Genomic DNA, 56,815 nt, shown 5'->3' with positions numbered 1-56,815 from the left:
CGGAGGCCCCGCAGCTGGAGGACTGGATCAATCGCGGCCACTGACGCGGCGGGGGCTCACCGCTCCGGCCACGCGGAGAGCCGCAGCCCGCTCTCGAAGCGGTGCGGCTCACCCGTGACCGGGTCGGTGAACTCCAGCACTCTCGCGAGCAGCTGCAGGGGACGCGTGTAGTCCGCGAGCTCCGGCTCGGGCTCCACCACCGGATAGACCGGATCGTTCACCAACGGCAGCCGCAGCGCGTTCATATGGACCCGCAGCTGATGGGTGCGGCCGGTCGCCGGCACCAGGCGGTAGCGGCCGAAGGCGCCCCGGTGCCCGAGGAGTTCGATCCTGCTCTCGCTGTTCGCGGCCCCCGGCTCCTCGCGTGCGGCGATGACCCCGCGCTCCTTCACGATCCGGCTCCGCACGGTGCGCGGGAGCGTGAGATCCGGATCGTACGGAGCCACCGCCTCGTACTCCTTGCGTACCAGCCGGTCGCGGAACAGCGTCTGGTACGCGCCCCGGTCCCCGGCCCTCACGACACAGAGCACCAGACCCGCCGTAAGCCGGTCCAGCCGGTGCGCGGGCTGCAGCTCCGGCAGACCCAGTTCCCGGCGCAGCCGGGCGACCAGGGTCTCGGTGACATGCCGGCCGCGCGGCGTCGTGGCGAGGAAGTGCGGCTTGTCCGCGATCACGAGGTGCTCGTCCCGGTGCACCACCCCGACCGGGAACGGCACCGGCTCCTCCGGTGCGAAATCCCGGTGGAACCAGAGGTGGCGCCCGGTCGTGTACGGCTCGTCAGCCCGCACCGCACCGCCGTCAGCCCCGACGAACCTGCCCTCCGCCAGCATGGTGTCCACCCGTCCGGCGCCGACCGCCTCCGCGAACCGGTCCCGCAGATGGTCCGCGACGGTCGCCCAGACCCCCGCCGGATCCGCCGGGAGCCGCACCCGCACCGGGTCGACGCCCGAGCGCTGGGGGAGCGGGGCGGCGGGAGGCTTCGCCCGTCCTCTCATCGCGTCGGTCCTTGTCGCCGGAGGGATCCTTGTCGCCGGAGAGCCCGGAAAGGACGGGCAGGGCCCGCCGCCACCCCGTCGTACAGGCTGTCGGCAGACGCTCGTGCCCTGCTGGACATGCGAAAACCCCCAGGGTGACCTGGGGGTTCTCCGCTGGTGTCCGAGGGGGGACTTGAACCCCCACGCCCGATAAAGGGCACTAGCACCTCAAGCTAGCGCGTCTGCCATTCCGCCACCCGGACAAGGTGTCTGTCTCGCGGGCTCCTGGCCCGTTCCGACGTGGAAAACCATAGCAAACATTCGAGGGTGCTCGATCACGCCCCTGTCCTGTGAAAGGCGCGTGACGAGGGCCGGGCGGTCTTGGGCAGGCGGGGCGGGCGCGCGAGGATGAGGGGGAGCACCACCGCGACAGTGGAAGGAAGCAGCGTGAGCGAGACCAACACGGCCCGGACCGGCATCGGCGAGAGGGCCGAGAACGAGGTCGTGGACCTCTGTCGTGACCTGATCCGGATCGACACCAGCAATTACGGCGACCACTCCGGCCCCGGAGAGCGGGCGGCCGCCGAGTACGTCGCCGAGAAGCTCGCCGAGGTCGGGCTGGAGCCGAAGATCTTCGAGTCCCACAAGGGCCGTGCCTCCACCGTGGCCCGGATCGAGGGCGAGGACCCCTCCAGGCCCGCACTGCTGATCCACGGGCACACCGACGTCGTGCCGGCCAACGCGGCGGACTGGACGCACGACCCGTTCTCCGGCGAGATCGCGGACGGCTGCGTGTGGGGACGCGGCGCGGTCGACATGAAGGACATGGACGCGATGACCCTCGCGGTCGTGCGCGACCGCATGCGCAGCGGCCGCAAGCCCCCGCGCGACATCGTGCTGGCGTTCCTGGCCGACGAGGAGGCGGGCGGCACGTACGGGGCGCGCCACCTCGTCGACAACCACAGGGACCTCTTCGACGGCGTCACCGAGGCGATCGGTGAGGTCGGCGGCTTCTCCTTCACCGTCAACGAGAACCTGCGCCTCTATCTGGTGGAGACGGCGCAGAAGGGCATGCACTGGATGCGGCTCACCGTGGACGGCACCGCCGGCCACGGCTCCATGACCAACGACGACAACGCCATCACCGAGCTCTGCGAGGCCGTGGGCCGGCTGGGCCGGCACAAGTGGCCGGTCCGGGTGACCAAGACCGTACGGTCCTTCCTCGACGAGCTGTCCGACGCGCTGGGCACCCCGCTCGACCCGGAGGACATGGAGGCGACGCTCGCCAAGCTCGGCGGGATCGCCAAGATGGTCGGCGCCACCCTGCGGAACTCCGCCGCCCCCACCATGCTCGGCGCAGGCTACAAGGTGAACGTGATCCCCGGACAGGCAACCGCCCATGTGGACGGGCGCTTCCTGCCCGGTTACGAGGAGGAGTTCCTGGCCGACCTCGACCGGATCCTCGGGCCCCGGGTCAGGCGCGAGGACGTCCACGGCGACAAGGCCCTGGAGACGAGCTTCGACGGGTCCCTGGTGGACGCGATCCAGCTCGCCCTCAAGGCCGAGGACCCGATCGCCCGTGCCGTGCCCTACATGCTGTCCGGCGGCACCGACGCGAAGTCCTTCGACGATCTCGGCATCCGCTGCTTCGGCTTCGCCCCGCTGAAACTGCCGCCGGAGCTGGACTTCGCGGGCATGTTCCACGGGGTGGACGAGCGGGTGCCCGTGGACGGCCTGAAGTTCGGCGCGCGGGTGCTCGACCGCTTCATCGACCACTCCTGAGCCCGTCGGACAACCGAATTCGCCTGCCTGTACGCACCTCACTTGAAAGGGTGAAAGGCCTCGTGCACTCGTAGCCCCCTCACTCCCTCCTCGTTACAAGTGATGCGGTCCGCGGCTGGGACCGCACTTGTCAAACAGGAGGAATAATGATCAAGAAGGTCGTCGCAATCGCGGCTGCTACCGGTGGTCTCGTGCTCGCGGGTGCGGGTATGGCTTCCGCCGACGCCGGAGCCCAGGGTGCCGCTATCGGCAGCCCCGGCGTGCTCTCGGGCAACGTCGTTCAGGTGCCGGTCCACGTTCCGGTGAACGTGTGCGGCAACACGATCAACGTGATCGGGCTGCTGAACCCCGCCTTCGGCAACACCTGCGTCAACGCGTGACGATGCGCGTCAACCCGTAAGGGTGTGAGTCCGGTCGGCCTCGGGGTGCGCGCCATGCACCCCGGGGCCACTGGGCATTCGGCCCCCAGCACGGCTGTGTCCGGGGCATTTCGGTAGGCAGAAGGCAGGAAGACAACCTATGCGACAGGTCACACGTAAAGGCCTGATCACCATGGCAGCGGCGGGCGGAGTGCTCGCGCTCGGCGGCGGTTACGCGCACGCCGACGCGGGAGCGGCCGGCGCCGCGTCGAATTCACCGGGAGTGCTCTCGGGGAACTCGATCCAGGTCCCGATCGATGTACCCGTCAACGTGTGCGGAAACTCCGTGGACGTCGGCGGTCTGCTCAATCCCACGAGCGGAAACGACTGCGGAAACGGCACGTCCCGGTCCGGCCACGCGCACACCTCCGAGGACGGTGCCTCGTCCGGTCAGGGCTCCGGGAGCCGGGCGTCCGGGCACGAAGAGGCGAGCGACAGCGGGGCGGGAACGGGCAGGCACCGTGCCTCCGGCACCTCGGCCCAGGCGGTGACGGAGGGATCCCCCGGGTTCCTCTCCGGCAACCAGGTGCAGGCGCCGGTGGAGATCCCGCTGAACGTCTGCGGCAACAGCGTCACCGTCGGCGGCCTGCTCAACCCGGTCTTCGGCAACGGCTGCGAGAACGACACGGAGACGGTCCCGCCTCCCGTCGTGCCGCAGACGCCGCACACCCCGGAGAAGCCGGTCACGCCGGACGCCCCTCCGGCTCCCGAGACCCAGCTGGTGGCGGGCGAGCAGCTCGCACAGACCGGCGGGGGCGGGCTCGACCTGCTCATCCCGGCGAGCGCGGGCATGCTGCTCGCAGGTGCGGGCACGGTCCTGTACCGGCGTTCGCGGGGCGCCGCGCAGCGGTAGCGCGACAGCGGTCCGACGAGCGGGTTCCGCGCACGCGGGACCCGCTCCGTCCTACCAGGTGGGCCGGAGCTGGCGGATGATGCGGCGGCGCAGCCGCACCCGTCGGCTGCCGTCACGGCGCAGCGTCAGCCGGTCCATTTCCCAGTGCCCGTACTCGGCATGGTCGGTCAGCAGTCGGGCCGCCTCCTTGCGGGAGACCCCGCGCGGCACGTACACGTCGATGAATTCGTATTCCGGCATCGCATCTATTGTGCGGGCAGACCCCCGGTACGGATAGCGTCTGTCCTATGTCTGATGCTGCGCAGCCCACCGCTGCCGAGGTACGCGCCGCCGCCGATGCCGTCAAAACCGCGCTCGACCGCCACCTCCAGGCAGTCGAACGCCGTACCGGGGACGACGATCCCGCCGTCTACGACGCGTTCAACGCACTGGCCGCCGCGGCCGAGGTCTACGACGAACTGCTCTACGACCGCCATGACGAGGTCACTCCCTTCGAGATTCCGGCCGCGCAGGACTCCCTCCCGCCCTACGCGGGCCCGGAGGAGCCGCACGCCGTCAGCGTGCTGATCAGGCGCGACTACGCGGTGGCGGAGCCCGCGCGGCTGCTCGCCCAGGCCCAGCGGCTCGCCGACCTCGATCCGGACGGACAGGACGGGGGCGCCGACGCCGTGGCGGCCGCCGGCGCCGGTGTGCATGCCGCGCTCGGAGTGGTGTTCGGCGAGTACGAGGCGGACGAAATCGCTTCCCGGCACAAGGAGTTCGGCCTGGAGGAGGGGGACTCCACCCTCTGGGTCTCCGCCGTGGAGGAGCTCTCCGAGCCGGGGGAGTGGCTCGGGGCGCCGTTCGACGAGGCCGATCCCGCGATGGTGGTCTGCCGCTTCGACGTCAGCTCGGTCTTCGACGAGGAGGACGAGCTGGACGGGGACCCGGACGACATCGTCCCGGACCGCGCCTGACTCCACCCTCCGCCGGCCCCGGCGCGCAGCGCACCGGGGCCGGCGTCCGGCGTCCGGGGCCCTGCGAGGCGTCCGGGCACCACGGACGCCGCACAGGCCCGTCCCGGGGCCCGGGGTACTGGCCTACGAGGCGTCCGGAGTCGGCAGTGCCTCCAGCAGGGGCCGCAGCCGGGTCGTCCGCTCCTGGGCGGGCACCTCGGCCACCGCGCGCGGCAGGGCCTGGTCCACGCCGTGCACCACGGACAGGTGCCGCTCCCCACGGCTGAACGCCGTGTACACCCAGGGCCTGCTGAGCCCCTTCGCGGCGTCGCCGGGCAGGACGACGACAGCGGCGGGCCAGCGCATCCCGGCCGCCTGGTGGGCGCTGAGCGCCCAGCCGTGGCGTACGGACGTCTCCACCCGGTCCTGCGGCACGACGACGGGTGTCCCCGCGCAGTCCAGGTGCAGGCCCTCGGCGTCGGCCGAGACGACCGAGCCGGGCACCGCCCTGCCGGGTGAAGGGACGTGGACCACGCGGTCGCCGGGGTCGAAGCCGCCGAACCGGCCGGGCCCGGGATTGAGCCGCTGCTTGAGCGCGGCGTTCAGCGCGGTCGTGCCCGCCGAGCCGCCGTGCCCCACGGTGATCACCTGGGTGTCGGAGGAGGGCACGCCGAGGGCGCGCGGCACCGAGTCGGCCACCAGCTGCACCGTGCGGTGGACGGCCTCACCCGCGTCCCGCACGGGAACGATCACCACTTCCTTGCCGGGCGCCTCCACCTCGGCGAGCTCCCCGGCCCCGATGCCGGAGACCAGCTCGCCGATCGGCCCGGGGTCAGGCGTGCGCGAGACCACGTGCGGACAGGCCCGGGCCGCGATGACATCGGCGAAGACCCGGCCCGCACCGGCCGACCCGAGCACTCCCGGGTCGCCGCTCAGGATCAGCCGCGTCCCGTCGGCGAGGGACTCCACCAGCATCGCGGCCGTCTCCACGTCGAGCTGCGGGGCGTCCAGCACCACCAGCACGTCGAGGGCGAACGCACCGTCCGCGTCCCGTCCGGGACCGCCCTCGCCGGAGAGCAGCGAGGAGAGCGTGACTGCGGAGCCCGGGTCACCGGCCGCGGCCGCCAGCCTGCGCCTGCCGTCCTCGCTGTGGGTGGTACCCAGGGCTCGCAGCCCCAGGCCGTGCGCGGCGGTGAGCAGGGCGGCGGGCTCGGCCCGGGCGGTCTCGCCCCCGCTGTGGGCGACCAGGCCCGCGGTCGCGGCGGCCCGGATCAGCTCGCCCGCCGAAGGGGACGGGGCGGCGGCAGCGGCATCCGTCCAGTCGGCGCCCTTCTCACAGGTGTTGACGAGACGTGCGAGCCCGTCGGCGAGGCTCTCCTCGGCCAGGGCGTACCGGTCGAGGCCCAGCAGCACCGTGACCGGCTCCTCGTCCCCAGCCGCTCCGTCCTCGGGCGTCTCCCCGGCCTCCCCGGTGTCCGCGGGCTCCGTGGAGTCGTCGTCGGCCTCGCCGTCCTGGAAGACCAGCACGACGCCCTCGGCGGCGGCCCGCCGGACGGCCTCCGCCGGATCGGTCACCGCGAACCCGGCGAGTGCCGTCCGCACCTCGTCGGCGTCCATCGCGGTGTGGCCCCGCAGAGCCGCCCGCTCCAGCAGCCAGCCCACCAGGGCCGCCGTGCGCCGCTCGTCGTCGGGCCCGCACCCGGCGCCCAGCAGCGCCCGTGCGAAGCCGTCCGCCTGCTCGGGCCGCACGCCGGGCACGGAGAGCAGCTGCCACGGGTCCTCCCGGAGATGACCCGCGGCCCCTTCGCCGAGCGTGGCGGCGGCAGGCCCTGCCAGGGCCCCGGGGGCCCCGCCCTCGGTGAGCACCTCACCGACCGAGGCGGCGGCCTCGGGGGACGCGGCCCGGTGAGCCTGCCGCTCCGGGGCGGGGGAGGGCCGCACGGGCGCGGCCGGGGCGGGGGCCGCCCGGCGGGGTGCGGGCGCCGACGCGGGCGAGTCGAAGAAGGCGGTGCCCGGCTTCTCGCCGCTCTCCACCGCGCGGACCGCGGCGAGCAGATCCGCCGCCGGCCCGCTCAGCTTGGCGCCCGCGGTGATCGGCGCCTCCTTCTCGGCCTTGCGCCGCTCGATGCGCTCGCGCAGCTCGCGCTGTGCGGCCAGCTCCGCCTCCGCCTCCGAGAGGGCGGGCGCGGAAGCCCCGGGAGCCTGCTCCAGGTCCTGTGCGTCCTCCGTGCCGTCCGCCCCGTCGTCCGCCGTCTCAGCGCTCCCGGCGCCGCCCTCGTCGGGCGTGCCGGGCGCGTCGGCGGCCTGGGGCACGGCGTCCTCGACGGCCTCGTGGTCCTCGGCCGCGGGGTCCGGGGATTCTCCCCGGGGATGCGCAGTCACAGCGTGCTCCAGTCCTGGTCGGGATAGCGGTGCACGGGCGCCGACACATCGTCGAGCGCCTGGCAGATCTCGTCAGGAAGACTAAGCGCCTCCACTGACAACGCCTCGGTCAGCTGCTGCGCGTTGCGCGCGCCGACGACGGGAGCCACCACCCCCGGGCGGTCCCGCACCCAGGCGAGCGCGACCTGGAGAGGCGTCGTGGCGAGGCCGTCGGCGGCCGTGGCCACCGCGTCCACGATCCTGCCCGCCGCCTCGTCGAGGTACGGCTCGACGAAGGGGGCCAGCTGCTCGGAGGCCCCGCGTGAGCCGGACGGCGTGCCGGTGCGGTACTTGCCGGTCAGCACGCCCCGGCCCAGCGGGGACGACGGCAGCAGCCCCACCCCGAGGTCCAGCGCCGCGGGCAGCACCTCCCGCTCGACGCCCCGCTGCAGCAGCGAGTACTCCATCTGCGTGGACGCCAGCCGGGTGCGCAGCCCCGGCGCGGCGAGCTGCCAGGTCGCCGCCTTGGCCAGCTGCCAGCCGCTGAAGTTGGACACTCCGCCGTACCGGACGCGCCCCGAGGACACCGCAAGGTCCAGTGCCTGCAAGGTCTCGTCCAGCGGTGTCACGGGGTCGAAGGCGTGGATCTGCCACAGGTCGACATAATCCGTCCCGAGCCGCCGCAGCGACGCGTCGAGCGCGGCCAGCAGATGCCCGCGCGATCCGTCGAAGCGGCGACAGGGGTCGGGCACGCTGCCCGCCTTGGTCGCGACGACCAGGTCCTGCCGCGGCACCAGACTGTCCAGAAGGCGGCCCAGCAGGTATTCGGCCTCCCCGCCGCCGTAGACGTCGGCGGTGTCGACGAGGGTGCCGCCCGCGTCCCAGAAGACCTTGAGCTGGTCCGCGGCGTCGTGTTCGTCGGTGTCCCGGCCCCAGGTGAGGGTGCCCAGCCCGATCCGGGACACACGAAGGCCGGTACGGCCGAGATGCCTCTGCTCCATGGGCGCTGAGATTACTGGCCAAGGCACCACGGGGTGGAGGCCTGTGGACAACCGTGGTCCCCGGGCGAGCCTGTTCGGATTCGTGCGCCCCGCGCTAGAGTCCGGGACACAGGAACGTTACTGATCAGTAGAGGGAGCGTGGGTATGCGGCTCGGCATCAATCTCGGTTACTGGGGTGCGGGGATGGACGGCGACAACCTCGCCGTCGCCCAGGAGGCCGACCGGCTCGGCTACGACGTCTGCTGGGCGGCCGAGGCGTACGGCTCCGACGTGCCCACCGTGCTCGCCTGGGTCGCCGCCCGTACCGAGTCCATCGACGTGGGCTCCGCCATCATGCAGATCCCGGCCCGCCAGCCCGCCATGACGGCCATGACCGCGGCCACCCTCGACTCGCTCTCCGGGGGGCGTTTCCGCCTCGGCCTCGGCGTCTCCGGACCCCAGGTCTCCGAAGGCTGGTACGGCGTCAAGTTCGACAAGCCGCTGGCCCGCACCCGCGAGTACGTCGAGATCGTGCGCAGGGCGATGTCCCGGGAGCGCCTGTCCTACGAGGGCGAGCACTGGACGCTGCCGCTGCCCGACGGCCCGGGCAAGCCCATCAAGCTGACCGTCCACCCGCAGCGCGAGCACATCCCGCTCTACATCGCCGCGATCGGCCCGAAGAACCTCGAGCAGACCGGCGAGATCGCCGACGGAGCCCTGCTGATCTTCCCCTCCGCCGACCACCTGGAGGAGACCGCGGTGAAGCACCTGCGGGCCGGGCGCGAGAAGGCCGGCAAGACGATGGACGGCTTCGACGTCTGTCCCACGGTGCCGCTCGCCGTCGGCGACGACATCAACGGTCTCGCCGACATGTTCCGCCCGTACACCGCGCTGTACGTCGGCGGCATGGGCAGCCGCAAGCAGAACTTCTACAACCAGCTCGCCCAGCGCATGGGCTACGAGAAGGAAGCCGCCGAGATCCAGGACAAGTACCTCTCCGGCGACAAGGCCGGCGCGGCGGCAGCCGTACCGCACCAGCTGATCGACCAGACCACGCTGCTCGGCTCGGTGGACCGGATCGCCGACCGGATGCAGGCCTACGCCGCCGCCGGTGTGACGACGCTGACCCTCGCCCCGGCGGGCTTCACGCTCGACGAGCGGCTCGCGGCCCTGCGCGCCGGGACCGACGCCCTGGAGCGCTCCGGCCTCGCCGCGTAGGCACCGGCGCAGCACTACGGCCGTGGTGGGGGCTCGGGGGTCCTCCCCGCCACGGCCGTCACACGGAACAACGCGCCGCCCGGCCCCGGGTTACGCCCCGTACTCCACCCGGGACGCCCGGGCAGGTCCGGCCGCCGCCGGGCGCCCGTTCGGCCCTCTCCGCCCCGCCCCGTGTTGCCTACCGACGCGTACCGGAATTGACTGTGTCTCTGCGGACACCGGTGGGAAAGGTGGCAGTGATGCTGTCGGCAAAGAGTCTGTTCCAGGAGATCCTCGACAACGACGAGTCGTTCCGCCTGTTCTGCTCGATCGCCGCCGGCGGGGAGACGCAGGGCGGCTGGGAGAACGGCCGCATCGCCGCACTCGTCCCGCCTGGACTGCACGGGCTGGCGCCCAAGGTCGCCCGGCACGGTGCCGACGAGGACAAGCACGGCCGCATCTTCAACGCCCTGCTGAAGCAGCGCGGACTCCAGCCGGTGACGGTGCCGTACGAGACCGACTACACCCTCCTGCTGGAGCGCCAGGGCATCGGCCTGGCGCACGACCGGCTCAGCCGTGAGGAGCCGCTCACCGAACGGGACATCATCGTCTACCTCGCCCACAGCAGGGTCACCGAGCAGCGGGCGTCCGAGCAGATGAGGCTCCTGCTCAGACACTTCGCCGGACACCCCGTCCTCGGCCGCGCCGTGAAGATGATCTCGCGGGACGAGGACAGCCACCTCGCGTACTGCCACGAGGAGCTCCTCCGCTTCGCCCGGGCCGGACACGGACGGATGATCCAGTCCGTCCTGCGGGAGTGCGCCCAGGCCGAGATCCGGGTGTACCGCGACGTCAGCCTGGCCGTGATGAGCCACATGGGCGCCGTGCTGGGCTGGCCCCGCGCCAAGTCAGCCGTACTCGTCGCGGGCATCCACGCGATGCACGCCTACGAGCGGCTGGTGGGCTGGCGGCGCATGGTGAGCCTCGAACAGCCCGCCCTGCGCGACGCCCTGAGCGGCCCTGCCGTCCCCGAGAACGAATACGCCTGAGAAGGACTACAGCCAGCCGCGGCGCTTGAACAGGCGGTACAGCCCGGCGACCGCGACGCCCATCAGCGCGATCACGGCCGGGTAGGTCCAGATCCAGCCGAGCTCGGGCATGTGCTCGAAGTTCATCCCGTAGATCCCGGCCACCATGGTGGGTACGGCGGCCATGGCGGCCCACGCCGAGATCTTCCGCATGTCGTCGTTCTGCCGGACACCCACCTGCGCCAGATGCGCCGACAGGATGTCCGAGAGCAGCCGGTCGAGCCCCTCCACGTGCTCGACGGCACGCGTCAGATGGTCGTTCACGTCCCGGAAGAACGGCTGCGAGTCCGCGTCGACGAACGGCACGCCCGCGCTCGACAGCCGCGCCATCGGCGCGCTCAGCGGATTGGTCGCCCGGCGGAATTCGAGCACCTGCCGCTTGAAGGTGTAGATGCCCGCCGCCGTGTTCTTCGAGTCCCCGGTCCCGGAGGGGGCGAAGACCTCGGCCTCCAGCTCCTCCAGGTCGACCTGGAGCTCGGCCGCGACCTCGATGTAGTGGTCCACCACCGCGTCGCTCACCGCGTAGAGCACCGACGTGGGCCCGTGCTTCAGGACCTCGGGCTCGGCCTCCAGCCGGCGCCGTACGGCCGCGAGGGGCGCACCCTCGCCGTGGCGCACCGTCACCACGAAGGAGTCCCCTATGAAGAGCATCAGCTCACCGGCGCTCACGGTGTCGCTCTCCGGCTCGTAGACCACCGGCTTGATGACGACGAACAGGGAGTCGTCGTAGATCTCCAGCTTCGGCCGCTGATGGGCGCGCAGGGCGTCCTCCACCGCCAGCGGATGCAGCGCGAACTCGCTGCTGACCAGGTCGAACTCCTTCTCCGTCGGCTCGTGGAGGCCGATCCAGACGAAGGCGTCCCCGGTGGCGCGTGCCTCGTCGAGGGCATCGGAGAAGTCGGCGGGACCTTCGGTCCTGCGCCCGTCCCGGTAAATTCCGCAGTCGACGATCACCCGCGCATTCTTCCCTGCCGCGAAGGGTTCACGCACCTCTACGCTGGCAGGTATGCCCACGCTCATCCTTGTACGCCACGGACGCTCGACCGCCAACGTCTCCGGAGTGCTCGCCGGCCGGACCCCCGGCGTCTCCCTCGACGGACGCGGTGAGGAACAGGCCGCCGCGCTCCCCGGCCGCCTGGCCGCCCTCACCCTCGTCGCGGCCGTCAGCAGCCCGCTGCAGCGCTGCCGCCAGACGCTCCAGCCACTGCTCGACGCCCGCCCGGACCTCCCGCTGCACACCGAGGACCGGATCAGCGAGTGCGACTACGGGGACTGGTCGGGGCGCAAACTCGCCGAACTCTCCGACGAACCGCTGATGAGGGTCGTCCAGCAGCACCCCTCGGCCGCTGCCTTCCCCGGCGGCGAGTCCATGCGGGCGATGCAGGCCCGGGCCGTCGACGCCGTGCGGGACTGGAACGCCCGCGTGGAGGCGGAGCACGGCGAGGACGCCACGTATGTGATGTGCTCGCACGGGGACATCATCAAGGCCCTCGTCGCCGACGCGCTCGGCATGCACCTCGACCTCTTCCAGCGCCTGCACGCCGACCCGTGTTCCGTCACCGCGATCCGCTACACCTCACTGCGCCCGTTCCTCCTCCGCCTCGGCGACACCGGCGACTTCGCGTCCTTGGCACCACGTGAACAGGCCATCGGGGCGGACGCGACGGGGGAGGAAGCAACGGATGCGGCCGTCGGGGGCGGCGCTGGGGCACCGTGATCGCTCCGCGCAGTAGGGTGGACGCGCCGTAGAGGCCGTGCGGGACATCTCGCAGGGCCCCGGGGCCGCCCCTATCCGCCATCACATTCTCAAGGGAGACAGGACGTGTCCCGTCAGGTGTTCCTCTACGACCCTCCGGACCGTTTCGTGGCCGGTACGGTCGGGCTGCCTGGCCGCCGTACGTTTTTCCTTCAGGCATCCTCGCGCGGACGGGTCACCAGCGTGGCCCTGGAGAAGACGCAGGTCGCCGCGTTGGCCGAACGGATCGACGAACTCCTCGACGAGGTCGTGCGGCGGACCGGCGGCAACTCACCTGTGCCCGCCGTGGCACCCATGGACGTCACCGACAGCGCTCCGCTCGACGCCCCCGTCGAGGAGGAGTTCAGGGTCGGCACGATGGCACTCGCCTGGGACGGCGAGGAGCAGCGCATGATCGTCGAGGCGCAGGCCCTCGTCGAACTGGACGCCGACTCCGAGGACGACCTCGCCGAGGCCGAGGAAAGGCTTCTGCAGGACGAGGAGAACGGTCCGCCGATGCTGCGCGTCCGGCTGAGCGGTGCTCAGGCGCGGGCGTTCGCCAAACGCGCGCTGGACGTCGTGAACGCGGGCCGCCCGCCCTGCCCGCTCTGCAGCCTCCCCCTCGACCCGGAAGGACACGTATGCCCGCGCCAGAACGGATACCGTCGCGGGGCCTGACGGAGGAGGGGCTGCGCACTCTCCTCGCCGAGGGGGAGCTCACGGTCCACGGCCGGGTCAGGGGCGCGTCGAACGCGGTGCTCCACTGCACGGTCGCGTACGAGGGCGAGGAACGCCTCTGTGTCTACAAGCCGGTCGCCGGCGAGCAGCCGCTGTGGGACTTCCCCGACGGCACGCTCGCCCGGCGCGAGGTCGCCGCGTACGAGATCTCCGAGGCCACCGGCTGGGGACTCGTCCCGCCCACGGTGCTGCGGGATGGCCCCTACGGCGAGGGGATGTGCCAGCTGTGGATCGAGGCGGAGGCGGGCGGCGAGGACGCACCGGCGTCCTCCCACGGGCTGCCGCCCCTGCTCGCGCTCGTCGAGACCGAGGAGCCCGGGGACGGGTGGAAGGCGGTCGGCTTCGCCGAGGTGGGGGAGGGGAGGACCGCCCTGCTGGTGCACGCCGACGACCCCCGGCTGCGCAGGCTCGCGATCCTGGACGCCGTGATCAACAACGGTGACCGCAAGGGAGGGCACCTGCTGTCCGCTCCCGGCGGGCGGCTGTACGGCATCGACCACGGCGTCACCTTCAACGCCGACGACAAGCTGCGCACGCTCCTGTGGGGGTGGGCCGGGGAACCGCTGACGCCGGAGGCGGCCGAAGTGCTCGACCGGCTCTCGGCCGGCCTGGAACCGGGCACGGCGCTCGCCACCCGGTTGGGGGAACTCATCACCGCGGCGGAGACCGAGGCCCTGCGCGGCCGGGTGGAGAGCCTCCGCAAGTCCGGCCGCCACCCTCTGCCGAGCGGTGACTGGCCGCCGATCCCCTGGCCGCCGGTGTGACACCGGCCCATCGGGGCCCGGGGCGGTGAGCCGCTCCGGGCCCCGGTGCGTAGGCGAGAACCGCCCCGCCCGCAAGACCGCCTCTTCGGCCTCGATCTGCCATCCGGTTCGTATCCGGAAGCATCATCCGGTTACGCTCATGACATGCATGCCTGGCCCGCTTCTGAGGTCCCCGCCCTGCCTGGCAAGGGCCGCGACCTTCGGATCCACGACACCGCGACCGGCGGACGGATCACCCTTGACCCCGGTCCCGTCGCCCGCATCTATGTCTGCGGCATCACGCCGTACGACGCGACCCATATGGGTCATGCGGCGACCTACAACGCGTTCGACCTCGTTCAGCGCGTGTGGCTCGACACCAAGCGGCAGGTTCACTACGTCCAGAACGTGACGGACGTGGATGATCCGCTGCTGGAGCGGGCCGTGCGCGACGGCGAGGACTGGACCGAGCTCGCGGAGCGCGAGACGGCTCTCTTCCGGGAGGACATGACCGCCCTGCGCATGCTCCCCCCGAAGCACTACATCGGGGCCGTCGAGGCGATACCCGGTATCGTCCCGCTCGTGGAACGCCTCCGTGACGCGGGCGCCGCCTACGAACTCGACGGCGACGTGTACTTCTCCGTCGAGTGCGACCCGCACTTCGGCGAGGTCTCCGGCCTGGACGCCGAGGCCATGCGGCTGCTCTCCGCCGAGCGCGGCGGTGACCCGGAGCGCCCCGGCAAGAAGAACCCGCTCGACCCGATGCTCTGGATGGCCGCCCGTGAGGGCGAGCCGAGCTGGGACGGCGGCTCCCTCGGCCGCGGCAGGCCCGGCTGGCACATCGAGTGCGTCGCCATCGCGCTCGACCACCTCGGGATGAGCTTCGACGTGCAGGGGGGCGGCTCCGACCTCGCCTTCCCGCACCACGAGATGGGCGCCTCGCACGCCCAGGTGCTGACCGGCGAGCACCCCTTCGCCCGCGCCTACGTGCACGCCGGCATGGTCGCCCTGAACGGCGAGAAGATGTCCAAGTCCAAGGGAAACCTCGTCTTCGTGTCGGCGCTGCGCCGGGACGACGTGGACCCCGCGGCGATCAGGCTCGCCCTGCTCGCTCACCACTACAGGGCCGACTGGGAGTGGACCGACCAGGTACTCGCCGACGCCGTCGAGCGTCTCGCCAGGTGGCGTGGAGCCGTCTCCCGGCCCGACGGGCTCCCCGCCGACGCGCTGGTCGAGGAGGTGCGGGAGGCCCTGGCCGACGACCTGGACACCTCGGCCGCCCTCGCCGCCGTGGACCGCTGGGCCGCGGAGCAGAGCTCCGGCGGTGGCGCGGACGAGGGTGCGCCCGGGCTGGTCTCACGCACCGTCGACGCACTGCTGGGCGTCGCGCTGTAAGTACTCCCGAACCGTCGAACGGCCCCGGACTTCGCGAGAGATCGTCGAGGTCCGGGGCCGTTCCCCGTGCGGGAGGCGGGCGGTCAGTCGTCCGAGGCGTCCTCGTCCGGCCCTGCGGGCGGCGGGTCCTCGGGCGTGGCGCCCCCGTCGGCGTCCTCCGGCCGGCCCTTGTCCTTCTCGGGCCGCTCGGAACGCTCCGGGCGTTGCGGCTTCGGCGGCCTCGTACGACCGCTGGAGGTGTCCCGCAGGTAGGGCATGTCGCCGCTCTCCGTGGCGTGACCGCCCGGCGCCTGGCCGGGGCCGCCCGTGTCCCTGCGCCTCAGATAGCGCTCGAACTCACGGGCGATGGCCTCTCCCGACGCCTCGGGCAGCTCGGCGGTGTCCCGCGCCTCCTCCAGCGTCTGCACGTACTCCGCGACCTCGCTGTCCTCGGCGGCCAGCTGATCGACCCCGAGCTGCCAGGCGCGGGCGTCCTCGGGCAGCTCGCCCAGCGGGATCCGCAGTCCGAGAAGATCCTCCAGGCGGTTCAGGAGCGCCAGGGTCGCCTTCGGGTTCGGCGGCTGCGACACATAGTGCGGCACCGCCGCCCACAGGCTCACCGCGGGCACTCCCGCGTGCGTGCACGCCTCCTGGAGGATGCCCACGATGCCCGTGGGCCCCTCGTACCGGGTCTCCTCCAGGTCCATGGTCCTCGCCAGGTCCGGGTCAGAGGTGACCCCGCTGACCGGCACCGGCCTGGTGTGCGGGGTGTCGCCGAGCAGCGCCCCCAGGATGACGACCATCTCGACGCCGAGCTCATGGGCGAAGCCCAGGATCTCGTTGCAGTACGAACGCCATCGCATGGACGGTTCGATGCCGCGGATCAGCACCAGATCACGGGGCTTCTCACCGCCGACCCGCACCACGGAGAGCCGGGTGGTGGGCCACGTGATCTTGCGTGTCCCACCCTCCAGGAACACCGTGGGCCGGTTGACCTGGAAGTCGTAGTAGTCCTCGGCATCGAGCGCCGCGAAGACCTCGCCCTTCCACTCCCGGTCCAGATGCCCGACCGCTGTGGAGGCGGCGTCACCCGCGTCGTTCCAGCCCTCGAACGCGGCCACCATGACCGGGTCGATCAGCTCGGGTACCCCCTCGAGCTCGATCACCCAGGCCTCCTTCCGAAGTTCCCTTGTGTACGGACCAACCTTACGGCTTCCGCCCTGTTCCGCCGCAGCCGTTTGCACGCGCCGATGAAGCGTGCCACCTCTTGATTCATCCGAGCTGTACCGATGAAACTGATCAAACTCGATGGGAACCCTGGACCGGGAGGGCCGTAGGAGGTTATACATCGGATGACCACTGAGAGATCCGATGTTATTCCCCTGGGGGCGCACATGAGTCTGACCGTCACGGACTTCGAGGTCGACGACATCCGCTTTCCCACCTCGCGGCAGCTGGACGGCTCGGACGCCATGAACCCCGACCCCGACTACTCCGCCGCCTATGTCGTCCTGCGCACGGACGGCGAGGCAGCGGAGGGGCACGGCTTCTGCTTCACCATCGGCCGCGGCAACGATGTCATGGCCGCGGCCATCGAGGCGCTCCGCTCCCATGTGGTGGGACGCGCCGCCCCCCGGACGGCCGCGGACCTCGCCGCCCTGTACCGCGGGCTCACGCACGACTCCCAGCTGCGCTGGCTCGGCCCCGAGAAGGGCGTGATACACATGGCGGCCGGTGCCGTGGTCAACGCGGCCTGGGACCTCGCGGCGCGGCTGGCCGGGAAGCCCGTGTGGCGGTTCCTCGCGGAGATGACCCCGGAGGAGCTCGTCTCCCTCGTCGACTTCCGCTACCTCAGCGACGCCCTCACCCCGCAGGAGGCGCTCGGCATCCTCCGCGCCGCGGAGCCGGGCCGGGCCGGGCGCACCGAGCGGCTGCTGGCCGAGGGCTATCCGGCGTACACCACTTCGCCCGGCTGGCTGGGATACGACGACGCCAAGCTCGTACGCCTGGCCGAGGAGGCCGTCGCGGACGGTTTCACCCAGATCAAGCTGAAGGTCGGCGCCGATCTGGACGACGACATCCGCAGACTCGCGCTCGCCCGCCGGGCCGTCGGCCCCGGCATCCGGATCGCCGTCGACGCCAACCAGCGCTGGGACGTCCCCGAGGCGCTGGAGTGGATGAACGCGCTCGCCCCGTACGACCCGTACTGGGTCGAGGAGCCCACCAGCCCCGACGACGTGCTCGGCCACGCCGCCGTGCGCGCCGGCCAGCCCGTCAAGGTCGCCACCGGTGAGCACATCGCCAACCGGGTCGTGTTCAAGCAGCTGCTCCAGGCCGGCGCGGCCGACTTCGTCCAGATCGACGCCGCCCGCGTGGCCGGGGTCAACGAGAACCTCGCGGTCCTGCTGCTCGCCGCCAAGTTCGGCGTCCCGGTCTGCCCCCACGCCGGAGGCGTCGGACTGTGCGAACTCGTCCAGCACCTCTCGATGTTCGACTACGTCGCGGTGTCGGGCAGCCAGGAGGACCGCGTGATCGAGTACGTCGACCACCTCCACGAGCACTTCGCCGACCCGGCCGTCGTCGAGAACGGCCGCTACGTCACCCCGCGCCGGCCGGGCTTCTCGGCCCGGATGCTCCCCGCCTCCATCGCCGCACACCGCTACCCGGGGGGCCTCGCGTGGCAGGCCCCCCGCATACCCGAGGAGACCCACCGATGACCGGTACGCAGGATTTCGACGGACTGTCCGCCCTGGTGACGGGCGGCGCGTCCGGCATCGGGGCCGCGGTGGCGACGCTGCTGCTCGCCCGGGGGGCGCGGGTCGCGGTGCTCGACCGCGATCCGGTGGGCGCCCCCGAGGGTGCACTCGCCCTTGAGGCGGACGTCACCGACGACGGCGCCGTACGCGACGCCGTCGACCGGGCGGCCGCGGAGCTGGGCGGGCTGCACACCCTGGTGTCCAACGCGGGGATCGGCTCGATCGGCACCGTCGAGGACAACACGGACGCGGAATGGGCCCACGTACTGGACGTCAACGTGCTCGGCATGGTCCGCGCGGCCCGCCACGCGCTGCCCCATCTGCGCCGTGCCGCCGCCGGGCGGCCCGGGGCCGTGTCGATCACCCAGACCTGTTCCATCGCCGCGACCGCCGGTCTGCCGCAGCGCGCGCTCTACAGCGCCGCCAAGGGAGCCGTGCTCTCCCTCACCCTCGCGATGGCCGCCGACCACGTCCGTGAGGGGATCAGGGTCAACTGCGTCAATCCGGGGACCGCGGACACCCCCTGGATCGGCCGGCTGCTCGACCGGGCCGAGGACCCGGCGGCCGAGCGCGCGGCGCTCGACGCCCGGCAGCCGCTGGGACGGCTGGTCTCCGCCGACGAGGTGGCCGCCGCCATCGTGTACCTGGCGAGTCCGGCGGCGGCGTCCGTCACCGGCACCGCGCTCGCCGTCGACGGGGGGATGCAGGGGCTGCGGCTGCGTCCCGCCGCCCCCTCACAGGGTTGACCGCAGCCACTGCTCCACGCTCGCCACATGCACCGTCGCCCAGGACCGGGCCGCCTCGGCGTCCCGGTCCCGCAGCGCCGCCAGGATCGCCCGGTGCTCGCGCAGCGTGCGGCCGACCGCGTCCTCCTGGGTCAGCCCGCGCCATACCCTGGCCCGGGTGGTCGGGCCGGACAGGCCGTCCAGCAGGGAGCACAGCACCGAGTTGCCGGAGTGCTGGACGATGCCGCGGTGGAACTCCAGGTCGCCGGCGACCAGCGCCTCCACCGAGGGCTCCGGGCCCAGCGCGTCCAACTGGTCGTCGAGTGCGTCCAGTTGTTCCTCGGTCATGCGCAGGGCCGCCATCGCCGTGGCCGCCGGCTCCAGGATCCTGCGGACCGCGAAGAACTCCAGCACCGTGTCGTCTCGGTGGAAGTCCACCACGAAGCTGAGCGCCTCCAGGAGCAGTTGCGGGTCCAGGCTGGTGACGTAGGTGCCGTCCCCCTGCCGGACGTCGAGGATCCGGATCAGCGACAGCGCGCGCACCGCCTCCCGCAGCGAGTTGCGCGACAGGCCCAGTTCGGCCGCGAGTTCGCTCTCCTTGGGGAGACGGTCCCCGGGGGCCAGCGCGCCCGAGACGATCATTGCCTTGATCTTCTCGATCGCTTCGTCGGTGACGGCCATGCAGGCCTCCTCGCGCACAAGACATCCGATGTATGGATCTCATTATGCGGCCCCGGGCGCCGGGGTGTCCCGCACCCGGTCACTCACGCGGCAGGGGCGGCCTCCCCGACCGGGAGACCGCCCCTGCCGCGGCGTACCCGCGTCGTCAGCGCCCGTCGGCCAGCATGTCCTCGACCCTGGCCCGGATGCCGTCCGTCGCCAGGCCCCGGATCGTCAGCGTCGTCCGGCGGCGCAGCACGTCGTCCGCCGTCTCGGCCCATTCGCGGTCGCGCGCGTACGCCACCTGTGCCCAGATCTCCGGGGCGTCGGGGTGGATGCGCTCGGCCAGGGCCGGGTTCTCGTTCGCGAGCCGTGCGATGTCGAAGGAGAGCGAGCCGTAGTGGGTCGCCAGGTGCCGGGCCGTGTCGGCGGGCATCCGCGGACCGGGCGTACCGCCGTCGACCAGCAGCCGGTGCGCGACCGCGTTCGGGTTGGCGATACCGGGCAGCGGGACCTTCTTCGGCAGCCGTGCCATCGGCTCCATGTCCTCACCCAGAGGGTGCCCCGGCAGCTCGGCCAGCTTGTTCATCACCGTACGGCCGATGTGGCGGAACGTCGTCCACTTGCCGCCCGCGACCGACAGCATTCCGCCGCGGCCCTCCGTCACGACCGTCTCGCGCTTGGCCTTCGACGTGTCACCGGGACCGCCCGGCAGCACCCGCAGCCCCGCGAAGGAGTACGTGATCAGATCGCGGGACAGCTGCTGGTCCCGGACGGAGAACGCCGCCTCGTCGAGGATCTGCGCCGTGTCCTTCTCGGTGACCGCGACATCGGCCGGGTCGCCCTCGTACTCCTCGTCGGTCGTGCCGAGCAGCAGCATGTCCTCCCACGGCAGGGCGAACGTGATGCGGTACTTGTCGATCGGCGTCGCCAGCGCGGCCTTCCACGGGCGGGTGCGCTTGAGGACGAGGTGGGCGCCCTTGGACAGACGGATGGACGGCGCGGAGGCCGGGTCCTCCAGCTTCCGCAGGTGGTCGACCCACGGGCCGGTGGCGTTCAGCACGAGCCGGGCGTTCACGCCGAACTCCGAGCCGTCCTGACGGTCCTCCAGCTCGGCCCCCGTGACGCGGCCCTTGGTGAAGCGCAGCCCGGTCACCGCGGCGTGGTTGAGGACGACGGCGCCCGCGTCGACGGCCGCGCGGACCGTCATCAGCGCCATCCGGGCGTCGTTCATCTGGTCGTCGCCGTAGACCGCGACGGCCTTCAGGTTGTCCGTGCGCAGCTCCGGCACGTCGCGAGCGGCCCGGGACGGGCTGATCACATGGCCGACGCCGTCACCGAACGCGGACAGCGCCGAGTAGGCGAAGACACCTGCGCCGAGCTTGGCCGCGCCGTGCGGCCCGCCCTTGTAGACGGGCAGGTAGAAGGTGAGCGGGTTGGCCAGGTGCGGGGCGACCTGACGGGAGACCGCGCGCCGCTCGAAGTGGTTCTCGGCGACCAGCTTCACCGCGCCGGTCTGGAGGTAGCGCAGACCGCCGTGGAGCAGCTTGGAGGAGGCCGAGGAGGTGGCACCGGCGAAGTCGCCGGCGTCCACCAGGGCCACCCGCAGTCCGGACTGCGCGGCATGCCAGGCGGTGGAGATGCCCAGGATGCCGCCGCCGATCACCAGGAGGTCGTACGTCGCCTTGGAAAGCTGCTCCCGGGTCTCGGCACGGCTCGGGAGGGAGCCGGAGGCCGGATGCGTCCCGAGGGCGGGGACGCTCTGCAGGGTGGTCATGTCGATTGCTCCTCAGATCTCTTCGTCCTCGATCCAGCTCATGGTCCGTTCGACGGCCTTGAGCCAGCTCTTGTACTCGCGGTCACGGGTGGCCGCGTCCATGCGGGGTGTCCACTCGGCGGCACGACGCCAGTTGGCGCGCAGTGCGTCGGTGTCCGGCCAGAAGCCGACGGCCAGGCCGGCGGCATAGGCGGCGCCGAGGCAGGTGGTCTCGGCGACCATGGGGCGCACCACGGGCGCGTCCAGGAAGTCGGAGAGCGTCTGCATCAGCAGGTTGTTGGAGGTCATGCCGCCGTCGACCTTGAGCGCGGTCAGTTCGACGCCGGAGTCCTTGGTCATGGCGTCGCTGATCTCGCGGGTCTGCCAGGCGGTGGCCTCGAGCACGGCCCGGGCGATGTGCGCCTTGGTCACGTAACGGGTGAGACCCGCGATGACGCCGCGGGCGTCGGGACGCCAGTAGGGGGCGAACAGACCGGAGAACGCGGGCACGAAGTACGCGCCGCCGTTGTCCTCGACGGAGGAGGCCAGCGTCTCGATCTCGGCCGCGGACTTGATCAGGCCCATCTGGTCGCGCATCCACTGCACCAGCGAACCGGTGACGGCGATGGACCCCTCGAGGGCGTAGACCGGCTTCTCGTCGCCGATCCGGTATCCGACGGTCGTCAGCAGCCCGTTGTACGAGTTCACCGGGGTGTGGCCGGTGTTCATCAGCATGAAGGTGCCGGTGCCGTACGTGGACTTGGCCTCGCCCTGGGCGAAGCACGTCTGGCCGAACAGCGCGGCCTGCTGGTCGCCGAGGGCGGAGGCCACCGGGACGCCGTCCAGGACGCCGCCCTTGGCGTTGCCGTACACCTCGGCGGAGGACCGGATCTCCGGCAGCACGGCGGCGGGGATCTCCAGCGATGTGACGATCTTGTCGTCCCACTGCATCGTGTGCAGGTTCATCAGGAGGGTGCGCGAGGCGTTGGTCACGTCGGTGACGTGGACGCCGCCGTCCGTGCCCCCGGTCAGATTCCAGATGACCCAGGAGTCCATCGTCCCGAAGAGGATGTCGCCCCGCTCGGCGCGCTCGCGCAGCCCCTCGACGTTGTCGAGCAGCCAGCGCACCTTCGGGCCGGCGAAGTACGAGGCGAGCGGCAGCCCCGTCTCACGGCGGAAGCGGTCCTGGCCGACGTTGCGGCCGAGCTCCTTGCAGAGCGCGTCGGTGCGGGTGTCCTGCCAGACGAGGGCGTTGTGGACGGGCTCACCGGTGTTCTTGTCCCAGAGCAGGGTGGTCTCGCGCTGGTTGGTGATGCCGATCGCCTTGACGTCGGCGGAGGTGATGCCCGCCTTGACGATCGCCCCGGCCACGACTTCCTGGACGTTCTCCCAGATCTCTTCGGCGTCGTGTTCGACCCAGCCCGGCTTGGGGAAGATCTGCTCGTGCTCCTTCTGGTCGACCGAGACGATCCGGCCGTCCTTGTCGAAGACGATGCAGCGGCTGGACGTGGTGCCCTGGTCGATGGCCGCGATGAACGGGCCGGTGGTGTGTGCGTCGGTCACGGTTGGCTCCCGGAAGTCTGTGTGGTGCGGAGATGAGGGCTCAGGCGAAGGCGATGTTGTAGAGCCCGCCGGCGAGTGCGCCCCCGATGAGCGGTCCTACCACCGGTACCCAGGCGTAGCCCCAGTCCGACCCGCCTTTGTTGGGCAGCGGCAGCAGCGCGTGCACGATGCGCGGACCGAGGTCACGCACCGGGTTGATCGCGTAACCGGTCGGGCCGCCGAGCGACAGACCGATACCGACGACCACCAGGGCGGTGATCAGGGCGCCGAGCGCGCCGAGGCCGTTGCCTTCGTCGTTGAGGCCCTGGGTGAGGATCGCCAGGATCAGCACGAAGGTGGCGATGATCTCCGTGACCACGTTCTGCACCGCGTTCCGGATCTCCGGACCCGTGGTGAAGATGCCGAGCACGGGGCCCGCCTTCGGGGCCGACGCCTGGTCGACCATGCCCTCCTCGGCCGGCTGCGCCTTCACGATCTCGGGATCCGTGAGGTGCGCGTGGAACTGGCCGTAGTACACGGCCCAGACGAGCACGGCGCCGATGATCGCGCCGAGCAGCTCGGAGGCGAGATACAGGGGCACATCGCTCCACGCGGTGCCGCCCTGGATCGCGAGACCGATCGTGACCGCCGGGTTGAGGTGGGCGCCTGACACGCCCGAGGCTATGTAGGCACCGGTCAGCACGGCGAAGCCCCACCCGAAGGTGACGGCCAGCCAGCCGGCGTTCTGCGCCTTGGAGCGCTTGAGCGTGACGGCGGCACAGACACCGCCGCCGAGCAGTACGAGTACGGCGGTACCGATGGTCTCGCCGATGAAGATGTCGGAGCTGGACACCCGTGACTCCTTTGTCCTTCGTCCAGGGGAAGGCGAAACACCGGGTCCCTCCGGTGGATCGCGCCCCCAGGTGGGTACTCGTCGGGGACGGGCACTTCACCTGTAGGGCTTGACCGGCCCTCGGCACTGTCACACCCTAACGCGTTATGCCGTTAAGCGTTCGACAATGCCGACCGGTGAACGGCAATGTTTCTCCCCGATGGAGGGTGCGTCAAGGGGTGTGTGACGCGCGACTCGATCGTTACCGACGTCGCGAGGGGTGCTCAGAAGCGCCCGGCGCCCAGATCCCGGGAGACGGCACGGGCGCAGTCCCGTACGGCCGCGACAAGCTCGGGCCGCAGCTCGCCGCCGGTGCAGACGCGCTCCACCGCCCCGGTCACGGCCACGGCGCCGACCGGCATCCTGCGCCGGTCGTGGATGGGGGCGGCCGCGGCCGCCACGCCCTCCCAGGTCTCCTCGACGTCGGCCGCCCAGCCCTGTGCCCGGATCAGGTCGAGCAGCGACTCGAACTCCTCGTCGCCCGTGACGGTGCGCGGCGTGAAGGACCGCCGCTCCACCTCCGTGGCCTCGCTGTGCGCGACCGGGTCGTAGGCGGCCAGGACCTTGCCCAGGGCGGTGGAGTGCAGTGGCTGCATGGCGCCGACCTCGAGTACCTGGCGGCTGTCGTCGGGCCGGAAGACGTGGTGGACGATCAGGACCCCGTGCTGGTGCAGCACGCCCAGGTGGACGCTCTCGCCGCTGGAGCGGGCCAGGTCGTCGGTCCACACCAGCGCGCGGGCGCGCAGCTCGTGCACGTCGAGATAGCTGTTGCCCAGGCGCAGCAGCTCGGCGCCCAGCTGGTAGCGGCCCGACGCGGCGTCCTGCTCGACGAAGCCCTCGTGCTGGAGGGTGCGCAGGATGCCGTGCGCGGTGCCCTTGGCCAGACCCAGGGACGACGAGATGTCGGACAGGCCGAGCCGACGCTCGCCGCCCGCCAGCAGGCGCAGCATCGCGGCTGCCCGCTCGAGCGACTGGATGTTCTTCGCCATCGCGCCGTACTCCTCCACCTCGGTTCGACAATGCTGAACACTATCGGTCGATGCCGACCTCTGTCCGGTGGCGCGAAGATTATGCGTCACCCCGTGAGCGGGCCCGTCACGGGACAGCATGCAGTCCGTCCCGTGGGACGCGATGCCCGCCCCGGGCGCCTCCCCGCTACGCTGGCCGCGTGTCCCTTGCGCAGAGGGGCGCGAAGCCGACAGCCGTCGCATCCCAGGGAGAACATCCATGGCCTCGTTGCCGACCCCCGCAGCTGACAGCCGGACCCGAGCCGCAGCGCTCCGTGAGGCGCTCGCCACCCGGGTCGTGGTGGCCGACGGTGCCATGGGCACCATGCTCCAGGCCCAGGACCCCACCCTCGAGGACTTCGAGAACCTCGAAGGCTGCAACGAGATCCTGAACGTCACCCGCCCCGACATCGTCCGTTCGGTCCACGAGGAGTACTTCGCGGTCGGCGTGGACTGCGTCGAGACGAACACCTTCGGGGCCAACGCCTCCGCCCTGGGCGAGTACGACATCCCCGGCCGGATCCACGAGCTCTCCGAGTCCGGCGCGGCCATCGCCCGCGAGGTGGCCGACCGGTTCACCGAGTCCACCGGACAGCAGCGCTGGGTGCTCGGCTCCATCGGCCCGGGCACCAAGCTGCCGACCCTGGGCCACGCGCCCTACACGGTCCTGCGCGACGGCTTCCAGCAGAACGCCGAAGGGCTGATCGCCGGCGGAGCCGACGCGCTCATCATCGAGACCACGCAGGACCTCCTGCAGACCAAGGCCGCCGTGCTCGGTGCCCGGCGCGCCCTGGAGGCGATGGGCAGCGACCTCCTGGTGCTGTGCTCACTGGCCTTCGAGACCACCGGCACCATGCTGCTCGGCTCCGAGATCGGCGCCGCGCTGACCGCGCTCGAACCGCTCGGCGTCGACATGATCGGCCTGAACTGTTCGACGGGCCCCGCGGAGATGAGCGAGCACCTGCGCTACCTCACCCGCCACTCCCGCATCCCGCTGCTCTGCATGCCGAACGCCGGGCTGCCGGTGCTCACCAAGGACGGGGCACACTTCCCGCTCGACCCCGAAGGCCTGGCCGACGCCCAGGAGACCTTCGTCCAGGAGTACGGCCTCTCGCTCGTCGGCGGCTGCTGCGGTACGACCCCGGAGCACCTGCGCCGGCTCGTGGACCGCGTCCGCGGCTCCGAGCTCACCACCCGCGCCCCGCGCCCCGAGCCCGGCGCGGCCTCGCTCTACCAGACCGTCCCGTTCCGCCAGGACACCTCGTACCTGGCGATCGGCGAGCGTACGAACGCCAACGGATCCAAGAAGTTCCGTGAGGCCATGCTCGACGCGCGCTGGGACGACTGCGTCGAGATGGCCCGCGACCAGATCCGCGAAGGCGCCCACATGCTCGACCTCTGCGTCGACTACGTGGGCCGCGACGGGGTCGCCGACATGGAGGAGCTGGCCGGCCGGTTCGCCACCGCCTCCACCCTGCCGATCGTGCTCGACTCCACCGAGGTGCCCGTCCTGCGCGCCGGACTGGAGAAGCTGGGCGGCCGGGCCGTGCTGAACTCCGTCAACTACGAGGACGGCGACGGCCCCGAGTCCCGCTTCGCCAAGGTCAGCGGGCTGGCCGCCGAGCACGGCGCCGCGCTGATCGCGCTGACCATCGACGAGGAGGGCCAGGCCCGCACCGTCGAGCACAAGGTCGCCATCGCCGAGCGGCTCATCGAGGACCTCACCACCAACTGGGGCATCCACGAGTCGGACATCCTCATCGACTGCCTGACCTTCACCATCTGCACGGGCCAGGAGGAGTCCCGCAAGGACGGGATCGCCACGATCGGCGCCATCCGCGAGCTGAAGCGCCGCCACCCCGACGTGCAGACCACGCTGGGCCTGTCCAACATCTCCTTCGGTCTGAACCCGGCCGCACGCGTCGTCCTGAACTCCGTCTTCCTGGACGAGTGCGTGAAGGCGGGCCTGGACTCCGCGATCGTGCACGCCTCCAAGATCCTGCCGATCGCCCGGCTGGAGGAGGAGCAGGTCAAGGTCGCCCTCGACCTGATCCACGACCGCCGGGAGGAGGGCTACGACCCGCTGCAGCGGCTCATGGAGCTCTTCGAGGGCGTCAACATGAAGTCGATGAAGCAGGGCAAGGCCGAGGAGCTGCTCGCCCTGCCCCTGGACGAGCGGCTCCAGCGCCGCATCATCGACGGCGAGAAGAACGGCCTGGAGGCCGACCTCGACGAGGCGCTGCAGACCCGGCCCGCGCTCGCGATCGTCAACGACACCCTGCTGGCCGGCATGAAGGTGGTGGGTGAGCTCTTCGGCTCCGGCCAGATGCAGCTGCCCTTCGTGCTCCAGTCCGCCGAGGTCATGAAGAGCGCGGTCGCCTACCTCGAACCGCACATGGAGAAGACCGACGACGACGGCAAGGGCACCATCGTGCTGGCCACCGTCCGGGGCGACGTCCACGACATCGGCAAGAACCTCGTCGACATCATCCTGTCCAACAACGGCTTCAACGTGGTCAACCTGGGCATCAAGCAGCCCGTCTCCGCGATCCTGGACGCCGCCGAGGAGCACCGCGCCGACGTCATCGGCATGTCGGGCCTCCTGGTGAAGTCCACCGTGATCATGAAGGAGAACCTGCAGGAGCTGAACCAGCGCAAGATGGCCGCCGACTACCCGGTGATCCTCGGTGGCGCCGCCCTGACCAGGGCCTACGTCGAACAGGACCTGCACGAGATCTACGAGGGCGAGGTCCGCTACGCCCGCGACGCCTTCGAGGGACTGCGCCTCATGGACGCCCTCATCGCGGTCAAGCGCGGTGTCCCCGGCGCCAGCCTCCCCGAGCTGAAGCAGCGCAGGGTGCCCAAGCGGGACACCCCCGTGGCCGAGGTCGTGGAGCCCGAGGAGGGCGTACGGTCCGACGTCTCCGTCACCAACCCGGTTCCCGAGCCGCCGTTCTGGGGCACCAGGGTCGTCAAGGGCATCCAGCTCAAGGAGTACGCCTCCTGGCTGGACGAGGGCGCGCTCTTCAAGGGCCAGTGGGGTCTCAAGCAGGCCCGCGCCGGTGACGGGCCGACGTACGAGGAGCTCGTGGAGCGCGAGGGCCGGCCGCACCTGCGCGGCTGGCTCGACAAGCTGCACACCGAGAACCTGCTGGAAGCCGCCGTCGTCTACGGCTACTTCCCCTGCGTCTCCAAGGGCGACGACCTGATCCTGCTGCACGAGGACGGCTCGGAGCGCACCCGCTTCACCTTCCCGCGCCAGCGCCGCGGCCGCCGTCTCTGCCTGGCGGACTTCTTCCGCCCCGAGGAGTCGGGGGAGACGGACGTGATCGGCCTCCAGGTCGTCACGGTCGGTTCGAAGATCGGCGGGGCCACCGCCGAGCTCTTCGAGTCGAACTCCTACCGCGACTACCTGGAGCTCCACGGGCTGTCCGTGCAGCTGGCCGAGGCCCTCGCCGAGTACTGGCACGCGCGGGTCCGCAGCGAGCTGGGCTTCGCCGGTGAGGACCCCTCCGACGTCGAGGACATGTTCGCGCTGAAGTACCGCGGCGCGCGCTTCTCCCTGGGCTACGGGGCCTGCCCCGACCTGGAGGACCGGGCGAAGATCGCCGAGCTCCTGGAGCCCGAGCGGATCGGTGTGAAGCTCTCCGAGGAGTTCCAGCTCCACCCCGAGCAGTCCACGGACGCGATCGTCATCCACCACCCGGAGGCGAAGTACTTCAACGCGCGGTAAGGCACTGTTCGACGCGCTGTAAGGCGCTGCTCCGCGCGCCGGGCGTGCGCGAGTCGTAGACTGGTCGGTCCAGTGCAGGCCGGTCGCCGTTCCCACCGGGAAGGCGGCCGGCCTTCTCGTCCCTCATGGAGGTGTGCCGGATGACCAGTACGGTCCCCGCGTCCCTGACCCGTACGGCCGAAGGGTCGGCGCTGCAAGCCGTCCTTCTCGACATGGACGGCACACTGGTCGACACCGAAGGTTTCTGGTGGGACGTGGAGGTCGAGGTCTTCGCCGACCTCGGTCACCGGCTGGAGCCGGCCTGGCGGGAGGTCGTGGTCGGCGGGCCCATGACCCGCAGCGCCGGCTACCTCATCGAGGTCACCGGGGCCGGTATCGCCATCGAGGAACTCACCGTGCTGCTCAACGACCGCTTCGAGAAGCGCATCGGACGCGGTGTGCCGCTGATGCCGGGTGCCGGGCGGCTGCTCGCCGAGCTCGCCGCGCACGAGGTGCCCACCGCCCTGGTCTCCGCCTCGCACCGGCGCATCATCGACCGGGTCCTGGATTCGGTGGGCCGGCACCACTTCGCGCTCACGGTAGCGGGGGACGAGGTGTCCCGTACGAAGCCCCACCCCGATCCCTATCTCGCGGCGGCGGCGGGTTTCGGGGCAGATCCCTGGCGCTGCGCGGTCATCGAGGACACCGCCACCGGGGTCGCCGCGGCCGAGGCGGCGGGCTGCCGGGTCGTCGCCGTGCCGTCCGTGGCGCCGATCGCCCCAGCCCCCGGCCGGGTGGTCGTGCCCTCCCTGGAGCAGGTGGATCTCGCCTTCCTGCGGGAGCTGGTCGCCGACGAGTGAGAGCCGGTGCACCGAGGGTGATTCGTGGACAGGCAACAAGAATCCGGCCCTGAAATCTGTTCGTTCCCCGCTTTCGCGCACCGCGTGAATCAGGTTCATGTCAATACGGTCGGCAGGGTGGGAGCGTGACGTTCGTCACTCGGCGTAATGTTCGTGGGGCCCGCGGATCGGCCAGGCTGTCCGATTCGGGGCCCCTATACGTCCGTATTGATGAGGGCGTGTACGAAACATTCCCGAGCGTGACATGGACAACCCGTCATCGGTGATCACCGAGTGAATACGCACCCGATTCGCACCGGTCAAGTCCCCCTGCGGCGCCTACTAATCTCGGTTTTCTCACATGCCGGAATGAGGGAGAACGTCCAGATGAACCGCAAGACGCTGGTGCTGCCGGCCGTAGTGGGCCTGCTCGCACCCGTGCTCGCCGCCTGCGGCGGGTCGGACGACGGGGGCGATGCCATCGTTGTCGGGACAACGGACCAGTTCATCGCCTCGAAGGACAACCCGGCCCCCCTCGACCCCGCCATCGGCTACGAGGCGGGCGTCTGGAACGTGCTGCGCCAGACCGTGCAGACGCTGACCCACATACCCCGGGGCGGCGGCGAGCCGGTGCCCGAGGCGGCGAAGAGCTGCACCTTCACGGACACGGCCAACGAGAGCTACCGCTGCACGCTGCGCGACGGACTGACCTTCGCGGACGGCACCCCCGTCACCCCGGAGGACGTGAAGTACTCCCTCCAGCGCGTGATCGACATCAAGTACGAGAGCGGCCCGGTCGGCCTGCTCGACAACATCGACGCGATCGAGACCAAGGGTGAGAAGGAGATCGTCTTCCACCTGAAGACATCGGACGCCACCTTCCCCTACAAGCTCGCCACGCCGACCACCGGCATCGTGCAGAAGGACAAGTACCCGGCGAAGTCCGCCCGTGAGGGCTTCCAGGTCGACGGCTCCGGCCCGTACACGATGAAGCCCGAGGTCGAAGGCGACAAGGTCGTCAAGGTGGTCTTCACCAGGAACCCGAAGTACAAGGGTGACCTGAAGATCAGGAACGAGAAGGTCGAGCTGGACCTCTTCCCCGACGCGGCGGCGATGGGCAAGGCGCTCGACGACAAGAAGATCGACATGATGACGCGCACCATGTCGCCCGAGCAGGCCCAGAAGATGCTGGAGGAGCCGAAGGAGGGCGTGAAGCTCACCGAAATGCCCGGCCTCGCCATCCGCTACCTCGCGTTCGACACCGAGGACCCCGCAGTGGCGAACAAGGCCGTACGCCAGGCGATGGCCCAGGTCATCGACCGCGGGGCCATCGCGAGCAAGGTGTACGGCAGCACCGCCGAGCCGCTCTACTCGCTGATCCCTTCCGGCATCACCAGCCACACCAATTCGTTCTACACCAAATACGGTGAGCCCGATGTGAAGGCGGCCGCCGAACTCCTGGACAAGGCCGGCATCAGCACACCGGTGAAGTTCACGCTGAACTACACGACGGACTACTACGGGCCCGCCACCAAGGCGGAGTTCGAGACGCTGGCGAAGCAGCTCAACGACACGCAGCTCTTCGAGGTCGACGTCAAGGGCACGCCCTGGGACAAGTACCGCCCCGCCCAGAAGAAGGGCGAGTACGCGGTCTACGGCATGGGCTGGTTCCCCGACTTCCCGGACCCGGACACCTACATCGCGCCGTTCCTCGACGAGAACAACTTCCTCAACTCGCCGTACAAGTCCACCGAGGCGCGGAAGGAACTGATCCCTCAGTCCCGCCACGAGGCCGACCGCAGCGCCGCGAGCCCGGCCTTCGAGAAGCTCCAGGACATCGTTGCCAACGACGTCCCGGTGCTCCCGGTCTGGCAGGGCAAGCAGTACGTCGCCTCGCTCGACGAGCTGACCGGTGTGGAGTGGGCCGTCAACTCCTCCGCCGACCTCCAGCTCTGGGAGCTGGGCCGCGGCGAGTCCTGACGCGGCATCCGCTCACACGGACGGGCGCGGCCCGGAGTCATCGACTCCGGGCCGCGCCCGTCCGCGTCGGCGTCCCGTCACTGGGCGCCGGGACGCACCAGACCGCTCTCGTAGGCGTACACGGCGGCCTGCACACGGTCGCGCAGGCCCAGCTTCGTCAGCACATGACCCACATGCGTCTTGACCGTCGTCTCACTCACGAACAGGTCCGCCGCGATCTCCGCGTTGGACAGCCCGCGCGCCACCAGCTTCAGCACCTCGACCTCGCGATCGGTCAGGGTGTGCAGGGCGTCCGGGACGGGGTCGTCGCCCGACGGCAGATGGTCGGCGTACTTGTCGAGCAGCCGGCGCGTGATGCTGGGCGCCAGCATCGCCTCGCCCGCGGCCACCACCCTGATGGCCTGCACCAGTTCGTTGGCCGGGGCGTCCTTCAGCAGGAAGCCGCTGGCGCCCGCGCGCAGCGCCTCCACCACGTACTCGTCGAGATCGAACGTGGTCAGCACCAGGACCTTCGCCGGGCCGTCCCGCCCGGGGCCCGTGATCTGACGGGTCGCCTCGACCCCGTCCATCCGCGGCATCCGGATGTCCATGAGCACGACATCGGGCTGCAGCGCCCGCACCTGGTCGATGGCCTGCAGGCCGTCCCCGGCCTCACCGACCACCGCCAGATCGCCCTCCGCCTCCAGGATCATCCGGAAACCGGTGCGCAGCAGTGGTTGATCATCGACGAGCAGGACGCGGATAGCCACGTAATCTCCTTAAGGGCCTTCGAGGGCCACGGGGCGGCCGGTCCCGGACCGGACCGGCTCCATTCTGCCCTGCACAGCCTCCACCGCCTCGGGCGGGCGCACGGACAGCGGATAGACCGGGGGAGTCCCACCGAATTCCGGGCAGACCGCCCGGTGGTCGCACCAGCCGCACAGCTTCGTCGGCCTCGGCCGCCACTCACCCGTCTCGGTGGCCAGCCGGATCGCCTCCCACAGCGCCAGCAGCTTGCGCTCCACCCGCTCGAGGTCCGCCGGAACCGGGTCGTACGTCAGCACGTCACCGCTGCCGAGATAGACGAGCTGGAGCCGGCGCGGGACCACCTTCTTCAGACGCCACACCACCAGGGCGTAGAACTTCATCTGGAACAGCGCCCCCTCCGCGTACTCCGGCCGCGGAGCCTTGCCCGTCTTGTAGTCCACGATGCGGACGTCACCCGTCGGGGTCACGTCCACGCGGTCGATCACGCCGCGCAGCTTCAGCCCGGAATCCAGCTCCGTCTCGACGAACAGCTCGCGCTCGGCCGGCTCCAGCCGGGTCGGGTCCTCCAGTGAGAACCACCGCTCCACGAGCCGCTCCGCCTCGCCCAGCCACCCCGCGAGCCGCTCTCCCCCGGGATCTTCCTCGAAGAGTTCCGTCAGCTCCGGCTTCGACTCGAGCAGCCGGTCCCACTGGCCCGGGACCAGCGCCTTCGCCCTCGGCGCCGTGCGGTCCGCCGCCGGGGCGTCGAACAGGCGCTCAAGCACCGCATGCACCAGCGTGCCCCGGGTAGCAGCCTCACTGGGCTTCTCCGGGAGCTTGTCGATGACCCGGAAGCGGTACAGCAGGGGACACTGCATGAAATCGTTCGCGCGCGACGGCGACAGGGACGAGGGTGGCTGAGGCGGGCGCGGTACGGACGTCATGTCGCAGACCCTACGGCCCGCCACTGACACCCAGCGGCATACCATCGACGACAGAGCTCGCACACAGCATGATCGTGGCAGAAGCCACCGACCGAAGGGACCCCGTGGACGAGAGCGGCGACAGCGGGCGCCCGCAGCCCGGCGCAGGGGACAAGGACCCCGGCACCGGACCGGACAAGGGCAAACCGCGACGCCCGGCAGACCCGGGAGGCGGCCTCCTCATGGGGCGCCCCTTCGGCGTGCCCGTGTACGTCGCACCCAGCTGGTTCGTCGTCGCGGCTCTGATCACCTGGGTCTTCGGAGGACAGCTCGACCGCGTCCTGCCGGAACTCGGCGGTGCCCGCTACCTCGTCGCACTCTTCTTCGCGATCGCCTTCTACGCGTCCGTGCTCGTCCACGAGCTCGCCCACACCGTCGCCGCCCTGCGCTACAAGCTGCCGGTGCGCCGCATCCAGCTCCAGTTCTTCGGCGGCGTCTCCGAGATCGAGAAGGAGACCGAGACCCCCGGCCGCGAGTTCGTCCTCGCCTTCGTGGGCCCCCTGCTCTCCCTCGTCCTCGGCGGTGTCTTCTACATCCCGCTCCAGTTCGTCGAAGCGGGCACCGTCCCCGGCGTGCTCCTCGCCGGGCTGATGGTCTCCAACCTCATCGTCGCCGCCTTCAACCTGCTGCCCGGCCTGCCCCTGGACGGCGGACGCATGCTCCGCGCCGTCGTCTGGAAGATCACGGGCAAGCCGATGAGCGGCACCATCGCCGCCGCGTGGGTCGGCCGGGGCCTGGCCATCACCGTCTTCGTCGGCCTCCCCCTGCTCACCCACACCGGCGCCCTCGGCAACGCCACCGGTGAGATCAGCGGGTTCGAGACCGTCACCGACGCCCTCCTCGCGGCGATCCTCGCGGCGATCATCTGGACCGGCGCCGGGAACAGCCTGCGGACGGCCCGGCTCCGTGAACACCTCCCCGAACTCCGTGCCCGTACCCTCACCCGGCGTGCCGTGCCCGTGGAGTCCGCCACCCCGCTCTCCGAGGCACTCCGCCGCGCCAACGAGGCGGGCGCCCGCGCCCTGGTCGTCGTCGACGGGCAGGGCAGCCCCAAGGGCGTCGTCCGGGAGGCGGCCATCGCCGGCGTCCCCGAACACCGCCGGCCCTGGGTGGCCGTGAGCGGCCTCGCCCAGGACCTCACCGACGGTATGAAGGTCCCGGCCGAACTCGCGGGCGAGGCCCTGCTGGACCGGCTGAAGGCCACCCCCGCCACCGAGTACCTGGTGGTCGAGGAGACCGGCGAGATCTACGGCGTCCTCTCCACCGCCGACGTCGAGCGCGCCTTCATCAAGGCGATGGCCCGTCCCTCGGCCTGACACCCCGGAAAGCGGCCCCCGAAATACCGGTAGGCTGGTCACATGTCCGAACCGACCGGTGCCGCCCGCCGTCGCGGCCCATTCAAAGTCGGGGACCAGGTCCAGCTCACCGACCCCAAGGGACGCCACTACACCTTCACGCTCGAGGCCGGAAAGAACTTCCACACCCACAAGGGTTCTTTCCCGCACGACGAGCTGATCGGTGCTCCCGAGGGCAGTGTTGTCCGAACCACGGGAAACGTCGCCTATCTCGCGCTGCGCCCCCTGCTCCCCGACTACGTCCTGTCCATGCCCCGCGGTGCCGCCGTGGTCTACCCGAAGGACGCGGGCCAGATCCTCGCCTTCGGTGACATCTTCCCCGGCGCGCGCGTCGTCGAAGCCGGCGTCGGCTCCGGTGCGCTGAGCACCTTCCTGCTGCGCGCCATCGGCGAGCAGGGCATGCTGCACTCCTACGAGCGCCGCGAGGACTTCGCCGAGATCGCCCAGCAGAACGTCGAGCGCTACTTCGGCTCGCCGCACCCCGCCTGGCAGCTCACCGTCGGCGACCTCCAGGACAACCTCTCGGACACCGACGTCGACCGTGTCGTCCTCGACATGCTCGCCCCCTGGGAGTGCCTCGAGGCCGTCTCCAAGGCCCTGGTACCCGGCGGCATCCTCTGCGCGTACGTCGCGACCACGACCCAGCTCTCGCGGACCGTCGAGTCCATCCGTGAGATCGGCTGCTTCGCGGAACCGCAGCCCTGGGAGTCGATGATCCGCAACTGGCACGTCGAAGGACTGGCAGTCCGCCCGGACCACCGGATGATCGGCCACACCGGCTTCCTCGTCACCGCCCGCCGTCTCGCGGACGGCGTCGAGCCGCCGGTGCGCCGCCGCCGCCCGTCCAAGGGCGCCTACGGCGAGGACTACAAGGGCCCCGGCAGCCGCAGCGGCTCCGCCGACACCAGCGACTGACCTCGTTCCACGCGCGGGCGCCGCCGCCGAGTTCCCGGACCGACCCGGGAGCCCGGCGGCGGCGCCTTTTCCGTCGGCCGCGCCGACCCCGCCGTTCCCCCCGGGTGTGAGGTGTGGCACGATGCTGGCCACCCCCGCCCGCCGACATCCGTTCGGCACCGCCTATCCAGGCACCAGGAACCACAGGAGACATACCGCGTGCAGACCTCCGCGCTCCCGGACCTCGCGCACACCTACGCCAAGCCGGTGCACTGGCTCGCCACGGCCACCGCGATGGCCGCCGTCGTCGCCGCCGCGGGCCTGCTCCAGCCGGAGGCGGCCACCGCGACGGCGTCCGCGTCCGAGCACCGCGTCACCACGCGGCACGGGAGCGCGCCCGCCACGAAGGCGCCCGACCCGGCCCAGGTCACCTTCCCGCTCGAGTGCGGCTCCGCCGGACACACCGTGGCCGAAAGCGCCCCCGGAGACCTCGACGGGGACGGCGGCCCCGAGACCGTGGCCGTCGTACGCTGCGCCGCGGGGTCGGGCACCCCGCCCAGCGGCATCTACGTCGTGACACAGCCGAGCGGGGCCGCACCCCGGGTCGTGGCGACCCTGGTGGACCCCGCTCAGAAACTCAACGTCACCGACTTCACCGTCCGTGACGGCCGGGTGTCGGCGACCCTGCTCGGCTACTCCTCGGCCGACGTGCCCCGCTGCTGCCCCGACGAACTGGAGAGCGCCTCCTGGCAGTGGAAGGGCAACGCGTTCATCAAGTCCGCCGGCCCCACGGGCCCCACCGCGCGAGGCGTCTGAACCTCTACTCCGCGTCGGGCCCGAAGACCTCTACGTTGTCCGAAACGCGACGTACGTGAATACAGTCACCCGGGCATTCCTTGGCCGAGTCCACGACGTCCTGGAGGAGGGGCAGCGGCACCGGAGTGGTCGCGCCCTTGTCCTGGAGGAGCTCGTCCTCGCCGCTCTTGACGTACGCGAGACCGTCGATGTCCAGCTCGAACACCTCAGGTGCGTACTGCACGCAGATGCCGTCGCCCGTACAGAGATCCTGATCGATCCAGACCTCGAGGTCCTGCGTGTCGCTGTCGCCCGGAGCGTCCTGCTGCACGGTCATGTGTCCTGCCGTTCCCTGCGTATCTGCACCAATTGAAGCCAGCCCTGACGGGTGTTGAACGCTTCGACGATACAACCGGCTGCTTTCCGGTGCCGAAGGGTGGGTATTCCCTTGGCGTGAGGGAGAGCGCAAGGGTGAAGATCGGACAGACTCCCGGGTCTTTGTGATCTAGGGGTTTCAATCATCACCCACCCAGGTAGGGTCAGGAAGCGTCCAGCTCCCCTTGGAGGAGGTGAGGACCGTGGCAGCCCACGACGACGACATCAACCGCGGCAACCGGCCCGGGCGAGGGTCAGAGGACCCAGCCGGCCAGGTCGCCTATCTCGAGCAGGAAATCGCCGTCCTGCGACGTAAGCTCGCCGACTCTCCGCGTCATACGAGGATTCTCGAAGAGCGGATCGTCGAGTTGCAGACCAACCTGGCAGGCGTGTCCGCGCAGAACGAGCGGCTCGCCAACACACTCCGGGAGGCCCGCGACCAGATCGTGGCCCTCAAGGAGGAGGTCGACCGGCTCGCGCAGCCGCCGGCCGGCTTCGGTGTCTTCCTGCAGGCCAACGAGGACGACACCTGCGACATCTTCACCGGGGGCCGCAAGCTCCGGGTGAACGTCAGTCCCAGCGTCGAGCTCGAGGGCCTCCGGCGAGGCCAGGAAGTCATGCTCAACGAGGCGCTCAACGTGGTCGAGGCCATGGAATTCGAGCGGGCCGGGGACATCGTCACCCTCAAGGAGATCCTCGAGGACGGCGAGCGCGCCCTGGTCATCGGGCACACCGACGAGGAACGGGTGGTGAGGCTCGCCGAGCCTCTGCTGGACATCACCATCCGCCCCGGCGACGCCCTCCTGCTCGAACCCAGGTCCGGCTACGTCTACGAGGTGGTACCCAAGAGCGAGGTCGAGGAGCTCGTTCTCGAAGAGGTCCCGGACATCGACTACAACAAGATCGGCGGTCTGGGAGACCAGATCGAACTGATCCGTGACGCGGTCGAGCTCCCGTACCTCCACCCGGACCTCTTCAAGGAGCACGAGCTCCGCCCGCCGAAGGGGATCCTGCTCTACGGCCCTCCTGGCTGCGGCAAGACACTCATCGCCAAGGCCGTCGCCAACTCGCTGGCCAAGAAGGTCGCGGAGGTCACGGGACAGCCCGCGGGGAAGAGCTACTTCCTCAATATCAAGGGCCCCGAGCTCCTCAACAAGTACGTCGGTGAGACCGAGCGGCACATCCGCCTCGTCTTCCAGCGTGCCCGGGAGAAGGCGAGCGAGGGCACCCCCGTCATCGTCTTCTTCGACGAGATGGAATCCCTCTTCCGCACCCGTGGTTCCGGTGTCAGCTCGGACGTGGAGAACACCATCGTCCCCCAGCTGCTCGCCGAGATCGACGGTGTGGAGGGCCTGGAGAACGTCATCGTCATCGGTGCCTCCAACCGTGAGGACATGATCGACCCCGCGATCCTGCGGCCCGGCCGGCTCGACGTGAAGATCAAGATCGAGCGTCCGGACGCGGAGGCGGCGAAGGACATCTTCGCGAAGTACCTCACCCCCTCGCTGCCGCTGCACTCGGACGACCTGGCCGAGCACACCGGCTCGCGGGAGGCTGCCGCCCACGCGATGATCCAGTCCGTCGTGGAGCGGATGTACACGGAATCCGAGGAGAACCGCTTCCTCGAGGTCACCTACGCGAACGGCGACAAGGAAGTCCTGTACTTCAAGGACTTCAACTCCGGAGCGATGATTCAGAACATCGTGGACCGGGCAAAGAAAATGGCCATCAAGGCATTCCTCGAGCAGGGCCAGAAGGGCCTGCGCGTCTCCCATCTCCTCCAGGCATGCGTGGACGAGTTCAAGGAGAACGAGGACCTGCCCAACACGACCAACCCGGACGACTGGGCCAGGATTTCCGGAAAGAAGGGCGAGCGGATCGTGTTCATCCGCACACTCGTCACCGGAAAGCAGGGCGCAGACACCGGTCGCTCCATCGACACGGTGGCAAATACCGGACAGTACCTGTAAAACGCAGACCGGCTGCGGATGCCCGGCAGGGCATCCGCAGCCGGTCGTTTTCCCGGCAGCTCCGGCCACACCCGAACAAAGACGCAATTGATCTCCCCACCGGCGCAGAGGCGCTCTAGGCTCTGCCGTACCGCCGAGTCGCGCAGTGCGGGGACGGGCACCGCGGACCAGCAGCGGTACTTGAGCGCCGCTCCCGGACGGGAGCGACGCCGGGCAAGGAGGGCCGCATGACCGTACGGCGAGTGATGGGCATCGAGACGGAGTACGGGATCTCCGTCCCCGGTCAACCCAACGCCAATGCCATGCTCACCTCGTCCCAGATCGTCAACGCCTACGCGGCGGCGATGCACCGGGCGCGCCGCGCCCGCTGGGACTTCGAGGAGGAGAACCCGCTGCGTGACGCGCGAGGCTTCGACCTCGCCCGTGAGACCGCGGACTCCAGCCAGCTCACCGACGAGGACATCGGCCTGGCCAATGTCATCCTCACCAACGGTGCGCGGCTGTACGTCGACCACGCGCACCCCGAGTACAGCTCACCCGAGATCACCAATCCGCTGGACGCGGTGCTCTGGGACAAGGCCGGCGAGCGGGTGATGGCGGAGGCGGCCGAACGGGCGGCCGCGATCCCGGGCGCCCAGCCGATCCATCTGTACAAGAACAACACCGACAACAAGGGCGCGTCCTACGGCACGCACGAGAACTTCCTGATGAAGAGGGAGACCCCCTTCTCGGACATCGTGCGCCATCTGACCCCGTTCTTCGTCTCCCGCCAGGTCGTCACCGGTGCGGGCCGGGTCGGCATCGGCCAGGACGGCCATGAGCACGGATTCCAGATCAGCCAGCGCGCCGACTACTTCGAGGTCGAGGTCGGCCTGGAGACGACGCTCAAACGCCCCATCATCAACACCCGCGACGAACCGCACTCCGACGCCGAGAAGTACCGCAGGCTCCACGTGATCATCGGCGACGCGAACCTCTCCGAGATCTCGACCTATCTGAAGCTCGGCACCACCTCGCTGGTGCTGGCCATGATCGAGGACGGCTTCATCAATGTCGACCTGGCGGTGGACCAGCCGGTCCGCACGCTGCACCAGGTCTCGCACGACCCGACACTGAAGCAGCTGGTCACGCTCCGTAGTGGCCGGACGCTCACCGCGGTGCAGCTCCAGATGGAGTACTTCGAGCTGGGCCGCAAGTACGTCGAGGAACGGTACGGCGCGGACGCGGACGAGCAGACCAAGGATGTCCTGGCCCGCTGGGAGGACACCCTGAACCGCCTGGAGAACGACCCGATGAGCCTCTCGGGCGAGCTGGACTGGATCGCCAAACGCGAGCTCATGGAGGGCTACCGGCGTCGTGACAGCCTGGACTGGGACGCCCCGCGCCTGCACCTGGTGGACCTCCAGTACGCCGACGTACGGGCCGACAAAGGCCTGTACAACCGCCTGGCGGCCCGGGGGAAGATCAAGCGGCTCCTCGACGAGAACGACGTCGAGAGGGCGCGTACGAAGCCGCCCGAGGACACCAGGGCCTATTTCCGGGGCCGCTGTCTGGAGCAGTACGCGGACGACGTCGCCGCGGCCTCCTGGGACTCGGTCATCTTCGACCTGCCCGACCGTGACTCGCTGCAACGGGTGCCCACCATGGAACCGCTGCGGGGTACACGCGCCCACGTCGAGGAGCTCCTGGACCGCTGCCGCACGGCGGACGAGCTGGTCCGGACGCTTACGGGGGGCTGAAAGGCGTCCCGGCTGGGAATCAATCAGATGACCTCCGGACGTTGAGGAAAGTACCGGGCCAATGTCGGACCCCGTAGGTAGGGTCTGATCAAGTGCTTCGAACCGAGCGGGGTGAGCTACATGGCGACCAAGGACACCGGCGGCGGACAGCAGAAGGCGACACGTTCCACCGAGGAGACCGAGGAGCAGGCGCAGGACGCGCAGGCGTCCGAGGACCTTGCGGAGCGGCAGGAGAAGCTCAGCGAGGACGTGGACGACGTCCTCGACGAGATCGACGACGTACTCGAGTCCAATGCCGAGGACTTCGTTCGATCGTTCGTCCAAAAGGGCGGTCAGTAACAGCCGGATATCCGGCCGGACCGCTCGACGGCGGGCTCGCGCCGCCGGCAGGCGATTTCCGTGGGATGCCCTCGCCCGCACCGGGCGTCACCGGGGCGTCCCACGGAAGTGCTTCCGCACCCGGGATCATGTTGATCACCGTCACAGGACGGGTAGGGTCCGTGGCGTACTGCTTCAACTGCAATTCGGCCATCGGCAAGTTGGGGATGATCCTGACTCCTTGCGCAGGGCCATCGCATACCTGGAGGGAAACGCGTGGAAGCCAACACTCGTAGCACCGGGCGTCTACCAGCTGCCTTCCTGACGCCGGGTTCGTCCTCGTTCATGGACTTCCTGTCCGACCACTCACCCGAGATCCTTCCCGGCAACCGCAGCCTGCCGCCGCTGCAAGGCGCGATCGAGGCGCCGCACGGCACGACCATCGTCGCGGCCTCGTTCCCCGGCGGAGTGGTCCTGGCCGGTGACCGGCGGGCGACCATGGGGAACATGATCGCGCAGCGCGACATCGAGAAGGTGTTCCCGGCCGACGAGTACTCGGCGGTGGGGATCGCCGGCACCGCGGGTCTCGCCGTGGAGATGGTGAAGCTGTTCCAGCTGGAGCTGGAGCACTTCGAGAAGGTCGAGGGCGCCACGCTCTCCCTGGAGGGCAAGGCCAACCGGCTCTCCACGATGATCCGCAGCAATCTCGCGATGGCCATGCAGGGCCTGGCGGTCGTTCCGTTGTTCGCCGGGTACGACGTCGACCGCGAGAAGGGCCGGATCTTCTCGTACGACGTCACCGGCGGCCGTTCCGAGGAGCGCGGGTACGCGGCCACCGGCTCCGGCTCCGTCTTCGCCCGCGGGTCGATGAAGAAGCTGTTCCGCGACGACCTGACGGAGGAGCAGACACTCACCCTGGTCGTGCAGGCGCTGTACGACGCGGCCGACGACGACTCGGCGACCGGTGGCCCGGACGTGGCCCGCCGGATCTATCCGATCGTCACCGTCATCACCGACGAGGGCTTCCGCAGGCTGGACGACACGGAATCCTCGGAGATCGCGCGCGCGATCCTGGAGCGCCGTCTCGAACAGCCCGACGGCCCGCGCGCCGCGCTGCTCTGACCGGCCCGATGCTTCTCCGATGCACTCGTCACTGACAGAAAGGGACGGATAGCCGGTGTCGACGCCGTTCTATGTCTCACCTCAGCAGGCCATGGCCGACCGGGCGGAATACGCCCGGAAGGGCATCGCCCGTGGTCGCAGCCTGGTTGTGCTCCAGTACGCCGACGGCATTGTGTTCGTCGGCGAGAACCCGTCCCGCGCGCTGCACAAGTTCAGCGAGATCTACGACCGGATCGGCTTCGCAGCCGCCGGCAAGTACAACGAGTACGAGAACCTCCGCATCGGCGGGGTGCGCTACGCCGATTTGCGGGGATACACCTACGACCGCGACGACGTGACGGCCCGGGGGCTGGCCAACGTCTACGCGCAGACGCTCGGCACCATCTTCTCCAGCGCCGCCGAGAAGCCGTACGAGGTGGAGCTGGTGGTCGCCGAGGTCGGCGCCGGGCCCGAGGGCGACCAGATCTACCGGCTGCCGCACGACGGCTCGATCGTGGACGAGCACGGCTCCGTCGCGGTCGGCGGGAACGCCGAGCAGATCAGCAGCTTCCTGGACCAGCGTCACCGCGACGGGATGTCGCTCGCCGAGGCGCTGAAGCTGGCCGTGCAGGCGCTGTCCCGCGAGGCCAACGGCAACGAGCGGGAGATTCCCGCCGAGCGGCTCGAGGTCGCGGTCCTGGACCGCACGAGGCCGCAGCAGCGCAAGTTCAAGCGGATCGTCGGCCGGCAGCTGACCAGGCTGCTGGACGCGGACGGCGCGGGGGCGACCCCGACGGACGCCCCGTCCGACACGGAGGAGCCCGAGGGCGGCTCCACCCCGTCCGCCGGGACGGACGTTCCCGAGAAGGGCACCGACGCTCCCGAGAAGGGTGCCGACGGCTCCGTGAAGGGCACGGGCGAGGCCCCGAAGGAGTAACCGGTCACGGCAGATCTCCCGACGGAGCCCCCGGCCGCCGTACGCGGCGGCCGGGGGCTCCGTCACGCGGTGGCAGGAGGCGCGGTGGAGCCCCGTACCACCAGATGGACGGGGAGGTCGTGGTGGACCGCGGGGCGGCCCTCCAGGACGGCCAGCAGAGCCGTCATGCCGCGCTCACCCACCTGCTCGGCCGGGAGGCGCACGGTGGTGAGCTCCGGCTCCACCGCAGTGGCGAGCGCCAGGTCGTCGAAACCGGTCACCGAGATGTCGTCGGGGACCCGCAGACCTCGCCGGCGCACCGCCTTGCAGGCGCCGGCGGCCAGGATGTCGTCGTCACAGACGATCGCCGTCGGCAGCGGGCCGGGGGCGGCCAGGACCGTCTCGGTGGCCTCGCGCCCGGACCGTACGTCCAGTGGGGCGGTGACGGTGCGCAGCACGGCGCCGGGGACGTCACGCACGGCCTCCCGCAGTGCCCGGGCACGCACCGCGAAGGTCCAGGTGTCCACGGCGGAGGCGAGGTGTGTGATCCGACGGTGACCTAGGCCGGTCAGATGGTCCGTCACCTGGCGCATGCCGTCCGCGATGTCGAGGTTGACGCGCGCCGCGGCGCCGCGGTCGGCGGGGTCGCTGTCCAGCATCACCAGCGGCAGGTCCGCGCCCCGCAGCGCTCCCAGCGCGTCCGCCGCCATCGACGAGGCGATCACCCCGTCGAGGGCCGCGCGGGCCGAGGCGAAGGGGTCCCTGGCGGGGCCGGTGCCGTCGGGGGACGGGTAGAGGACCACGCCGAAGTCGTGCTCGGCGGCGACGGCGGCGGCCCCCGTGTACACCCGGGCGAAGAACTCGTTGGTGAGCGCCGGGACGACGAGCAGGGCGGTGCGGGTGTGGCCCAGCCGGAGGCTGCGGGCCGCGAGATTCGGCCGGTAGCCGAGCTGCCTGGCGCTGTCACGGACCCGTTCGGCTGTCGCGGTGGACACCCGGCCCCGCCATTTGTCGCCGAGTACGAGCGAGACCGTCGCCTGCGAGACGCCCGCCGCCCGTGCCACGTCACGGCTGGTGGGCCGTGGTGGGGAGGGCTGCTGGGTGCTGCTCACTCGTGCCTCCGTGCTGGACCGGTCGGATCGTGGCGGGATGGACTCCCGGGTGCCCACATGGTACGTATGAGCGTCGACGTTATACGTAAAACCCCACGGTGTGCGGCACCGGTGGGGGAGAGGGGCGGGACATGGCCGCGGGGTACATGGACATCCTCCGGGCGCGGCACGCCGCCCGGCTGCTGACGGGAACACTGGTGGGCCGGCTGCCGAACGGCACCGCCCACATCGCGATCGTCCTCTTCACCCGTGCGGAGGGCGGCAGCTACACCCTGGCCGGCGCTCTGGCGGCGGCGTACGGACTCGCCACCGCGGTGGGGCAGCCCCTGCTGGGCCGGGCCGTGGACCTCTTCGGCCAGCCGCGTGTCCAGCTCCCCGCGGCGGTCGTCTCCGCGCTCGGCATGGCCGTGCTCGCCCTGGTCGGCCTCGGCCCGCTCCCGGCCGCCTACGCGGCGGTCGTCGTGGCCGGCGTGTTCACGCCCCCGCTGGAGGGCGGCCTGCGGGCCCTGTGGCCGACGGTCCTGGGCCGGGAGGACCGGGTGCACCGCGCGTACGCCATGGACGCGGTGGCCCAGGAAATCATGTTCACCGTGGGGCCGCTCCTCGTGACGGTCCTGGTGTCGCTCTGGTCGCCGGCCGCCGCGCTCCTGGTCATCAACGCCATCGGCGTACTGGGCGCGCTGTCCGTCGTCCTGTCCGAGCCCTCCAGGACGTGGCGCTCGGCGCCCCGCGAGGCGCACTGGCTCGGTGCTCTGCGCTCGCCGGGACTGCTCGCGCTGCTCGGCGCCTTCTTCTTCGTCGGGCTCGCGCTCGGCTCCATCACGGTGGCCGGTGTCGCCTACGCCGACGACCACGGACGGGAGTCCGTGTACGGCTGGCTGATGGCCGCGCTCGGCCTCGGCGCGCTGATCGGCGGAGCTGTCTACGGGGCCCGGCAGTGGGCCGGGGCGCCCGAGCGCAGGCTGCGCGTGATCGTCGCGCTGCTGGCGCTCGGCTATCTGCCGCTGACGCTGACGCCCGGTGTGCCCGCCATGACCGCGCTGGCGGCGCTCGCCGGAGTGTTCCTCGCCCCGGCGATCGCCTGCTCGTTCATCGTCGTGGACCGGCACGCGCCACAGGGCACGGTGACCGAGGCGTTCTCCTGGCTCGTGACGACCTTCGGCGTGGGCGCGGCGGCCGGAACGGCGGTGGCCGGCCCGGCCGTCGAGCTCGGCGGGACGGCGTGGAGTTTCGCCGTCGCGGGGGCCGGTGGAGTGGCGGCGCTGCTGGTGCTCCTGGCCACGGGCAGGGTCCTCGCAGCTCCCGGGCGTACGCCCTCGGTCGTGGCCGGTTCGGAAAATGATCGAAACGGTGCTGCCGAACCCGGTTTCAGCTCAGGCCATAAGGCGTAATGTTCAGTCATGGACCGCCGCATTTTCGGGCTGGAGAACGAGTACGGCGTCACGTGCACGTTCAGGGGACAGCGCCGACTGTCACCTGACGAAGTGGCGCGCTACCTCTTCCGCCGTGTTGTGTCATGGGGCCGCAGCAGCAATGTCTTCCTGCGGAACGGCGCCCGCCTGTACCTCGACGTGGGATCGCATCCGGAATACGCGACACCCGAATGCGACAACGTGACCGAACTGGTCACGCACGACAAGGCGGGCGAGCGCATTCTCGAAGGCCTGCTCGTCGACGCCGAACGCCGCCTGCACGAGGAGGGAATCGCGGGCGACGTCTATCTCTTCAAGAACAACACCGACTCGGCCGGAAACTCCTACGGGTGTCACGAGAACTACCTCGTGGCCCGGCACGGGGAATTCTCCCGGCTCGCGGACATCCTCATTCCGTTCCTCGTCACCCGTCAGCTGATCTGCGGTGCCGGCAAGGTGCTGCAGACCCCGCGCGGAGCCGTCTACTGCGTGAGCCAGCGGGCCGAGCACATCTGGGAGGGCGTCAGCTCCGCGACGACGCGCTCCCGTCCCATCATCAACACCCGGGACGAGCCGCACGCCGACGCTGAGCGGTACCGCCGCCTCCACGTCATCGTCGGTGACTCCAACATGTCCGAGACGACCATGCTGCTCAAGGTCGGCGCCACCGATCTCGTGCTGCGCATGATCGAGGCGGGCACCGTGATGCGTGACCTGACCCTGGAGAACCCGATCCGGGCCATCCGTGAGGTCAGCCACGACATCACGGGACAGCGCAAGGTGCGCCTGGCCAGCGGCCGGGAGGCATCCGCCATCGAGGTCCAGCGCGAGTACTACGAGAAGGCCGTCGACTTCGTCGAACGCCGTGGCATCCGCACCGGCACCGTCGACCAGGTCCTCGAGCTGTGGGGCCGCACGCTGGACGCCATCGAGGCCGAGGACCTCGACCGGATCGGCACCGAGATCGACTGGGTCATGAAGTACAAGCTCATCGAGCGGTACCGGGCCAAGCACAACATGACCATGTCGAATCCGCGGGTCGCCCAGATAGACCTCGCCTACCACGACATCCACCGGCGCCGCGGGCTCTACTACCTCCTGGAGCGCAAGGGCCAGGCCGCCCGCATCTGCAACGACCTGAAGATCTTCGAGGGCAAGTCGGTGCCCCCGCAGACGACCAGGGCACGGCTGCGCGGCGACTTCATCCGGCGGGCCCAGGAGCAGCGGCGGGACTTCACCGTCGACTGGGTCCACCTCAAGCTCAACGACCAGGCGCAGCGCACCGTGCTGTGCAAGGACCCCTTCCGTTCCGTCGACGACCGGGTGGAGAAGCTGATCGCGGGCATGTGACCCCGACCGGGGAGTCCTGCCCCGTATGCGACCGGGCCCCGTACGTTCCTCGTACGGGGCCCTTCCGTCCGCCTAGAGTGTCGGGGACCGATAACCACGTGCCGTCTGAGATCTGAGGAACCAGTGCGCCGACTTGCCGGCCTTCTCGTCGTCCCCCTACTGCTGCTCTCCACGGCGGCATGCGGCGACGACAAGGCTTCCGACTCCGCCTCGACCGAGAAGGGCGTTCCCGCGATCACCGCGGGCGCGAAGTTCGGCGAGAAGCCCACCCTGGCGAAGGGCGAGGGGAATCCTCCCAAGGACCTGAAGACCGACGTCATCAGTGAGGGTGACGGTGCGAAGCTCAAGAACGGCGACGCGATCCAGGTCAACTACCTCGGACAGGCGTGGGACTCCACCAAGCCGTTCGACAACAGCTTCGACCGCAAGCAGCCCTTCGACCTGACGCTCGGCGCGGGCATGGTCATCCAGGGCTGGGACAAGGGGCTCGTCGGCCAGAAGGTCGGAAGCCGCGTCGAGCTGGTCATCCCGCCGAGCCTCGGCTACGGCGAGCAGGGCCAGGGCGACATCAAGCCCAACGCCACCCTCGTCTTCGTCGTCGACATCGTGAAGGCGACGCAGATCCCGAAGTCCGCCGAGGGCACGGCGGTGGCCCAGGACAACATCGACCTGCCCAAGGTCGGGACCAAGACCGACGGCAAGGCGCCGACCGTCACGATCCCCAAGAGCGACCCGCCGAAGAAGCTGGTCTCCAAGTACGTGCTGGAGTCCGAGGGCGACGTCATCAAGGAGAGCGACAGCGTCGTCGTGAACTACGTGGGTCTGATCTGGAAGGGCAGCAAGGCCTTCGACAGCACCTACCAGACCGGGAAGACCCAGACCTTCCCGCTCGCCCAGGTCACCCTCAAGGGTCTCAAGAACGGTCTGGTCGGCAAGAAGGTCGGCAGCCGTGTGCTGCTCGTCATTCCGCCGGACCAGGGCTTCGGCGACGAGGCGCAGCAGTCCATCCCCGGGAAGTCCACTCTCGTCTTCGCCGTGGACATCCTGACAAAGATGTAAGACTGTCCCGGTTGCCCAGTTCAGAGTCAAGAGGAGCAGTTCAGTGAGCATCGACAAGCCCGAGATCGACTTCCCGGGTGGCGAACCGCCGGCCGACCTGGAGATCAAGGAAATCTGGGAGGGCGACGGACCGGTGGCCCAGGCGGGCCAGACCGTCTCCGTGCACTACGTCGGTGTGGCCTTCTCCACCGGCGAGGAGTTCGACGCCTCCTGGAACCGCGGCACCCCGCTGCAGTTCCAGCTCGGTGCCGGCCAGGTCATCGCCGGCTGGGACAAGGGTGTCCAGGGCATGAAGGTCGGCGGCCGCCGTCAGCTGACCATCCCCGCGCACCTCGCCTACGGTGACCGTGGCGCGGGCGGCGGCGCGATCGCCCCCGGCGAGACGCTGATCTTCGTCTGCGACCTCGTCGGCGTCTGATCCGTCCGTCTACAGCAGTCAGGGCCCGTGCCGCAAGGCACGGGCCCTCGCTTTGGCCCGGACACCCCGGGGCGGTACGGTCGACGGTCGGAGAGCACGTCGAGAAAGGGCGTCGATGGCGATTGCCAAGGCCGAACGGCTGATGAACCTGGCACTGTGTCTGCTGGGTACCCGGCGTCCGCTCAGCAAGCGTGAGCTCCGCGGGTCCATCGAGGCCTACCTGGAGGCGGGCTCCGACGAGTCCTTCAACCGGATGTTCGAGCGCGACAAGGACGATCTGCGTGAACTCGGCCTGATCATCGAGACCGTGGAGAATCTGGACGGCGACACCGGATACCTCGCGCGCCGCGACAGCAACCGTCTGCCCCCCATCACCCTGGACGCCGAGGAGGCCGCGGCCCTCGGCCTCGCCGCCAAGGTCTGGCAGCAGGCCCGGCTCGCCGGCGCCGCCAGCGGCGCCCTGCAGAAGCTGCGGGCCGCCGGCATGCCGGAGGCCGAGGACGCCTACGAGGTGCACAGCGCCCTCGAACCCCGTATCCCGGTCCACGAGGCCGCGTTCGAGCCGCTGATGCTCGCCTGCCGGGACCGCCGCCCGGTCACCTTCGACTACCGCAAGGGCAACGCCGCCCGCCCGGAGCAGCGCCAGGTCGAGCCGTGGACGCTCGAGTGCTGGCGCGGCCACTGGTATCTGGCCGGCTGGGACCGCGAGCGGGGTGCCGAGCGGGTCTTCCGGCTCTCCCGGATCTCCGGCCGGGTCCGCTCCCGCGCGGGGGCCTTCACGGCCTCCGTGCCCGACGCCGTCACCGTACGGGAGACGGTGGAGAGCTGGGCGGGGGAGACCGCGACCAGGACTGCCCGCATCAGGCTGCGTACAGGCTCCGGCTACCCGCTGCGCTCCCGCGCCATATCCGTACGGGAACTGGGCGACGGCTGGGACGAGTTGGAGATCCCGTACGGGCACGGGCTGGACGCCTGGCTCGTGGAGTTCGGGCCCGACGTGATCGTGAGCGAACCCGCCGATCTGCGGGCCGACGTGATGGACCGGCTGCGTGCCGTGGCCAAGGACTGAGGGGGACCCGTACTCGTGGCCACGAACGCGATCGACCAGACCCGGCGGATGCTCTCCCTCGTCACATACCTGCGCGAGCGTCCCGGCGCCCACGTCCAGGACGTGGCCCGGGCCTTCGGGATCACCGAGGACGAGCTGATCTCCGACCTCGATGTGCTGCCCATGTGCGGGACCAGCTTCCGCGGTGGTGACCTGCTGGACATCGACACCGACGGCGACCGGATCTGGTGGCACAACCCGGACGACGTCGCGGAGCCGCTGCGTCTGGCCGCCGACGAGGCGACGGCCCTGCTCGTCGCCGCCCGTGCCGTCGCCACGCTCCCCGGTCTGCGGGAGAGCGACCGGCAGGCGCTGGTGCGGGCGACCGCCAAGCTGGAGACGGCGGCCGGCGAGGTGGGGGCCGCCAGCTCGCGGCTCTCGGTCACCTTCGAGTCCGAGGGCGGTGTCTTCGCCGACGTCGACCGGGCGATCTCCGAGCGGCGCCGCCTCTGGCTGCGCTACTACTCACCCGCGCGCGACGAGCTGACCGAGCGCGAGGTGGACCCGATCCGGCTGTTCGCCGTCGGCCACACCTATATGGAGGGCTGGTGCCGCCTCTCCGAGGCGCGGCGTACGTTCCGGCTCGACCGGGTCGCCGAGATCAGGCTCCTCGACGCCCCGTCCGCCCCGCCCGAGCTGGAGCTGCGCGATCTCTCCGAGGGGCTGGTACAGCCCGCCGCCGAGGATCCGGAGGTGGTGATCGAGGTCGGCCCCGGCGGCCGGTGGGTCGCCGAGTACTACCCCCACGACAGCGCGGAGGAACTGCCCGACGGCGGTCTGCGGATCACGCTCCGTACGCCCGACCCGGCCTCCCTGCGCAGGCTCGCCCTGCGGCTGGGCGGTGAGGGACGCATCACATCGCCCCCGGAGCTGGCCGAGAGTGCCAGGCTGGCGGCGCGTGAGGCACTGGCCGCCTACGACGGCGCGCTCTGAGCGGCGGCCGGCGGTGCCCCGAGGAGACGAAAGCCATATGACTGCGATATCGAGCACACAGACCGGACCGATTCCGGTCACGGTGCCCGACACCGTGCGTTTCCGGGCGGCCTGCCCTGACTGCCGCGAGCGGTTCGAGCTCGGTGCGGGGTCACTGAGGCTGGCCATAGGCGCCAGCCGCCGTACGACCTTCTACTCCTTCACGTGCCCTGCCTGCGGGTCCGCGGTCCGCAAGCCGGCCGGGGAGCGCATCATCGAACTCCTCAGCGGCGGCGGGGTACGGACACTGCGCCTGCACACCGCCCTGCGGTAACGAGAAACACCGAGGATCGCCCATGTTCTGGCCCATGCTCGCCATCGCTCTGGGATTCGCCGGCCTCGCCGTGCTCGGCGTCCTGGCCGTCAAGGTCTTCGTCGAGGCGCAGCGGCTCGCCGGACAGGTCGCCGAGACGACGCGGCGGATCAACCGAGCGGCCGAGGATCTCGAACGAGCGGCCACCACCCTCGCCGACACGGGAGAGGCGCTGCGATAGCAGTGCGCGGCCTCCTGATTCACCGGTTCGGGGGGTACGCTGCTGGAGCGGCCCAGGCAGGGAGGTGTGGGCCGCAAGCGGGAGTACGCACAGGCATTGCCTCGCGTTTACCCCTGCGGGTTACGATCGCTGCCAGCGCGAAGGTCGGACAACTGTCCGGTCGAGAACGGGTAGCGAGCCCACCCTCCAGACGCCTCAGTGAGAAGGAAGTCGCACATGATCGGCAATCTGAAGCCCCTCGAGATCGTTCTGATCATCGCTGTCGTCCTGCTGCTCTTCGGTGCCAAGAAGCTTCCCGACATGGCGCGTTCGCTCGGCAAGTCGGCCCGCATCCTCAAGAGCGAGGCCAAGGCCATGAAGAAGGACGACGCGGAGCCCGCGGCGCCCACCACGGAGAACGTCGCGGACACCACCCCGCCCGCGGCCACCGCGCGCACGATCCAGGCCGCTCCGGGAGATGTCACCAGCTCCCGCCCGGTCAGCGAGGCCAAGCCCACCACCCAGAGCTGACAGCTGATCCGCACCATCTGAAGCTGCCGCACGAGACGAGGGAAGTGGGTTGCTCAAGTCTGCCCGCAAGCAGGAGAAGGACGACGAGGGGCGGATGCCCCTCCTCGATCACCTGCGTGAGCTGCGCAACCGGCTGCTGAAGTCGGTCCTTGCGATCATCGTCGCCGTGATCGTGGCAGCGTTCTTCCAGAAGGAAATCTTCGAGTTCCTGATGAAGCCGATCCTGGACTCGGTCGGCTGCAAGAACGGCGCCGTGACCATGGTCAACGGTCGCCCCTGCGCGGAGATGACCACCAACGGTCTGCTGTCGCCGTTCACCATCGCGCTGAAGGTGTCCCTGATGGCGGGTGTGCTGGTGGCCACCCCGGTGTGGCTGTACCAGCTGTGGGCCTTCGTCGCCCCCGGCCTGCACAAGCAGGAGAAGCGTTACTCGGTCGCCTTCGCCGCGGCAGGGGTCCCGCTCTTCGCCGGCGGAGCCTACCTGGCGTACGCGATCCTGCCGCAGACCGCCGAGATCATGCTGGGCTTCACACCCGACAACGTGAAGAACCTGCTTCCGCTGGACGACTTCCTGGACCTGATCACGCGCATGGTGATCGTATTCGGGCTGGCCTTCGAGCTGCCGCTGCTGCTCATCCTGCTCAACATGACCGGTGTGCTGACCGGTGCCCGGATGCTGAGCTGGTGGCGGGCCATGCTCGTCGGGCTGACCGCGTTCGCGGCCATCGCCACGCCGGGCGGCGAGCCCGTCTCGATGCTGCTGCTCGCCGGTCCGCTCGCCGTGCTCTACTTCGTCGCCGTCGGCTTCTCGCTGCTCAACGACAAGCGCAGACGGCGGGCCGACCCCGACGCCGAACTGGACGACGACGAGGCGTCGAGCCTCGACCTGACCCCCCAGGCTGTCGGCGCCGTCGAACCGGTGTCCACCCGGCCTGCCCTGCCCGAGCAGGCGGGCGGCGAGGCGGACGGCGGTCGGTCGACCCGGCTCAACGGTTACGACGACATCACCTGACCTTGTAGGGTCCCGCGGGTGACCAGCGAGATCACCCTCTTCGTCAATCCCACCGCGGGGAGCGGCCGGGGCGCGCGTGCCGCGCAGCCGGCCGCTTCCGCGCTGCGGGACGCCGGTTTCTCCGTACGGACCGTTCTCGGCGAGGACGCCGACGACGCCCTGCGACGGGCCCGCGAGGCGGTGGCGTACGGGACCGGGGCACTGATAGCCGTGGGCGGGGACGGCATGATGTCCCTCGCCCTGCAGGCCGTCGCCGGCACCTCGACACCGCTCGGCGCCGTGGCCGTGGGCACCGGGAACGACTTCGCCCGTGCCCTCGGGCTGCCGGTCCGGGCCCCCGCCGCCGCCGGACGGCTGGCCGCCGGGATCCTCAAGGCCGGGACGGCGCGCGCGATCGACCTGGGGCGGGTGGGGGAGCGATGGTTCGGCTCCGTGCTGGCCTCGGGCTTCGACTCGCGGGTCAACGACCGGGGGAACCGGATGCGCTGGGTCGGCGGGCGCTTCAAGTACGACCTGGCGATCCTGGCCGAGCTGGCCTCCTTCAGGCCGATCCCGTACCGCGTCAGGATGGACGGCGGACCGGCGACCGAGATCGAGGCGACGCTGATCGCCGTGGGCAACGGGACGACGTACGGCGGGGGCATGCGGATCTGTGCCGACGCGGTCATGGACGACGGGCTCTTCGACGTGACCGTGGTGGGTGACTGCAGCCGGACCACCCTGCTCAAGGTCTTCCCGAAGGTCTACCGGGGCACGCACCTCGGACACCCGAAGGTCACCGTGCACCGGGTGTCCTCGATAGAGCTGGCCGCGGGCGGTGTCACGGCGTACGCGGACGGTGAGCCGCTGGGCGCGCTGCCGCTCAGCGCCAGGTGCGTGCCCGGCGCCGTCCGGGTCCTCGCACCGTGAAAACAAAGATCGGGCTGACTGTCATACGGGGCGGGTAGGCTCGTATCAAGATGACAGAGGACCTCTCACCAGCTGAGCGATACCAGGCGTCCCGGGTCCGTGCGGCCGAGCAGGCCACCGCCCTCGGGCCCTTCCGCGAGATGTACGAATTCGGACTGGACCCGTTCCAGATCGAGGCCTGCCAGGCTCTGGAGGCCGGCAAGGGGGTGCTGGTCGCGGCCCCGACCGGGTCGGGCAAGACGATCGTCGGTGAATTCGCCGTGCACCTGGCCCTGCAGCAGGGCCGCAAGTGCTTCTACACCACGCCCATCAAGGCGCTGTCCAACCAGAAGTTCTCCGATCTCGTCCGGCGCTACGGCGCGGACAAGGTCGGTCTGCTGACCGGTGACAACAGCGTCAACGCGGACGCACCCGTGGTCGTCATGACGACCGAGGTCCTGCGCAACATGCTGTACGCGGGCTCCCAGGCCCTCACCGGCCTCGGTTACGTGGTCATGGACGAGGTCCACTACCTCTCCGACCGTTTCCGTGGCGCGGTGTGGGAGGAAGTGATCATCCACCTCCCTGAGTCCGTGACCCTGGTGTCGCTGTCGGCGACCGTCTCCAACGCCGAGGAGTTCGGCGACTGGCTGGACACCGTACGCGGTGACACCCAGGTCATCGTCTCCGAGCACCGGCCCGTCCCGCTCTGGCAGCACGTCATGGCCGGGCGCCGGATGTACGACCTCTTCGAGGAGGAGACCGACCACGGCGGCCGGGGAACCGGCCGCCGCGAGGTCAGTCCCGACCTCGTCCGGCTCGCCCGCATGGAGAACCAGCGCGGATACAACCCGCGCGACCGCAGGCGCGGGAAGATGGTGCGTGAGGCGGACCGCGAGCGCGAGCGGCGTCAGCGCAGCCGGATCTGGACCCCGTCCAGGCCCGAGGTCATCGACCGGCTCGACGCCGAGGGGCTGCTGCCCGCCATCACCTTCATCTTCAGCCGGGCCGGCTGCCAGGCGGCCGTCCAGCAGTGCCTGCAGGCCGGTCTCCGGCTGAACGACGAGAACAAGCGCGGACTGGTGCGGGAGATCGTGGAGGAGCGGACGGCCTCCATTCCCCCCGAGGACCTCCATGTCCTCGGGTACTACGAGTTCCTCGAAGGCCTGGAGCGTGGCATCGCGGCGCACCACGCCGGAATGCTGCCGACCTTCAAGGAGGTCGTGGAGGAACTGTTCGTCCGTGGCCTGGTCAAGGCGGTCTTCGCCACGGAGACGCTCGCGCTCGGCATCAACATGCCCGCGCGTTCCGTGGTGCTGGAGAAGCTCGTCAAGTGGAACGGCGAGCAGCACGCCGACATCACGCCCGGCGAGTACACCCAGCTGACCGGGCGGGCCGGGCGCCGTGGCATCGACGTGGAGGGCCACGCGGTCGTCCTCTGGCAGCGGGGCATGGACCCCGGCGCGCTCGCCGGACTCGCGGGGACGCGTACGTATCCGCTGCGCTCCAGCTTCCGGCCCTCGTACAACATGGCCGTCAACCTCGTGCAGCAGTTCGGGCGGCACCGCTCGCGTGAGCTGCTCGAGACCTCCTTCGCGCAGTTCCAGGCCGACCGGTCCGTCGTGGGGATCTCTCGGCAGGTCCAGCGCAACGAGGAGGGCCTCGCGGGTTACAAGGAGGGCATGACCTGCCACCTCGGGGACTTCGAGGAGTACGCGCGGCTGCGCCGCGACCTCAAGGACCGCGAGACGGAGCTCGCCAAACAGGGCGCGGTCCAGCGGCGGGCGGCCGCCGCGTCGTCCCTGGAGAAGCTGAAGCCCGGTGACGTCATCCACGTCCCCACCGGCAAGTTCGCCGGACTCGCCCTGGTCCTCGACCCGGGCCTGCCCGCCGGGCGGACCAACGGCCATCGCGGGCTCGAATACCACGACGGGCCGCGTCCCCTGGTGCTGACCGCCGAGCGGCAGGTCAAGCGGCTGGCCCACATCGACTTCCCGGTGCCGGTCGAGGCGCTGGAGCGGATGCGGGTGCCCAAGTCGTTCAATCCGCGCTCACCGCAGTCCCGCCGCGACCTGGCGTCCGCGCTGAGGAGCAAGGCGGGGCACATCGACCCGGGCCGGCACCGCAAGCAGCGGGCCGCCGCTGCCGACGACCACGAGATCGCCCGGCTGCGCACGGAACTGCGCGCGCACCCCTGCCATGGGTGCGACGAGCGTGAGGACCACGCGCGCTGGGCCGAGCGGTATCACCGGCTGCAGCGGGACACCCGCCAGCTGGAGCACCGCATCGAGGGCCGGACGAACACCATCGCCCGGACCTTCGACCGCATCGTGGCGCTCCTGACCGAGCTGGACTATCTGCGGGGCAGCGAGGTCACCGACAACGGCCGACGGCTGGCCCGGCTGTACGGAGAGCTCGACCTGCTGGCCAGCGAATGCCTGAGGGACGGTGTCTGGGAGGGACTCAACCCCGCCGAGCTCGCCGCCTGCGTCTCGGCGCTCGTCTACGAGGCGCGCCAGGCGGACGACGCGGTCGCGCCCAAGCTGCCCTCGGGGCCCGCGAAGGCCGCGATGGGCGAGATGATCCGCATCTGGGGCCGTCTCGACGCCCTGGAGGAGGACTTCAAGATCAGCCAGACGGAGGGGGTCGGCCAGCGCGAACCCGATCTCGGCTTCGCCTGGTCGGTCTACATGTGGGCCTCCGGGCGGACGCTGGACGAGGTCCTCCGCGAGGCGGAGATGCCCGCCGGAGACTTCGTACGGTGGTGCAAGCAGGTCATCGACGTGCTCGGCCAGATCGCGGCCGCCGCACCCCGGGACGGCAGTTCGGTCGCGAAGAACGCCCGCAAGGCCGTCGACGCGGTGTTGCGGGGTGTGGTGGCGTACAGCTCGGTGGGGTGAGCGGAGCCCCGCCGGGCGGGAGCGAACGGACGGACGAGTGGCCACGGGCGGCTGTGCACGCCTGTGGCCACTCGTGTGCGTTCTCCCGTCAGGTCTTCTTCCTGTTCTTCATCGAGAGTCCCGCGCAGGCTGCCCCCAGCACAATCGCCAGACCACCGACGATCACGTTGTTGAGGACGACCCCCATGTCAGGGCTCTGGCCCACGACCCAGGTCGACACGATGAGCCAGGCGCCCAGCGCGACGATGGCGATGCTCATCCCGGTCATCCGCTCCGGCATGGCGGTGAAGCAGAGTGCCAGCACGGCTATCGCGATACCGATGACGAGGTTGTGCGTCACCAGGGAGGGCTGGTTCGCGGTGAAGTGAAGCACCCACGGCGAGACGGCGCAGTACAGGCCGAGCAGGAACACCGGTGCGTCCGCACCGGCCGTGGTCCGACGGGCGCCGCCGCCCATCACCCGGTCGTGGCGCGCTCGCATTTCGTCGGCGTCGGGGTGTCCGGAGATGTCCCTTCCGGTGTGGCCGGAAGTGTCCCTGGTCTGCCCGGAAACATCCCTTCCGGTGTGCGAGATGTTACTCATGAGGATGGTCTCCTTCGCACTTGCTGGGGCGACCGCGGTCAGGGGGTGCGGTCATCAGCCTTCCAGACCCAGTGTGCTCTTATATGTCCCTTATGTGTAGTTTTCCCGGCGATCGAATCCTGCGCTTCCGTCGAGGCCGCGCGCCAGTGACACCAGGTCCGCCGTCCCGGTGGACCCGTGTCCCGGCAGCGGGACCTCCCGGGGTGCACCCACCGCCGAGCCCGCCACGGCCCCGACGACGCGAGCCCCGCGGCCCGCGCCGCTCCGGTGGGGGCGGAGGGCGCGGGGCTCGGGGCTCGTTGTCACGCCGTCAGCGCACTGACGGGCCGTCGGTTCAGCTGGCCGGCATCAGGACGGTGTCCACGATGTAGACCGTCGCGTTGGCCGTCGGGACGTTGCCGCAGACGACCTTCGAGGAGTCGTTCACCGTGTAGGACATCTCCGACCCCGACGTGGTCAGCTTCGTCTTCGCCAGGGTGTCGAAGGAGCCCTTCTCCAGCTGCTTCGGCGTCAGCTTCTCGCCGACCACGTGCGAGGTGAGCACCTTGGTCAGCCCGGCCTTGTCCGCGAGCAGCTTGTCCAGGTCCGCCTTCGGGATCTTGGCGAAGGCGTCGTTGGTCGGGGCGAACACCGTGATGTTCTCGGCGCTGTTCAGGGTGTCGACGAGACCGGCCTGCTTGACCGCCGTCACCAGGGTGGACAGCGCCGGGTTGTTCGACGCGGCCGTGGCGACCGGGTCCTGCGCCATGCCGTCGAACGAGCCCGCGCCCTCCTTCG

The 56,815-nt window shown here is 70.4% G+C and carries 54 protein-coding genes and 1 tRNA gene (2 of these 55 cut by a window edge); 37 read left to right on the top strand and 18 right to left on the bottom strand.

Annotated features, from left to right (window positions below):
- Positions 1-44 carry the 3' portion of an MBL fold metallo-hydrolase gene (locus ACZ32T_RS26435; protein ID WP_467369342.1) on the top strand. The gene continues 586 nt to the left of window position 1, outside the view, so 44 of the gene's 630 nt are visible here — the last part of the coding sequence; its start codon lies off the left edge, out of view; the stop codon is at positions 42-44.
- Between the two features lie 12 nt (positions 45-56).
- Here ACZ32T_RS26435 and ACZ32T_RS26430 read toward each other — a convergent pair whose 3' ends face one another.
- Entirely contained in the window at positions 57-995 is a 939-nt protein-coding gene (locus ACZ32T_RS26430; RefSeq protein ID WP_467369340.1) for a pseudouridine synthase, read from the bottom strand.
- A gap of 154 nt (positions 996-1,149) precedes the next feature.
- Positions 1,150-1,237, bottom strand: a tRNA-Leu gene (locus ACZ32T_RS26425).
- 184 nt (positions 1,238-1,421) lie between these two features.
- On the opposite strand from ACZ32T_RS26425, the gene ACZ32T_RS26420 reads away from it, so the two are divergent.
- From ACZ32T_RS26420 to ACZ32T_RS26410, 3 genes are all read left to right on the top strand, one after another.
- On the top strand, positions 1,422-2,756 hold the full coding sequence (locus ACZ32T_RS26420; RefSeq protein ID WP_467264477.1) for a M20/M25/M40 family metallo-hydrolase: 1,335 nt from the start codon (positions 1,422-1,424) through the stop codon (positions 2,754-2,756).
- A gap of 146 nt (positions 2,757-2,902) precedes the next feature.
- Complete coding sequence (gene chpH / locus ACZ32T_RS26415) at positions 2,903-3,136, top strand: chaplin ChpH (protein ID WP_351283273.1); 234 nt, start codon at positions 2,903-2,905, stop codon at positions 3,134-3,136.
- 139 nt (positions 3,137-3,275) lie between these two features.
- Positions 3,276-4,028: a chaplin gene (locus ACZ32T_RS26410; RefSeq protein WP_467264479.1), complete on the top strand. Its 753-nt coding sequence runs from the start codon at positions 3,276-3,278 to the stop codon at positions 4,026-4,028.
- A 51-nt stretch (positions 4,029-4,079) separates the two neighbouring features.
- Here the strand turns inward: ACZ32T_RS26410 and ACZ32T_RS26405 are convergent, their stop codons facing one another.
- Positions 4,080-4,268: a DUF5703 family protein gene (locus tag ACZ32T_RS26405; RefSeq protein WP_467264481.1), complete on the bottom strand. Its 189-nt coding sequence runs from the start codon at positions 4,266-4,268 to the stop codon at positions 4,080-4,082.
- A 47-nt stretch (positions 4,269-4,315) separates the two neighbouring features.
- On the opposite strand from ACZ32T_RS26405, the gene ACZ32T_RS26400 reads away from it, so the two are divergent.
- Complete coding sequence (locus tag ACZ32T_RS26400) at positions 4,316-4,984, top strand: hypothetical protein (protein ID WP_467264482.1); 669 nt, start codon at positions 4,316-4,318, stop codon at positions 4,982-4,984.
- A 123-nt stretch (positions 4,985-5,107) separates the two neighbouring features.
- On the opposite strand, the gene ACZ32T_RS26395 is transcribed toward ACZ32T_RS26400, so the two are convergent.
- Positions 5,108-7,345, bottom strand: coding sequence for a helix-hairpin-helix domain-containing protein (locus ACZ32T_RS26395; protein ID WP_467369337.1), 2,238 nt, complete (start codon positions 7,343-7,345; stop codon positions 5,108-5,110).
- A complete protein-coding gene (locus ACZ32T_RS26390; RefSeq protein WP_467264486.1) occupies positions 7,342-8,325 on the bottom strand; it encodes an aldo/keto reductase in 984 nt (327 codons plus the stop codon). The genes ACZ32T_RS26395 and ACZ32T_RS26390 overlap by 4 nt, the downstream gene beginning before the upstream one ends.
- Before the next feature lie 144 nt (positions 8,326-8,469).
- On the opposite strand from ACZ32T_RS26390, the gene ACZ32T_RS26385 reads away from it, so the two are divergent.
- Positions 8,470-9,522: an LLM class F420-dependent oxidoreductase gene (locus ACZ32T_RS26385; protein ID WP_467264488.1), complete on the top strand. Its 1,053-nt coding sequence runs from the start codon at positions 8,470-8,472 to the stop codon at positions 9,520-9,522.
- Positions 9,523-9,761: 239 nt separating this feature from the next.
- A complete protein-coding gene (locus ACZ32T_RS26380) occupies positions 9,762-10,550 on the top strand; it encodes a ferritin-like domain-containing protein (RefSeq protein ID WP_467264490.1) in 789 nt (262 codons plus the stop codon).
- 6 nt (positions 10,551-10,556) lie between these two features.
- Here the strand turns inward: ACZ32T_RS26380 and corA are convergent, their stop codons facing one another.
- Positions 10,557-11,543, bottom strand: coding sequence for a magnesium/cobalt transporter CorA (corA, locus tag ACZ32T_RS26375; protein ID WP_467264492.1), 987 nt, complete (start codon positions 11,541-11,543; stop codon positions 10,557-10,559).
- 52 nt (positions 11,544-11,595) lie between these two features.
- Between corA and ACZ32T_RS26370 the strand changes: the two genes are divergently transcribed.
- The 4 genes from ACZ32T_RS26370 to mshC all read left to right on the top strand — a co-directional run bounded on the left by ACZ32T_RS26370 (position 11,596) and on the right by mshC (position 15,200).
- A complete protein-coding gene (locus tag ACZ32T_RS26370; protein ID WP_467369335.1) occupies positions 11,596-12,306 on the top strand; it encodes a histidine phosphatase family protein in 711 nt (236 codons plus the stop codon).
- Positions 12,307-12,411: 105 nt separating this feature from the next.
- Positions 12,412-13,002 carry a DUF3090 domain-containing protein gene (locus ACZ32T_RS26365; protein ID WP_104790241.1) on the top strand — a complete coding sequence of 197 codons (591 nt, stop codon included), beginning with the start codon at positions 12,412-12,414 and terminating at the stop codon, positions 13,000-13,002.
- A complete protein-coding gene (locus ACZ32T_RS26360) occupies positions 12,966-13,826 on the top strand; it encodes an SCO1664 family protein (RefSeq protein ID WP_467369333.1) in 861 nt (286 codons plus the stop codon). Before ACZ32T_RS26365 ends, ACZ32T_RS26360 begins: the two co-directional genes overlap by 37 nt.
- Before the next feature lie 144 nt (positions 13,827-13,970).
- The gene (gene mshC / locus ACZ32T_RS26355; protein ID WP_467369331.1) at positions 13,971-15,200 is read left to right on the top strand and encodes a cysteine--1-D-myo-inosityl 2-amino-2-deoxy-alpha-D-glucopyranoside ligase; all 1,230 of its coding nucleotides are present in this window, start codon (positions 13,971-13,973) and stop codon (positions 15,198-15,200) included.
- 83 nt (positions 15,201-15,283) lie between these two features.
- On the opposite strand, the gene ACZ32T_RS26350 is transcribed toward mshC, so the two are convergent.
- Positions 15,284-16,345 carry a PAC2 family protein gene (locus ACZ32T_RS26350; RefSeq protein WP_467264500.1) on the bottom strand — a complete coding sequence of 354 codons (1,062 nt, stop codon included), beginning with the start codon at positions 16,343-16,345 and terminating at the stop codon, positions 15,284-15,286.
- A 228-nt stretch (positions 16,346-16,573) separates the two neighbouring features.
- On the opposite strand from ACZ32T_RS26350, the gene ACZ32T_RS26345 reads away from it, so the two are divergent.
- Both ACZ32T_RS26345 and ACZ32T_RS26340 read left to right on the top strand, forming a co-directional pair.
- Positions 16,574-17,896, top strand: a complete 1,323-nt coding sequence (locus tag ACZ32T_RS26345) for an L-fuconate dehydratase (RefSeq protein ID WP_467369374.1) — start codon at positions 16,574-16,576, stop codon at positions 17,894-17,896.
- The gene (locus ACZ32T_RS26340; protein WP_467264502.1) at positions 17,893-18,681 is read left to right on the top strand and encodes an SDR family NAD(P)-dependent oxidoreductase; all 789 of its coding nucleotides are present in this window, start codon (positions 17,893-17,895) and stop codon (positions 18,679-18,681) included. Before ACZ32T_RS26345 ends, ACZ32T_RS26340 begins: the two co-directional genes overlap by 4 nt.
- Here the strand turns inward: ACZ32T_RS26340 and ACZ32T_RS26335 are convergent.
- The 5 genes from ACZ32T_RS26335 to ACZ32T_RS26315 form a co-directional block, all read right to left on the bottom strand.
- On the bottom strand, positions 18,670-19,341 hold the full coding sequence (locus tag ACZ32T_RS26335; RefSeq protein WP_467369329.1) for a FadR/GntR family transcriptional regulator: 672 nt from the start codon (positions 19,339-19,341) through the stop codon (positions 18,670-18,672). The two genes, ACZ32T_RS26340 and ACZ32T_RS26335, sit on opposite strands and share 12 nt — an antisense overlap.
- A 145-nt stretch (positions 19,342-19,486) precedes the next feature.
- Positions 19,487-21,097: a glycerol-3-phosphate dehydrogenase/oxidase gene (locus tag ACZ32T_RS26330; protein WP_362943037.1), complete on the bottom strand. Its 1,611-nt coding sequence runs from the start codon at positions 21,095-21,097 to the stop codon at positions 19,487-19,489.
- Positions 21,098-21,109: 12 nt separating this feature from the next.
- Positions 21,110-22,639, bottom strand: coding sequence for a glycerol kinase GlpK (glpK, locus tag ACZ32T_RS26325; protein ID WP_467264506.1), 1,530 nt, complete (start codon positions 22,637-22,639; stop codon positions 21,110-21,112).
- A 40-nt stretch (positions 22,640-22,679) separates the two neighbouring features.
- Positions 22,680-23,471, bottom strand: coding sequence for an MIP/aquaporin family protein (locus ACZ32T_RS26320; protein WP_356714622.1), 792 nt, complete (start codon positions 23,469-23,471; stop codon positions 22,680-22,682).
- Between the two features lie 263 nt (positions 23,472-23,734).
- On the bottom strand, positions 23,735-24,499 hold the full coding sequence (locus tag ACZ32T_RS26315; protein ID WP_356714621.1) for an IclR family transcriptional regulator: 765 nt from the start codon (positions 24,497-24,499) through the stop codon (positions 23,735-23,737).
- A gap of 238 nt (positions 24,500-24,737) precedes the next feature.
- On the opposite strand from ACZ32T_RS26315, the gene metH reads away from it, so the two are divergent.
- From metH to ACZ32T_RS26300, 3 genes are all read left to right on the top strand, one after another.
- Positions 24,738-28,250, top strand: a complete 3,513-nt coding sequence (gene metH / locus ACZ32T_RS26310) for a methionine synthase (RefSeq protein ID WP_467264509.1) — start codon at positions 24,738-24,740, stop codon at positions 28,248-28,250.
- Positions 28,251-28,390: 140 nt separating this feature from the next.
- Positions 28,391-29,089 carry an HAD family hydrolase gene (locus tag ACZ32T_RS26305; RefSeq protein WP_467264511.1) on the top strand — a complete coding sequence of 233 codons (699 nt, stop codon included), beginning with the start codon at positions 28,391-28,393 and terminating at the stop codon, positions 29,087-29,089.
- A 366-nt stretch (positions 29,090-29,455) separates the two neighbouring features.
- A complete protein-coding gene (locus ACZ32T_RS26300) occupies positions 29,456-31,048 on the top strand; it encodes an ABC transporter substrate-binding protein (protein ID WP_467265050.1) in 1,593 nt (530 codons plus the stop codon).
- Between the two features lie 77 nt (positions 31,049-31,125).
- Here ACZ32T_RS26300 and ACZ32T_RS26295 read toward each other — a convergent pair whose 3' ends face one another.
- Positions 31,126-31,797: a response regulator gene (locus ACZ32T_RS26295; RefSeq protein WP_467264513.1), complete on the bottom strand. Its 672-nt coding sequence runs from the start codon at positions 31,795-31,797 to the stop codon at positions 31,126-31,128.
- A gap of 9 nt (positions 31,798-31,806) precedes the next feature.
- The gene (locus ACZ32T_RS26290; RefSeq protein WP_467369372.1) at positions 31,807-32,652 is read right to left on the bottom strand and encodes a RecB family exonuclease; all 846 of its coding nucleotides are present in this window, start codon (positions 32,650-32,652) and stop codon (positions 31,807-31,809) included.
- Between the two features lie 170 nt (positions 32,653-32,822).
- Between ACZ32T_RS26290 and ACZ32T_RS26285 the strand changes: the two genes are divergently transcribed.
- The 3 genes from ACZ32T_RS26285 (at position 32,823) to ACZ32T_RS26275 (ending at position 35,822) form a co-directional block, all read left to right on the top strand.
- Complete coding sequence (locus tag ACZ32T_RS26285; RefSeq protein WP_401630617.1) at positions 32,823-34,073, top strand: site-2 protease family protein; 1,251 nt, start codon at positions 32,823-32,825, stop codon at positions 34,071-34,073.
- 42 nt (positions 34,074-34,115) lie between these two features.
- Positions 34,116-35,027, top strand: a complete 912-nt coding sequence (locus tag ACZ32T_RS26280) for a tRNA (adenine-N1)-methyltransferase (RefSeq protein ID WP_351283080.1) — start codon at positions 34,116-34,118, stop codon at positions 35,025-35,027.
- Positions 35,028-35,225: 198 nt separating this feature from the next.
- Positions 35,226-35,822 (top strand): hypothetical protein, encoded by a 597-nt coding sequence (locus ACZ32T_RS26275; RefSeq protein WP_467369327.1) that lies wholly within the window; start codon positions 35,226-35,228, stop codon positions 35,820-35,822.
- 4 nt (positions 35,823-35,826) lie between these two features.
- Here the strand turns inward: ACZ32T_RS26275 and ACZ32T_RS26270 are convergent, their stop codons facing one another.
- Complete coding sequence (locus tag ACZ32T_RS26270; RefSeq protein WP_467264516.1) at positions 35,827-36,138, bottom strand: ferredoxin; 312 nt, start codon at positions 36,136-36,138, stop codon at positions 35,827-35,829.
- 241 nt (positions 36,139-36,379) lie between these two features.
- Here ACZ32T_RS26270 and arc point away from each other — a divergent pair, with 241 nt between their 5' ends.
- From arc to prcA, 6 genes are all read left to right on the top strand, one after another.
- Positions 36,380-38,146, top strand: a complete 1,767-nt coding sequence (gene arc / locus ACZ32T_RS26265) for a proteasome ATPase (RefSeq protein WP_365931306.1) — start codon at positions 36,380-36,382, stop codon at positions 38,144-38,146.
- A gap of 227 nt (positions 38,147-38,373) precedes the next feature.
- Positions 38,374-39,885, top strand: coding sequence for a depupylase/deamidase Dop (gene dop / locus ACZ32T_RS26260; protein ID WP_467369325.1), 1,512 nt, complete (start codon positions 38,374-38,376; stop codon positions 39,883-39,885).
- A 120-nt stretch (positions 39,886-40,005) separates the two neighbouring features.
- Entirely contained in the window at positions 40,006-40,224 is a 219-nt protein-coding gene (locus tag ACZ32T_RS26255) for a ubiquitin-like protein Pup (protein ID WP_356716943.1), read from the top strand.
- Entirely contained in the window at positions 40,178-40,528 is a 351-nt protein-coding gene (locus ACZ32T_RS26250) for an endonuclease domain-containing protein (RefSeq protein WP_467264522.1), read from the top strand. The genes ACZ32T_RS26255 and ACZ32T_RS26250 overlap by 47 nt, the downstream gene beginning before the upstream one ends.
- On the top strand, positions 40,480-41,325 hold the full coding sequence (gene prcB / locus ACZ32T_RS26245) for a proteasome subunit beta (protein WP_401630150.1): 846 nt from the start codon (positions 40,480-40,482) through the stop codon (positions 41,323-41,325). Before ACZ32T_RS26250 ends, prcB begins: the two co-directional genes overlap by 49 nt.
- 55 nt (positions 41,326-41,380) lie before the next feature.
- Positions 41,381-42,241: a proteasome subunit alpha gene (gene prcA, locus ACZ32T_RS26240; RefSeq protein WP_467369324.1), complete on the top strand. Its 861-nt coding sequence runs from the start codon at positions 41,381-41,383 to the stop codon at positions 42,239-42,241.
- A 62-nt stretch (positions 42,242-42,303) separates the two neighbouring features.
- Here prcA and ACZ32T_RS26235 read toward each other — a convergent pair whose 3' ends face one another.
- Positions 42,304-43,332 (bottom strand): LacI family DNA-binding transcriptional regulator, encoded by a 1,029-nt coding sequence (locus ACZ32T_RS26235; RefSeq protein WP_467369322.1) that lies wholly within the window; start codon positions 43,330-43,332, stop codon positions 42,304-42,306.
- A gap of 131 nt (positions 43,333-43,463) precedes the next feature.
- Here ACZ32T_RS26235 and ACZ32T_RS26230 point away from each other — a divergent pair, with 131 nt between their 5' ends.
- The 12 genes from ACZ32T_RS26230 to ACZ32T_RS26175 all read left to right on the top strand — a co-directional run bounded on the left by ACZ32T_RS26230 (position 43,464) and on the right by ACZ32T_RS26175 (position 55,455).
- Complete coding sequence (locus tag ACZ32T_RS26230) at positions 43,464-44,723, top strand: MFS transporter (protein ID WP_467264525.1); 1,260 nt, start codon at positions 43,464-43,466, stop codon at positions 44,721-44,723.
- 9 nt (positions 44,724-44,732) lie between these two features.
- Positions 44,733-46,094: a Pup--protein ligase gene (pafA, locus tag ACZ32T_RS26225; protein ID WP_145806531.1), complete on the top strand. Its 1,362-nt coding sequence runs from the start codon at positions 44,733-44,735 to the stop codon at positions 46,092-46,094.
- A gap of 123 nt (positions 46,095-46,217) precedes the next feature.
- Positions 46,218-47,153 (top strand): FKBP-type peptidyl-prolyl cis-trans isomerase, encoded by a 936-nt coding sequence (locus tag ACZ32T_RS26220; protein WP_467369320.1) that lies wholly within the window; start codon positions 46,218-46,220, stop codon positions 47,151-47,153.
- Positions 47,154-47,196: 43 nt separating this feature from the next.
- Positions 47,197-47,571, top strand: a complete 375-nt coding sequence (locus ACZ32T_RS26215; RefSeq protein ID WP_014157205.1) for an FKBP-type peptidyl-prolyl cis-trans isomerase — start codon at positions 47,197-47,199, stop codon at positions 47,569-47,571.
- Positions 47,572-47,686: 115 nt separating this feature from the next.
- Positions 47,687-48,640: a helix-turn-helix transcriptional regulator gene (locus ACZ32T_RS26210; protein ID WP_356716957.1), complete on the top strand. Its 954-nt coding sequence runs from the start codon at positions 47,687-47,689 to the stop codon at positions 48,638-48,640.
- 15 nt (positions 48,641-48,655) lie between these two features.
- Positions 48,656-49,612, top strand: coding sequence for a helix-turn-helix transcriptional regulator (locus tag ACZ32T_RS26205; RefSeq protein WP_356716958.1), 957 nt, complete (start codon positions 48,656-48,658; stop codon positions 49,610-49,612).
- A 37-nt stretch (positions 49,613-49,649) separates the two neighbouring features.
- Entirely contained in the window at positions 49,650-49,925 is a 276-nt protein-coding gene (locus ACZ32T_RS26200; RefSeq protein WP_467264530.1) for a hypothetical protein, read from the top strand.
- Between the two features lie 22 nt (positions 49,926-49,947).
- Positions 49,948-50,145: a hypothetical protein gene (locus ACZ32T_RS26195; RefSeq protein WP_145806520.1), complete on the top strand. Its 198-nt coding sequence runs from the start codon at positions 49,948-49,950 to the stop codon at positions 50,143-50,145.
- Positions 50,146-50,361: 216 nt separating this feature from the next.
- Complete coding sequence (tatA, locus tag ACZ32T_RS26190; protein WP_356716962.1) at positions 50,362-50,655, top strand: Sec-independent protein translocase subunit TatA; 294 nt, start codon at positions 50,362-50,364, stop codon at positions 50,653-50,655.
- Positions 50,656-50,704: 49 nt separating this feature from the next.
- Positions 50,705-51,667 (top strand): twin-arginine translocase subunit TatC, encoded by a 963-nt coding sequence (gene tatC, locus ACZ32T_RS26185; protein WP_467264532.1) that lies wholly within the window; start codon positions 50,705-50,707, stop codon positions 51,665-51,667.
- Positions 51,668-51,685: 18 nt separating this feature from the next.
- Positions 51,686-52,576 carry a diacylglycerol kinase gene (locus ACZ32T_RS26180; protein ID WP_467369318.1) on the top strand — a complete coding sequence of 297 codons (891 nt, stop codon included), beginning with the start codon at positions 51,686-51,688 and terminating at the stop codon, positions 52,574-52,576.
- Between the two features lie 50 nt (positions 52,577-52,626).
- Positions 52,627-55,455 (top strand): DEAD/DEAH box helicase, encoded by a 2,829-nt coding sequence (locus tag ACZ32T_RS26175; protein WP_467264535.1) that lies wholly within the window; start codon positions 52,627-52,629, stop codon positions 55,453-55,455.
- Between the two features lie 88 nt (positions 55,456-55,543).
- On the opposite strand, the gene ACZ32T_RS26170 is transcribed toward ACZ32T_RS26175, so the two are convergent.
- Both ACZ32T_RS26170 and ACZ32T_RS26165 read right to left on the bottom strand, forming a co-directional pair.
- Positions 55,544-56,038: an SPW repeat protein gene (locus ACZ32T_RS26170; RefSeq protein ID WP_467264537.1), complete on the bottom strand. Its 495-nt coding sequence runs from the start codon at positions 56,036-56,038 to the stop codon at positions 55,544-55,546.
- 334 nt (positions 56,039-56,372) lie between these two features.
- Positions 56,373-56,815, bottom strand: the 3' portion of a protein-coding gene (locus ACZ32T_RS26165; RefSeq protein WP_467369316.1) for a fasciclin domain-containing protein. 199 nt of this gene lie beyond the right edge of the window; 443 of the gene's 642 nt are visible here — the last part of the coding sequence; its start codon lies off the right edge, out of view; it ends in the stop codon at positions 56,373-56,375.

The sequence above is a fragment of the Streptomyces sp. NPDC023573 genome (assembly GCF_055559735.1).
This window is presented reverse-complemented; position numbering and strand designations above follow the sequence as displayed.

Bases quoted from the DNA above. Each gene is read 5' to 3' on its own strand.
- ACZ32T_RS26430 (WP_467369340.1), bottom strand. From the start codon at position 995: ATGAGAGGACGGGCGAAGCCTCCCGCCGCCCCGCTCCCCCAGCGCTCG.
- chpH (WP_351283273.1), top strand. From the start codon at position 2,903: ATGATCAAGAAGGTCGTCGCAATCGCGGCTGCTACCGGTGGTCTCGTG.
- ACZ32T_RS26410 (WP_467264479.1), top strand. From the start codon at position 3,276: ATGCGACAGGTCACACGTAAAGGCCTGATCACCATGGCAGCGGCGGGC.
- ACZ32T_RS26405 (WP_467264481.1), bottom strand. From the start codon at position 4,268: ATGCCGGAATACGAATTCATCGACGTGTACGTGCCGCGCGGGGTCTCC.
- ACZ32T_RS26400 (WP_467264482.1), top strand. From the start codon at position 4,316: ATGTCTGATGCTGCGCAGCCCACCGCTGCCGAGGTACGCGCCGCCGCC.
- ACZ32T_RS26390 (WP_467264486.1), bottom strand. From the start codon at position 8,325: ATGGAGCAGAGGCATCTCGGCCGTACCGGCCTTCGTGTGTCCCGGATC.
- ACZ32T_RS26385 (WP_467264488.1), top strand. From the start codon at position 8,470: ATGCGGCTCGGCATCAATCTCGGTTACTGGGGTGCGGGGATGGACGGC.
- ACZ32T_RS26380 (WP_467264490.1), top strand. From the start codon at position 9,762: ATGCTGTCGGCAAAGAGTCTGTTCCAGGAGATCCTCGACAACGACGAG.
- ACZ32T_RS26370 (WP_467369335.1), top strand. From the start codon at position 11,596: ATGCCCACGCTCATCCTTGTACGCCACGGACGCTCGACCGCCAACGTC.
- ACZ32T_RS26360 (WP_467369333.1), top strand. From the start codon at position 12,966: ATGCCCGCGCCAGAACGGATACCGTCGCGGGGCCTGACGGAGGAGGGG.
- mshC (WP_467369331.1), top strand. From the start codon at position 13,971: ATGCATGCCTGGCCCGCTTCTGAGGTCCCCGCCCTGCCTGGCAAGGGC.
- ACZ32T_RS26345 (WP_467369374.1), top strand. From the start codon at position 16,574: ATGAGTCTGACCGTCACGGACTTCGAGGTCGACGACATCCGCTTTCCC.
- ACZ32T_RS26340 (WP_467264502.1), top strand. From the start codon at position 17,893: ATGACCGGTACGCAGGATTTCGACGGACTGTCCGCCCTGGTGACGGGC.
- ACZ32T_RS26335 (WP_467369329.1), bottom strand. From the start codon at position 19,341: ATGGCCGTCACCGACGAAGCGATCGAGAAGATCAAGGCAATGATCGTC.
- ACZ32T_RS26330 (WP_362943037.1), bottom strand. From the start codon at position 21,097: ATGACCACCCTGCAGAGCGTCCCCGCCCTCGGGACGCATCCGGCCTCC.
- ACZ32T_RS26315 (WP_356714621.1), bottom strand. From the start codon at position 24,499: ATGGCGAAGAACATCCAGTCGCTCGAGCGGGCAGCCGCGATGCTGCGC.
- metH (WP_467264509.1), top strand. From the start codon at position 24,738: ATGGCCTCGTTGCCGACCCCCGCAGCTGACAGCCGGACCCGAGCCGCA.
- ACZ32T_RS26305 (WP_467264511.1), top strand. From the start codon at position 28,391: ATGACCAGTACGGTCCCCGCGTCCCTGACCCGTACGGCCGAAGGGTCG.
- ACZ32T_RS26300 (WP_467265050.1), top strand. From the start codon at position 29,456: ATGAACCGCAAGACGCTGGTGCTGCCGGCCGTAGTGGGCCTGCTCGCA.
- ACZ32T_RS26290 (WP_467369372.1), bottom strand. From the start codon at position 32,652: ATGCAGTGTCCCCTGCTGTACCGCTTCCGGGTCATCGACAAGCTCCCG.
- ACZ32T_RS26280 (WP_351283080.1), top strand. From the start codon at position 34,116: ATGTCCGAACCGACCGGTGCCGCCCGCCGTCGCGGCCCATTCAAAGTC.
- ACZ32T_RS26270 (WP_467264516.1), bottom strand. From the start codon at position 36,138: ATGACCGTGCAGCAGGACGCTCCGGGCGACAGCGACACGCAGGACCTC.
- dop (WP_467369325.1), top strand. From the start codon at position 38,374: ATGACCGTACGGCGAGTGATGGGCATCGAGACGGAGTACGGGATCTCC.
- ACZ32T_RS26255 (WP_356716943.1), top strand. From the start codon at position 40,006: ATGGCGACCAAGGACACCGGCGGCGGACAGCAGAAGGCGACACGTTCC.
- ACZ32T_RS26250 (WP_467264522.1), top strand. From the start codon at position 40,178: ATGCCGAGGACTTCGTTCGATCGTTCGTCCAAAAGGGCGGTCAGTAAC.
- ACZ32T_RS26230 (WP_467264525.1), top strand. From the start codon at position 43,464: ATGGCCGCGGGGTACATGGACATCCTCCGGGCGCGGCACGCCGCCCGG.
- pafA (WP_145806531.1), top strand. From the start codon at position 44,733: ATGGACCGCCGCATTTTCGGGCTGGAGAACGAGTACGGCGTCACGTGC.
- ACZ32T_RS26210 (WP_356716957.1), top strand. From the start codon at position 47,687: ATGGCGATTGCCAAGGCCGAACGGCTGATGAACCTGGCACTGTGTCTG.
- ACZ32T_RS26200 (WP_467264530.1), top strand. From the start codon at position 49,650: ATGACTGCGATATCGAGCACACAGACCGGACCGATTCCGGTCACGGTG.
- ACZ32T_RS26195 (WP_145806520.1), top strand. From the start codon at position 49,948: ATGTTCTGGCCCATGCTCGCCATCGCTCTGGGATTCGCCGGCCTCGCC.
- tatA (WP_356716962.1), top strand. From the start codon at position 50,362: ATGATCGGCAATCTGAAGCCCCTCGAGATCGTTCTGATCATCGCTGTC.
- ACZ32T_RS26175 (WP_467264535.1), top strand. From the start codon at position 52,627: ATGACAGAGGACCTCTCACCAGCTGAGCGATACCAGGCGTCCCGGGTC.
- ACZ32T_RS26170 (WP_467264537.1), bottom strand. From the start codon at position 56,038: ATGAGTAACATCTCGCACACCGGAAGGGATGTTTCCGGGCAGACCAGG.